Annotated in this window: 42 protein-coding genes (1 of these 42 cut by a window edge); 19 read left to right on the top strand and 23 right to left on the bottom strand. The window is 37.9% G+C overall.

Annotation, left to right across the window (positions count from 1 at the left end; genetic code table 11):
- Positions 1-208 precede the first annotated feature (208 nt).
- The 3 genes from AC07XU_RS09035 to AC07XU_RS09025 all read left to right on the top strand — a co-directional run bounded on the left by AC07XU_RS09035 (position 209) and on the right by AC07XU_RS09025 (position 3,888).
- Complete coding sequence (locus AC07XU_RS09035) at positions 209-1,480, top strand: MFS transporter (RefSeq protein ID WP_494943315.1); 1,272 nt, start codon at positions 209-211, stop codon at positions 1,478-1,480.
- Between the two features lie 77 nt (positions 1,481-1,557).
- Complete coding sequence (locus AC07XU_RS09030; RefSeq protein ID WP_494943314.1) at positions 1,558-2,943, top strand: FAD-dependent oxidoreductase; 1,386 nt, start codon at positions 1,558-1,560, stop codon at positions 2,941-2,943.
- Positions 2,944-2,952: 9 nt separating this feature from the next.
- Complete coding sequence (locus tag AC07XU_RS09025; RefSeq protein ID WP_494943313.1) at positions 2,953-3,888, top strand: endonuclease/exonuclease/phosphatase family protein; 936 nt, start codon at positions 2,953-2,955, stop codon at positions 3,886-3,888.
- Between the two features lie 67 nt (positions 3,889-3,955).
- Here AC07XU_RS09025 and AC07XU_RS09020 read toward each other — a convergent pair whose 3' ends face one another.
- The 3 genes from AC07XU_RS09020 to AC07XU_RS09010 all read right to left on the bottom strand — a co-directional run bounded on the left by AC07XU_RS09020 (position 3,956) and on the right by AC07XU_RS09010 (position 10,167).
- Positions 3,956-5,650, bottom strand: coding sequence for a RagB/SusD family nutrient uptake outer membrane protein (locus AC07XU_RS09020; protein WP_494943312.1), 1,695 nt, complete (start codon positions 5,648-5,650; stop codon positions 3,956-3,958).
- A 5-nt stretch (positions 5,651-5,655) separates the two neighbouring features.
- Positions 5,656-8,706 carry a SusC/RagA family TonB-linked outer membrane protein gene (locus tag AC07XU_RS09015; protein WP_494943311.1) on the bottom strand — a complete coding sequence of 1,017 codons (3,051 nt, stop codon included), beginning with the start codon at positions 8,704-8,706 and terminating at the stop codon, positions 5,656-5,658.
- A 696-nt stretch (positions 8,707-9,402) separates the two neighbouring features.
- Positions 9,403-10,167 carry a DeoR/GlpR family DNA-binding transcription regulator gene (locus AC07XU_RS09010; RefSeq protein WP_494943310.1) on the bottom strand — a complete coding sequence of 255 codons (765 nt, stop codon included), beginning with the start codon at positions 10,165-10,167 and terminating at the stop codon, positions 9,403-9,405.
- Positions 10,168-10,457: 290 nt separating this feature from the next.
- Here AC07XU_RS09010 and AC07XU_RS09005 point away from each other — a divergent pair, with 290 nt between their 5' ends.
- Genes AC07XU_RS09005 through AC07XU_RS08980 form a run of 6 tightly spaced genes read left to right on the top strand, consistent with a single transcriptional unit; the run spans position 10,458 to position 17,089 of the window.
- On the top strand, positions 10,458-11,468 hold the full coding sequence (locus tag AC07XU_RS09005) for an NAD(P)-dependent oxidoreductase (RefSeq protein WP_494943309.1): 1,011 nt from the start codon (positions 10,458-10,460) through the stop codon (positions 11,466-11,468).
- Between the two features lie 5 nt (positions 11,469-11,473).
- Positions 11,474-12,922 (top strand): FGGY-family carbohydrate kinase, encoded by a 1,449-nt coding sequence (locus AC07XU_RS09000; RefSeq protein WP_494943308.1) that lies wholly within the window; start codon positions 11,474-11,476, stop codon positions 12,920-12,922.
- Entirely contained in the window at positions 12,922-14,376 is a 1,455-nt protein-coding gene (locus AC07XU_RS08995; RefSeq protein WP_494943307.1) for an FGGY-family carbohydrate kinase, read from the top strand. The genes AC07XU_RS09000 and AC07XU_RS08995 overlap by 1 nt, the downstream gene beginning before the upstream one ends.
- On the top strand, positions 14,369-14,968 hold the full coding sequence (locus tag AC07XU_RS08990; RefSeq protein WP_494943306.1) for a histidine phosphatase family protein: 600 nt from the start codon (positions 14,369-14,371) through the stop codon (positions 14,966-14,968). The genes AC07XU_RS08995 and AC07XU_RS08990 overlap by 8 nt, the downstream gene beginning before the upstream one ends.
- A gap of 48 nt (positions 14,969-15,016) precedes the next feature.
- Positions 15,017-15,958: an endonuclease/exonuclease/phosphatase family protein gene (locus AC07XU_RS08985; protein ID WP_494943305.1), complete on the top strand. Its 942-nt coding sequence runs from the start codon at positions 15,017-15,019 to the stop codon at positions 15,956-15,958.
- A gap of 12 nt (positions 15,959-15,970) precedes the next feature.
- Positions 15,971-17,089, top strand: a complete 1,119-nt coding sequence (locus AC07XU_RS08980; protein WP_494943304.1) for a metallophosphoesterase — start codon at positions 15,971-15,973, stop codon at positions 17,087-17,089.
- 808 nt (positions 17,090-17,897) lie between these two features.
- Here AC07XU_RS08980 and AC07XU_RS08975 read toward each other — a convergent pair.
- The 14 genes from AC07XU_RS08975 to AC07XU_RS08910 all read right to left on the bottom strand — a co-directional run bounded on the left by AC07XU_RS08975 (position 17,898) and on the right by AC07XU_RS08910 (position 38,155).
- Positions 17,898-19,340 (bottom strand): sialate O-acetylesterase, encoded by a 1,443-nt coding sequence (locus AC07XU_RS08975; protein WP_494943303.1) that lies wholly within the window; start codon positions 19,338-19,340, stop codon positions 17,898-17,900.
- Between the two features lie 46 nt (positions 19,341-19,386).
- Positions 19,387-20,568 (bottom strand): glucuronyl esterase domain-containing protein, encoded by a 1,182-nt coding sequence (locus AC07XU_RS08970; RefSeq protein ID WP_494943803.1) that lies wholly within the window; start codon positions 20,566-20,568, stop codon positions 19,387-19,389.
- Between the two features lie 12 nt (positions 20,569-20,580).
- Positions 20,581-21,453: an alpha/beta hydrolase gene (locus AC07XU_RS08965; RefSeq protein WP_494943302.1), complete on the bottom strand. Its 873-nt coding sequence runs from the start codon at positions 21,451-21,453 to the stop codon at positions 20,581-20,583.
- An 11-nt stretch (positions 21,454-21,464) separates the two neighbouring features.
- Positions 21,465-23,609: a hypothetical protein gene (locus AC07XU_RS08960; protein ID WP_494943301.1), complete on the bottom strand. Its 2,145-nt coding sequence runs from the start codon at positions 23,607-23,609 to the stop codon at positions 21,465-21,467.
- Between the two features lie 163 nt (positions 23,610-23,772).
- Positions 23,773-25,191, bottom strand: a complete 1,419-nt coding sequence (locus AC07XU_RS08955; RefSeq protein WP_494943300.1) for a putative oxidoreductase C-terminal domain-containing protein — start codon at positions 25,189-25,191, stop codon at positions 23,773-23,775.
- A gap of 57 nt (positions 25,192-25,248) precedes the next feature.
- Positions 25,249-26,316 carry a LacI family DNA-binding transcriptional regulator gene (locus tag AC07XU_RS08950; protein ID WP_494943299.1) on the bottom strand — a complete coding sequence of 356 codons (1,068 nt, stop codon included), beginning with the start codon at positions 26,314-26,316 and terminating at the stop codon, positions 25,249-25,251.
- 69 nt (positions 26,317-26,385) lie between these two features.
- Positions 26,386-27,141, bottom strand: coding sequence for a glucosamine-6-phosphate deaminase (locus AC07XU_RS08945; RefSeq protein ID WP_494943298.1), 756 nt, complete (start codon positions 27,139-27,141; stop codon positions 26,386-26,388).
- Between the two features lie 15 nt (positions 27,142-27,156).
- Positions 27,157-28,353 (bottom strand): N-acetylglucosamine-6-phosphate deacetylase, encoded by a 1,197-nt coding sequence (nagA, locus tag AC07XU_RS08940; protein ID WP_494943297.1) that lies wholly within the window; start codon positions 28,351-28,353, stop codon positions 27,157-27,159.
- A 50-nt stretch (positions 28,354-28,403) separates the two neighbouring features.
- Positions 28,404-29,321, bottom strand: coding sequence for a DUF5017 domain-containing protein (locus AC07XU_RS08935; RefSeq protein ID WP_494943296.1), 918 nt, complete (start codon positions 29,319-29,321; stop codon positions 28,404-28,406).
- A gap of 26 nt (positions 29,322-29,347) precedes the next feature.
- On the bottom strand, positions 29,348-31,183 hold the full coding sequence (locus tag AC07XU_RS08930; protein WP_494943295.1) for a RagB/SusD family nutrient uptake outer membrane protein: 1,836 nt from the start codon (positions 31,181-31,183) through the stop codon (positions 29,348-29,350).
- A 4-nt stretch (positions 31,184-31,187) separates the two neighbouring features.
- Positions 31,188-34,394, bottom strand: coding sequence for a SusC/RagA family TonB-linked outer membrane protein (locus AC07XU_RS08925; protein ID WP_494943294.1), 3,207 nt, complete (start codon positions 34,392-34,394; stop codon positions 31,188-31,190).
- Between the two features lie 41 nt (positions 34,395-34,435).
- Positions 34,436-35,761, bottom strand: a complete 1,326-nt coding sequence (locus AC07XU_RS08920) for a sugar MFS transporter (RefSeq protein ID WP_494943293.1) — start codon at positions 35,759-35,761, stop codon at positions 34,436-34,438.
- Positions 35,762-35,770: 9 nt separating this feature from the next.
- Entirely contained in the window at positions 35,771-37,123 is a 1,353-nt protein-coding gene (locus AC07XU_RS08915; RefSeq protein WP_494943292.1) for a Gfo/Idh/MocA family protein, read from the bottom strand.
- A gap of 24 nt (positions 37,124-37,147) precedes the next feature.
- Positions 37,148-38,155: a Gfo/Idh/MocA family protein gene (locus AC07XU_RS08910; protein ID WP_494943291.1), complete on the bottom strand. Its 1,008-nt coding sequence runs from the start codon at positions 38,153-38,155 to the stop codon at positions 37,148-37,150.
- Between the two features lie 428 nt (positions 38,156-38,583).
- On the opposite strand from AC07XU_RS08910, the gene AC07XU_RS08905 reads away from it, so the two are divergent.
- Both AC07XU_RS08905 and AC07XU_RS08900 read left to right on the top strand, forming a co-directional pair.
- Positions 38,584-39,771: an acetyltransferase domain-containing protein gene (locus AC07XU_RS08905; RefSeq protein WP_494943290.1), complete on the top strand. Its 1,188-nt coding sequence runs from the start codon at positions 38,584-38,586 to the stop codon at positions 39,769-39,771.
- Between the two features lie 710 nt (positions 39,772-40,481).
- A complete protein-coding gene (locus AC07XU_RS08900; RefSeq protein WP_494943289.1) occupies positions 40,482-40,766 on the top strand; it encodes a hypothetical protein in 285 nt (94 codons plus the stop codon).
- Positions 40,767-40,777: 11 nt separating this feature from the next.
- Here the strand turns inward: AC07XU_RS08900 and AC07XU_RS08895 are convergent, their stop codons facing one another.
- Complete coding sequence (locus tag AC07XU_RS08895; protein ID WP_494943288.1) at positions 40,778-41,812, bottom strand: IS110 family RNA-guided transposase; 1,035 nt, start codon at positions 41,810-41,812, stop codon at positions 40,778-40,780.
- 1,344 nt (positions 41,813-43,156) lie between these two features.
- Between AC07XU_RS08895 and AC07XU_RS08890 the strand changes: the two genes are divergently transcribed.
- Positions 43,157-43,507 (top strand): helix-turn-helix domain-containing protein, encoded by a 351-nt coding sequence (locus tag AC07XU_RS08890; protein WP_494943287.1) that lies wholly within the window; start codon positions 43,157-43,159, stop codon positions 43,505-43,507.
- On the opposite strand, the gene AC07XU_RS08885 is transcribed toward AC07XU_RS08890, so the two are convergent.
- From AC07XU_RS08885 to mnmE, 3 genes are all read right to left on the bottom strand, one after another.
- On the bottom strand, positions 43,504-44,616 hold the full coding sequence (locus AC07XU_RS08885; protein ID WP_494943286.1) for a tyrosine-type recombinase/integrase: 1,113 nt from the start codon (positions 44,614-44,616) through the stop codon (positions 43,504-43,506). The two genes, AC07XU_RS08890 and AC07XU_RS08885, sit on opposite strands and share 4 nt — an antisense overlap.
- Positions 44,617-44,621: 5 nt before the next feature.
- Positions 44,622-45,059: a helix-turn-helix domain-containing protein gene (locus tag AC07XU_RS08880; protein ID WP_494943285.1), complete on the bottom strand. Its 438-nt coding sequence runs from the start codon at positions 45,057-45,059 to the stop codon at positions 44,622-44,624.
- Between the two features lie 532 nt (positions 45,060-45,591).
- Complete coding sequence (gene mnmE / locus AC07XU_RS08875; RefSeq protein WP_494943284.1) at positions 45,592-46,950, bottom strand: tRNA uridine-5-carboxymethylaminomethyl(34) synthesis GTPase MnmE; 1,359 nt, start codon at positions 46,948-46,950, stop codon at positions 45,592-45,594.
- Between the two features lie 507 nt (positions 46,951-47,457).
- Between mnmE and AC07XU_RS08870 the strand changes: the two genes are divergently transcribed.
- Positions 47,458-48,576 (top strand): AI-2E family transporter, encoded by a 1,119-nt coding sequence (locus AC07XU_RS08870; protein WP_494943283.1) that lies wholly within the window; start codon positions 47,458-47,460, stop codon positions 48,574-48,576.
- A 91-nt stretch (positions 48,577-48,667) separates the two neighbouring features.
- On the opposite strand, the gene AC07XU_RS08865 is transcribed toward AC07XU_RS08870, so the two are convergent.
- On the bottom strand, positions 48,668-49,450 hold the full coding sequence (locus AC07XU_RS08865) for a sulfite exporter TauE/SafE family protein (RefSeq protein WP_494943282.1): 783 nt from the start codon (positions 49,448-49,450) through the stop codon (positions 48,668-48,670).
- Between the two features lie 412 nt (positions 49,451-49,862).
- Between AC07XU_RS08865 and AC07XU_RS08860 the strand changes: the two genes are divergently transcribed.
- Genes AC07XU_RS08860 through AC07XU_RS08850 form a run of 3 tightly spaced genes read left to right on the top strand, consistent with a single transcriptional unit; the run spans position 49,863 to position 52,292 of the window.
- A complete protein-coding gene (locus AC07XU_RS08860; protein WP_494943281.1) occupies positions 49,863-50,702 on the top strand; it encodes a phage tail-like protein in 840 nt (279 codons plus the stop codon).
- A gap of 7 nt (positions 50,703-50,709) precedes the next feature.
- On the top strand, positions 50,710-51,507 hold the full coding sequence (locus tag AC07XU_RS08855; protein WP_494943280.1) for a phage tail-like protein: 798 nt from the start codon (positions 50,710-50,712) through the stop codon (positions 51,505-51,507).
- Entirely contained in the window at positions 51,507-52,292 is a 786-nt protein-coding gene (locus AC07XU_RS08850) for a phage tail-like protein (RefSeq protein WP_494943279.1), read from the top strand. Before AC07XU_RS08855 ends, AC07XU_RS08850 begins: the two co-directional genes overlap by 1 nt.
- 65 nt (positions 52,293-52,357) lie before the next feature.
- Here the strand turns inward: AC07XU_RS08850 and argS are convergent, their stop codons facing one another.
- Positions 52,358-54,130, bottom strand: coding sequence for an arginine--tRNA ligase (gene argS / locus AC07XU_RS08845; protein WP_494943278.1), 1,773 nt, complete (start codon positions 54,128-54,130; stop codon positions 52,358-52,360).
- A 276-nt stretch (positions 54,131-54,406) separates the two neighbouring features.
- On the opposite strand from argS, the gene AC07XU_RS08840 reads away from it, so the two are divergent.
- The 3 genes from AC07XU_RS08840 to AC07XU_RS08830 all read left to right on the top strand — a co-directional run.
- On the top strand, positions 54,407-55,855 hold the full coding sequence (locus tag AC07XU_RS08840; protein ID WP_494943277.1) for an arginine deiminase family protein: 1,449 nt from the start codon (positions 54,407-54,409) through the stop codon (positions 55,853-55,855).
- A 76-nt stretch (positions 55,856-55,931) separates the two neighbouring features.
- Positions 55,932-56,861, top strand: coding sequence for a citrulline utilization hydrolase CtlX (gene ctlX / locus AC07XU_RS08835; protein WP_494943276.1), 930 nt, complete (start codon positions 55,932-55,934; stop codon positions 56,859-56,861).
- Positions 56,862-57,351: 490 nt separating this feature from the next.
- Positions 57,352-57,671, top strand: partial view of a PhnA domain-containing protein gene (locus tag AC07XU_RS08830; RefSeq protein ID WP_494943275.1) — the 5' portion only. Its footprint extends 259 nt past the window's final position; the window shows 320 of its 579 coding nt (coding positions 1-320); its start codon is at positions 57,352-57,354; the stop codon falls past the right edge of the window.

Here is a 57,671-nt window from a genome sequence, read left to right as displayed (position 1 = left end):
CATCATTTAGGAATAATAACAATTACTTAAGAGTGGGTTTTAAAGCAATCAGATATCAAATTGAATCAACTATAATACATTTAAAAATATTTTATTTAAATTTTATTTAATTTAATTTTGTTTTAAAACATTTATTTTGTTGATTTGATAATACATATAACACATTAAGTTAATATGACATCCCTAGTTTAACCAAATATAAAATTCAATGACAAAAACACTAGCTCCAGAAAAACGAAGATGGCTCATTATTGCAGTTATTTTTCTGGCAATCGTTTTTAATTATTTCGACAGGCAAATTGTTTCCATTCTAAAACCAATTATTAAAAAAGAATACAACCTTGGTGATGACGGCTATGCCTTCATTTTAAACATATTTACCATTTGTTATGCCCTTATGTATCCGGTAACGGGGTGGCTAGTTGATAGATTTGGAGCAAGATTGACAATGTTTTTCGGTATTATCGGCTGGTCATTAGCCTCTATTGGTGGAGGAATTTCGAAAACAGTGGGTCAGTTTTCATTTTTTAGGGGCATGTTGGGAGCCGCGGAACCTACTAACTTTCCAGCTCAATTAAGAGTTGTTACCATCTGGTTTCCTGGAAAATTAAGAGCAACAGCAAACAGCCTTTGTGTAGCAGGGAGTTCAATTGGCGCTATTATCGCACCGCCATTGGTGGCTTGGCTTGCCATTAAATATGATTGGCATACCGTATTTATTGTTGCTGGAGTTGTAGGTTTAATTATAGCCTTAATGTGGATTTTAATCTATATCGATCCTCCAGCGAAAATACTAGAAGAAGCTACTGGTAGATCGGCAGCTGTAGAGAGAGAAGGTTTTAGCTGGGGCCAATTATGGAAAACCAAAAGCTTATGGGGCATTCTATTGATCCGATTTGTAACAGATCCTGTTTGGTACTTCTGCCTATTTTGGCTCCCAGGATATTTACAGGAACAATCTGGTCTATCTTTAAAAGAAATGGGACTGTATGGATGGATACCTTTTTTAGTGGCAGATTTAGGAGCCATTGGAACCTCGGCATGGTCTGATTATATGGTAAGAAAAGGAAGACAACCTTTGAATGCCAGAAAAATAATGCTAAGTACAGTCGCAGTACTTTCGCCACTATGCATTTTAACCCCTTATCTGCCTTCGGCATTTTCAACTTTATTGATTTTTAGCATAGTTGCCATCGCATGTTTAAGCTGGCTATTTACGGTTAGCGTAGTAGTTGCAGAGGCATTTCCGAGCAGTAACGTGGCCAGTGTATTAGGCATAGCTGGTGGTTTTGGAGCTGTTGGAGCCGTATGTTTCAATTATTTTGTTGGTCAGTTTATGGGGAAGGTTGGCGCAGAACAGATTTTTATTGCTATGGCATTTTTACACCCGATCGGAGTTGTCATTTTATGGACCATGATTAAACCAGAAAAACCAAAAAAAGTAATTAAAAATAAAACACATTATAACACTATAGGCTGAAGCTTTCATGATTTTGTTAAATAGATCATGATAGCTTCATCACAATTAAAAACAACCCAATACAGATGAAAATTGAAATGCAAAAAATAACAGAAGCCGCAAAAGAACTACCAGTACGGGCCAATGTAGATGTACTCGTAGTAGGCGGAGGCCCTGCAGGCTTAATTGCAGCACAAGCAGCAGTAGAAGACGGACTGAAAGTGATGTTAATTGACAGCCGCAGTTTTGTGGGCGGCAACATGACTATTGGCTTACCTATCTTAGGTTTTTTAGGACAAAAAGGAAATCAAATTATTAAAGGTATTCCCCAGAAATTTATAGATAGACTTAAAGCAAAAAATGCAGCAAGTGAGCATCGCCCCTGCCCTTTACACATGAGCTTAACTTTGGTAGAACCTGAGGCTGTAAAAAATGTAGGACTAGAAATGCTGATTGAAAGTGGTGTTGAAGTAATGCTGTATGTATTTTTTGCTGGTGTAATTAAAGAAGGTAATGCCGTTAAAGGTGTAATTATAGAAAGTAAATCTGGCAGAGAAGTTATATTGGCCAAAACAGTTATAGATTGTACTGGTGACGCAGATGTTGCTTATCGTGCAGGAGTAACTTGCGAACAAGGCAATGATATTGGCGGCGTACAACCCCCAACTTTAATGTTTGCTTTAGGTGGCGTTGATACTGAAAAATTACGCTTAAGCATAGCTGAAGAGCCCCGTACTTATTTGACAGATTTTATTCCTAACGATTATTTCGGACAGAACAATCAGTTTATTGTAGTTGGCCTACGTTCATTAATTAAAAAAGCTACTGAAGATGGATTAAAACTTCCCACAGAGCGAACCATTGTAATTACAGGATTGAGAGAAGGAGAAGTTTGGGTAAATATGACCAGAGTAAATGGACTTGACGGAACAGACCCTGCAAGTTTAACTTGGGGCGAAGCCGAAGGCAGAAGGCAGATACATGATATACAAAAATATTTAATTGATTACGTGCCTGGCTTTGAAAATGCTCATTTTACGAAGATGGCACCATTTATTGGCATTAGAGAAACTCGTAGAATTGTAGGCAAATATGTAATGACGGCTGCGGATGTTTTAGGTTGCCAAAGATTTGACGATGCAATTGCAGTTGCCAGCTACCCCTTAGATCTTCACCACCCACAAGGTGGCGGATGTACTTTAGAATGGTGTGGGGATTGTTACGACATTCCGTATCGCTCATTAATCCCTGAAAACATAGAAAATTTAATCGTTGCTGGAAGATGTATTTCTACCACACATGAGGCGATGTCGGCCATTCGTGTTATGGCACCTTGTATGGCCATGGGGGAAGCCGCTGGTAGAGCAGCAAAATTAGCTATTCGTGCTGGCGTAGCTCCTTCTCAGTTAGATGTAGCTAAACTTCGCGAAGAGCTGACAGCAAAAGGAGCTTTTTTAAATCCGACAACATTGGTAGAATCTTAATTCAACAAAATGTCTTTATCCAGAAGAAATTTTATTAAGGGATCTAGTTTAGCAATAACGGCTTCTTGTGTCCCTATTTCGGGATTTACCACTGTGGTTCAGGAAACCTCAACCCCTGTTGATCAAAACATCCATAAAGTACTTAGCTGCAACATTAGGGTAGCATTACCAGAAGACGATGCCATTGGAAGAGGATGGGCAGCAAGAAAAAAAGCTTGTATTAATCTCATTAAAGCTCAAAAAGCAGATTTAATAGGCTTTCAAGAGGTACTGAAAGTGCAGGCAGATGACCTTAAAAGTGAAATGCAAGATTATTGTTGTTTTGGTTTTGAGGGCCCAGAAATGGATCTTAATCCAGGAACCTATAATGGCATTGCAAAAAACTTAGTGATGTATGCTAAAAAAAGGTATCAAATGATTGCTGCTGGCTGCTATTGGCTATCTGAAACGCCAGAAATTGGAGGAAGCAAATCATGGAATACAGCCAGAGCAAGACATGTGAATTGGTTGAGATTAGAAGATAAAAACACCGGGAAGCAGTTTAGAATAATGGCTGTTCATTTAGACCATAAAGATCAGGAAGCCAGAAATAAACAGGGACAACTGATAGTGAAAGAAAGCAACCAATATGCAGCAGATTTTCCGCAATTGTTAATTGGCGATTTTAATGTTGATGCTACAAACCCAGTGTATAGCATTATTACCAACGGAGGCTGGAAAGATACTTACCGTACTATACATGGCGATTCGGAACCGGGAGCAACCTTCCATAATTTTCTAGGCAAAGCGTATTCAAAAGCTAATCAAAAAAATATCGGAAAAATCGATTTTATCTTTTCCAAAGGAAACATTAATACTAGCCAAGCTAAAATTATTGATGAAATGGTTGATGGAATTTATCCTAGCGATCATTATTTTGTAAGTGCTGAGATTGCATTTACTTAGCTATAACTTAATCACAAAAAACCATCTGCACAATACAGATGGTTTTTTTTTTCATGATTTTACTAATCTAATAACCTGGATTTTGAACCAAGTTTTTATTGATTAGGATTTCTTTAGAAGGAATAGGAAATAAATATTGTTTAGATTTATCAAAAGCTCGGTTCACCAACAGCTTAACTGTTCCTTCAGCTTGCAAAGCGCTAAAGTCGGCAATTCCATCTTCGTCTATTTGTGGGGTTTGAGAAAAGAAATATAACCCTTTATCTACCACTCTAGTTTTAAAAACCGCAGGATCAAGCACACCAAATATTGGCTTTTTCAAGGCTTTTTCTGCTAAGCGCCATCTCAATAAATCATCAAACCTTCTGTTTTCCCAAACAAACTCTACACGTCGCTCATTTCTTAATATTTTTCTCAACTGCGTTTGGTCGGTTGTGGTAACTGCCGGATATAAAGTAGCCGAGGTAACCGGAACCCCATAAGCCCTTGCCCTTACCGTATTGATTGCAGTTAACGTACTAGCATCAATTTCATTCAATTCTATTTTGGCCTCAGCATACATCAAAAGCACATCTGCATACCTCATTATCCTAATATCAAAATCTGTTTGTTTATCATCCGACCAATCTGCATCAACCCCTTTTTTTAGGGCTAAACCATTATAAGCAGCAAAAGTATCTATTGCCCTATTGTCTTTATTGGCCACTCTATTACCTGTAGCCACATTTAGTACCGTTAATGCAGTTGGATTTGGATCGTAAATAAAACCTAAATGCTCTTTACCAAACTCGGCAATGGTTGCTTTTAATCTTGGGTCACGGTTGTCAAAAGGCAACCTTGGGTTAAACAATGGCGATTCATCAATAGGCAATCCATCGGTACAGGTATAGGCACAAAAAACTTCCCATGATGGTTGAGCAACGGCACTGCCGCCAGCTGTGCGGGTATAAAAATTTGTAGCTGTCCACGAAACACCCAAAGTAAAAGAACGTGGGATTGCAAAAATGGTTTCTGCCGAATTTCTGGTTTTAGACAAAAAATAGTCGCCATAGTTTGCATGAAGCGTGTAGGTTTTTAAATCCATGCAGGCCTTTGCTGCATCTCTGGCAAGAGCAAAATCGCCCATGTACAAAGCAGTTCTTGCCTTAAAAGCCAAAGCTGCTCCTTTGGTAGCACGTTTAAGTTCAGCAGAGGAGTAAGTAATGGGTAAGCTTGCTATTGCTTTATCATAATCTTCGTAAATGCTAGCTAAAATAGTAGCCTTATTGGTACGCCCCAGCTTAAATGCATCTTCAATACTAATGGTTTCTTTATAAAAAGGAACATCGCCATAGTAAAAAATTAAGCGTGAATAATAAGCAGCACGCATAAAATAGGCCTCACCTGCCAATTGCTTAATTTTTGCCTCGGGTACTTTACCCACAGCCTTATCTAAACTACTTAAAATGGTATTTGCTCTGGTAATTCCCTTGTAGGTATTTAACCATAAATCCGTACCCCTGCCCCATGTACTGGTAACCGATCCTGCCGGAAAAGCATCGATAGCCTGTCGCTGTGTCCAGTTATCACTCATCCGCTCTGCATTGAAATCACTCTCCAATTCCCATAAATAGGTTCTATATAAGTCGTTTAGAGATAATCCGATTTCTGTTTCATCTGAATACCAATTTTCAGAAGATCCTTCAGACAATGGATTGAGATCTAATTTTGCGCATCCCGCAAATAAATTGATACATGCTAATAATACTAATATTTTTTTCATCCTGCTTAAAATTTAACTGATAGTCCGAAATTGAATGTTTTGCTGATATAGGTATTGTAGGCAACTTCTGGATCCCATCCCTTTGGGTAATTATCTATTGAAAATAAATCGGTAGCCGAAGCAAAAAGCCTAACACGATCAATTTTTATTTTCGACGTCCATGCTGTTGGAAAAGTATATCCCAACACTACGTTTTTAAGACGTAAATATGCACCATTGATCATCCAATAATCAGACATCACATAATTGTTATTTTCTCCCGAGGTGTAAGATAATCGCGGATATTGAGCATTTAAGTTTTGCTCTGGCGTATTGTAAACACTCCAATATTTACCATCTATTATCGCTGGCGGATTAGTCCATGAAGAATTAAATGGCTTAACCACTTGCTCTGGTAACCTTGCATTTTGTTTACCCACACCTTGAAATGCCAGTGACAGATCAAAACCACTATAATCCATATTAATCACACCACCAAAAACATAACGTGGCAAAGAGCCACCCAACTGTACGCGGTCGTAATCTGGACTAATAATCCCATCAGGCACTCCATTAGGACCACTTATATCTACATACCTAATATCGCCAGGCTTTACACTATTGTATAATTTTGGAGACCCTGTAATTTCTGCTGCCGTTTGGTAGATACCGTTTGACAGGTAGCCGTACCATTCGTTAAACTCACTTCCTTCTCTGGTAATCTGAGCTCCTGTAAATACAGTACCTCCTAAATTTCCCATTTTTGATTTAGAATCTGATAGGTTTACAGTTGCAGAATAGCCGAATTTTCCGATTTTATCTTTCCATGACAACTGAGCGTCCCAGCCTTTGGTAGTCATTACACCAGTATTTTGATTAGGATTTTCGAAACCCATGTAATCAGGAATTTCTAATTCTAACAGCATATCTTTTGTTTTCTTTTGAAAATAATCTGCCGTAAGCGATAAACGGTTATTTAAAAAAGTAGCATCGAAACCAATGTTCGCAGTTTCGGTAGTTTCCCAAGAAATATCACGTATGGCATAAGCAAACTGAGCCGCTGTGGTTGCTGAAACTACCGTATTTCCTTGGTAAAATAATGCATTAGAATACCCGATAGATGACTGGTATGGATAATTACCAATTCTTTCATTACCCAATTGGCCCCAAGATCCCCTAAACTTTAAATAAGATAAAGCTTTAATTTTAGGCATAAAAGCTTCTTCAGTTACTACCCAACCAACAGATGCTGAGCTAAATGCTCCCCAACGGTAATCTGGATGAAAACGAGACGAACCATCATACCTGATATTAGCCTGTAGCAAATAACGCTTTTTGTAATCGTAATTTACCCTACCGAAATAAGAACGGTAAGCAGTTTCTACAGCATTACCAGTATTAGAAGTATAATCTAACGGACCTAAATCCAAATATGGGAAATTAGTTAAAGTATAGTTATCAGCACGGGCGCCTAGTGATTCGGCAAAAAAGGTATAATCTTCGTAACCCGCTAATGCACTAAAGCTATGATCGCCAATTTGCTTGTCGTAGTTTGCCAATAACTGCTTTGTAAATGTTTTACTATCATCACGCGTTTCTACTAAGAAAGTTGTAGCATAACCAGCAATAAAGCCCAAACGCAAGGTAGGGTCTTCATCAGAGAAATAAGGAATTTGTTTGGTAAACTGTTTCCCTTTGGTATTTGATAAATAGGGAGAAACTACAGCCGTAAAACTAAGGTCTTTAATTGGCTTATATTGTAGTGAAATTCTGCCATTTAACCTACTTACAGTGCTGTTGTTAAAACCACCATATTCTAGTGCGGCATAACCATTGCTCCCATTTTGTCCACTTGCAATTCTTCCATCGGCCCATGTAGCCGGAAAAACCGCAGGATAGCGTTGTGCATCCCAGATCGGGTTAACAGAAGGATTTTTTCTTACTACGTAATTGTAAGAGAAATCTACGTTAGCGGTAAACTTATCCGAAATAGCAATGCTATTGTTAACCCTGGCCATTGTTCTTTCGTAGTTTCTATGCGCATACAATGCGTCTACATTTTCATAGTTTAGGGAAGCAAAAGTTTTTACCTTGCCAGAACTTCCCGAAAATGAGATGTTCTGACTAAAACGTGGTGCACGATCTCTAACAATTAGATCTAACCAATTGGTATTTGGATAACGGTTTGGGTTAGCTTGGTTTAATGTTAGCCAATTTTCGATATCGTTTTTAGGGTACAAGCTGTATTCTCCTCCTGGCACGTTACCTGCATCATTCCATGAAAACTCATTGATCATTTGCATGTACCTTTGCACGCCCACAGTTTCCGGAAAGGCCGTTGGAGCATCGAAACCAAAATTAGAGGTAAAATCGATATTCACCTGATTAGATTTGGCTCTTTTAGTGGTAATGATCACCACTCCAGCTGCCGCCCTTGCTCCGTAAATTGAGGCAGAAGCAGCGTCTTTTAAAACTGAAATATCTTCAATATCATCTGGATTAACATCATCCATACTACTAACCGGCACACCATCAACAATTACCAAAGGACTACTATCTCCAATGGTTGTTACACCCCTAACCCTAACAGTGGCAGTAGCACCAGGCTCACTGTTTGATCGGGTTACAGTTACACCTGGCATCGTTCCTTGCAAAGCTTGAGATACTTGCGTGGTTGCTCTTTTAGCTAAGGTTTCACCACTAACTGTAGCCACAGAACCTGTAAGATCTTTCTTTTTAGACACCCCATAACCGATAGCTACAACCTCGTTTAAGCTAAAAGCTTCGCCACTTAAAGAGATATCAATTGTGTTTCGGTTACCAACCGCAACTTCTTGTGGTTTCATGCCCAACATAGAAAATGCCAAGATTGCACTACCTGAAACTTTTGGCAATACATATATGCCTTTTTCGTTTGTAACAACAGCATTAGTTGTGCCTTTTATCGTTACGGTAACTCCTGGAAGAACTCCACCAATATCATCTGTAACTTTTCCAGTTACCTGCATTTGTTGTGCTAATGCTTTTAAAGATAAAATGAGCAAAAACAGCAATACATAATAGTTTTTTTTTGTCATAAGGTTTATAATGTGTTCGATAAAAAATTGATAAAATCAACTAGTTCAGCAATTGATGAAAACAAAATAACATTCAAATTACTACGCACTAAGTTTAATTTCATTTCAATAAATTGAATAAATTTTATGTAAATAAATAAAATAAAAACAAATAAAACAAAATATAAGTTAATAGTAAAGATATGTTAACAATTAGTTAACTTATAACGTATCGAATAAAAATGTTCAAAAGACAGGCACCAGGGACTATTCATGAGTTTTACTCATGGATAAAATTAAAAATGATTGTTAAAATTTACAGCTTAAAACCTGAGTTCGATTATTGATTTCTTATAATTCTCCTTAATTAGCTACAAATATAGCCTAATCGTCATGCTGAATTTATTTCAACATCTTTGCGACAAGAAATATCCCGAAATAAATTGAGGGTGAAGACCATGCTAGAAGAAGCATTTAAAAATTGAACTCCAGTTTAAAATTAAAATGTAATGCCCAATATTTTTAACTTTCAGGTCATTCGTTAATATTAAACGGAAAAAAATATAATTAAATTAAAAGAAGATCAGATAAAAACATCCTATTGATACCCTTATTTTTTAAAGGCAAAAAATTCGACTATTTCATTTCAAGAATGGCGATTTAGCTATCAGATTTTATCAGCTCAAAACACAAAGATGAAACCCGACTTAAAAAACCTTAAACCACAATTACCTTTACACTTCTATCTTCCAACTGCTTAACGGTCTTTTCAGAAACTTTATCATCAGTAATCACATACTGAACCTGATCAAAACCACAGATCTTACCTAACCCTCTTTTGTTAAATTTTGTGCTATCGGCCATAATCACAATCGTTTGGGCAGTTTCAATCATTTTCTGGTTTAGCGTAGCCTCGGCAATGTTGGTGATGGAAAAACCAAAATCAAAATCAATACCATCTACACCCAGGAATATAATTTCGCAGGATAATTCTTGAAGTGTTCTTTCTGCATACGTACCCGCTACAGATGATGAGTTTGACCTTATGAGGCCACCAAGCTGCAAAACTTCAACATTAGGACGGTTACTTAATTCTAACCCCACCTTTAAAGCAGGGGTAATTACAGTTAAATGGTTGGCCGGAAACAGACACCTTGCCAGCTCGAAAACCGTAGTTCCTGAACCAATGCTGATTGAATCACTATTACCTATCAATGCCATGGCCGCCTTTGCGATCCTCTTTTTCTGATCAGAATTAATAAATTCCTTTTCGTTAATAGTACGCTCCGAAGCATAGGGATTACTTACAGAAGCACCGCCCTTGGTACGAAACAAAAGATTTTTATCCTCCAAGATTTTTAAATCTTTTCTGATTGTTACCCCAGTTACATCCATTAGTTCTGCCAATTCTGCTATACTAACTTTTCCATTCTCCTTAAGCCTTTGAAGAATAAGTTCATGTCTATCGGTAATGTTTTTCATAAGCTGCGCTTGACTAAGAGAGTTTAATTTTTTGAATTCTGTAATGCAAACTTAATTAAAATTGATTAATTAAAGCATAATTTACTTTTAAACGAAAAATAGCAACAAATAACTAAAATTTTGTTTAAATAAATTTTATTTTTGTTTTTTTAAGTTTAATTATGTTAATTTGTTTGTCACATCACAATTTTATTATTTGAATCCATGTGATGTAACTGGAGATTGTAAAGATTAAATCTATAACATACACGCCGCTAATTATTGACAAGGTTATACACAGTCAAGTAAATGTGATTACATTATTAAATAAATTAACCAATACAACAACAAAAATGAGGATATTAGTTACAGCACCTTATCATGCCGAAGGACAAGAAGAACTTACAGCTGTGCTGGGAGAGGTTATCTATAAACCGTGGAAAAATAACGGAAGAGCATTTAATGAGAACGAACTTATTGAGCTATTGAATTCTTCTAAAGCAGATGCATTAATCACCGAACATGATCATGTAACCGCTAAAGTGATTAATACATTTCCACTTTTAGAGTTTATTGGTGTTTGTAGAGGCACTCCTTCTAATGTTTGCTTAAAAACTGCTGAAGAGAGAAATATCCCCGTTTTCCATACACCTGCAAGAAATGCTCAAGCGGTTGCTGAACTATTTTTAGCAAACGTGATAGATTTATTACGTAACACCGCTGCAAGTACCAAATGGTTAAAAGAAAGAAATTGGGATAATGGTGCCCATACATCCTATCTTCAGTTTAAGGGAAATGAATTGGCAAATAAAACAATAGGCATGGTTGGCTTTGGAGCAGTTCCGCAACGCATTGCCAATATGGTAGAAAATTTTCCATGCCCTATTCAATTTTATGATCCCTTTGTTGAACAGGCCAGTGCTAAATATAAGAAAACAAGTTTAGCAGAAGTATTTAAAACATCAGATATTGTATCTATTCATTTACCAGTTAATGATACCACAATTGAAATGATTAACCATGACCTAATAGCTACAATGCAGACCGACGCCATATTTGTGAACACCGCAAGGGCAGCCGTTGTAAAAAGAGATGATCTTTTATATGCCATAGAAAACAATTTAATTAGAGGTGCGGTATTGGATGTATTTGACCACGAACCACCAGATGAAAAAGATTACAGATTAATCCAACACCCAAATGTATTGGCCACACCACATATTGCAGGTGCTACATATGAGGTTGAAGATCATCACGTGGCCATTATGAATGATAGAATTATCAAATGGTTTGCAACGCAAAGGCAAATGAGCAAAATATAGTTAATATGAATAACCAGCAAGGACATTTAATTATAGACGTAGGTACAGGCAATGTTCGTGTGGCCGTAGTTACAATTGATGGCAAAATTTTAGGAATAGCAAGAGCAGATTTAAAAAATGCAAAGGATAATGATTACCCTGATAGTTTGTCTTTTGACCCTAACGATCTTTGGCTTCAGATACAACAATTAGCCAGATTAAGTCTAGCGCAAGCTCCCGAAATCCATATCGAAGGAATAACAGCCACTAGCCAAAGAGAAGGCATAGTATTGGTTGATAAAGAAGGAAAATCACTTATAGGCCTACCTAATATCGACCACCGCGGAAGACAATGGGAAAGCTTACTAGCGGATAAAAAAGAGGTCTACCAATTGACCGGACGTTTTCCCAATTCGCTATTCTCTGTCTATAAATTAATCGGCATAAAGAAAAAAAAGCCAGAAATTTGGCATGAGGTTGATACTTTTTTAAGCATTAGCGATTGGGTTGAATATAAAATGAGTGGTGTATTACATTACGAACATTCACAAGCATCAGAAACTTTGCTTTATGATGTAGCAAAAAAAAGCTGGTCAGATCGGCTTTGCAAATTATTTAACATTAGCCCCAACCTTCTCCCAAAACTAACAGCATCTGGAACTATCCTTGGTAAGGTTCTGAAAAGCGAGGCTGAAGCAATTCAAATATCGGCTGATGCTAACGTTATTGTAGGTGGGGCAGATACGCAGTTAGCAGTAATTAGCACACAACCCTCTGCAAATGATATCATTATAGTTTCTGGCACTACTACGCCTATCATAAAATTAACCGAAAGTTACATTACAGACCATTTGAACCGTACCTGGACTAACAGACATACAGATGAGAACAGTTTTATTTTAGAAACAAATGCTGGTGTAACTGGATTAAACTATCAGCGGTTAAAAGAAATTTTTTATCCAACTGAAGATTATGATTTAATTGAGAAGGAACTGGCCGAACTTAAAGATTTTCAGTGTGTAGCTTCTTTAGGTTCGCTACTAGCAGGCGAAGAAACGCCACTAACTAAAGGTGGCTTTATATTTAATGCACCTGTATCTCATCAATTAACTAGAGCAAGTTTTGTTTGGGCCACATTGTGGGATATTGCCTGTAGCATTAATGAAAACTACAAAACTTTATGTGAAGTAACCACGCATGAAGCAGATTATATTTGGGCCTGCGGAGGTGGAGTACAAAGCCCACTTTTGCGACAGTTTTTAGCCAATCTGATCGGTAAAAAAATCAAAGTAAATACAGATTATCGCCAAGCTTCGGTAATTGGTGGAGTTTATATTTGCAACAATGCCTTAGGTTTTGCAGCGTTAAATTCATCAATTTTAGCAGAAACCATTCCGCAAAATATCGAACAATACCAGCAACTCTATAACCAATGGAAGCAGACTAGAGCTGTATTTAAACAAACTTTTAGTTAATGGGAGCATATTTTCTAGGAATTGATATTGGAACACAAGGCGCTCGCGTGGTCATTTTAGATTCTAATGGAGCAGTCGCGGCAAGTACTGAAAAAAACTTTGGCCTAGACGATCAATCAAGAGAAGAACAATCGCCATTACATTGGTGGAAAGCCTGTGAAGAGTGCTTACTGGAATTAAGCACTGCAGAGTCAAATCAAAAAATAATCTCCAAAATTATCGCCATTGCAGTTACTTCTACCTCAGGAACAGTTATCCCCTTAGATCAATTCCATCAGCCACTTCATCATGCAATCATGTACAGCGACAAGCGTTCTACAGCACAAGGCGAAAAATGCATCGCTATAGCTGCTAAAAACAACGTACAAGGATTTACCGGTTTCAACTCTTCAAGCGGTTTGGCAAAAATGGTTTGGTTTCAAGAAACCCATCCCGAAAAGGTAAATGAAATAGTAAAATGGGTACATGCGGCAGATTACATTACCGGATTGTTAAGCGGAGTTTGGGGAGTGACAGATTATACCAATGCCTTTAAATCTGGCTACGATGTGAATAACCTAGAGTGGCCAGCTTATCTCACAACTGATTTATCGATTAAAAAAAATTGGCTACCAACGGTATTGCCCTCTGGAAGTGTAATTGGAACAATTGAGCCACAGCTAGCCGAAAAAATCGGCCTCCCAAAACATATTAAAATCATTAATGGCATAACTGATGGTTGCGCTTCGCAAATTGCATCAGGCGCCATTAGGCCTGGAGATTGGAATACCACCATAGGCACGACAATGGTAATTAAAGGCGTAACAACCCAGCAAATACTTGATGATGAAGGAAGAATTTACAGTCACAGACACCCATTAGGATATTGGATGCCAGGTGGGGCTAGCAATACCGGAGCAGATTGGGTAACAAATGAATTTGGAAATGACATTGAAAACCTTAGCAAAGCAGCGGCAAAACTAATCCCTAGTAACAATTTTTCTTATCCATTAAGACAAAAAGGAGAAAGATTTCCAATGCTGGCACCCCAGGCAATAGGTTTTGAACCAGCGGGATTAACTATGGAAGAGAAATTTACAGCCAATATGGAAGGAGTTGCGTATTTAGAACGTTATGCTTTTGAGTTGATCAAACAGTTTACACAAGAAGACATTAATGCGGTATACACTGCTGGGGGTGGAAGTAATAATGAAGTATGGCTAAAAATTAGGAGCAATGTATTAAATCTCCCTATCTTTAAAATGAAATATGTGAGTGGCGCTGTTGGTGCTGCAATTTTAGCCGCCTCAAACACCTATTTTAAAACGCTCATTGAAGCTGTTGCACAAATGACATGCATTGAAAAGCAAGTTTACCCAGAGCCAATACTTTCAGATCAATACAACAAAAACTATCATAAATTTATCGCCCTGTTAACTAGCAAAGGCTATATTAAAGAAACTATAGATGCTTAAAGTTTATTTATTACGACACGGAGAAACAGCCTACAATGCAGATGGAAACAGGTATTGTGGCAAAACAGATATAGAGTTAACAGCCAAAGGGATAGCTCAAGCAAATCTTGTTCAGCAGCTGTTGCAAGAGCTTAAATTTGATGCAGTTTACTCCTCTCCCCTACAGCGTGCAAAAATTACCGCAGCCATAGCCTCTGGAACTAACGTTGTTACCGACGAAAGATTGATTGAAGTTGATTTTGGTACATGGGAAGGGAAAACCAGGGGAGAATTTATTGCAGAGAATGAAACACTTTGGAAAAATTGGAGTAACGATCCCTTAATGACCAAAGCTGGAGGCAATGGAGAGAGCGGCGAGCAGATTGTGAAACGTGTGGATGATTTTTTTAGCGAAATGCTACACAAACACCACAACGGTACAATTTTAGTCGTAGCCCATAATGGCATCAACCGACTGTATTTGGCTCATAAATTGGGCATGCCACTCAAAAACTATCGACAATTGGCTCAAGAAAATTCATCCATCACTACATTTGAGCTTGATGAAGACAACATTCTTACGCTCACAAAGCTAAATGCAATCATTTCTTAACCTTAAGTTTAATTGACATCGGTATTTTAAGCCATTAATTTCCCAAGCATGATTTTTAAAAGATCCAATGATAAACCCTTTCTTTTAGCACTCAATTTAATGGCTAGAAAAACCCTGTTGGGACTTTTATTGATACTAGCGTCTGCTGATCTATACGCCCAAAGTAACACAAACGAAATGAAATTCATCAGTTACAACGTGCTGCATGGATTTAACAATGACGCTTTGTTACAAAAACGCTATATCAATTGGATAACTAAAGAAAATCCTGATGTGATTGCTTATCAGGAACTCAATGGATTTACACAGGATAGCCTTGAAAACCTGGGAAAAAAGTATGGTCATCCCTATGTGCTATTAAATACCGGTGTTACCCATCCAATTGGCATTACCTCTCGTTACCCAATTGTGATGGCACAACAGATTACAACAAACATGTGGCACTCCTATCTCTACGGCAACATCAATGGCATCCATTTCTTTGTTACACACCTTTCTCCTTTTGAAGTTCAGATTAGGCGGAATGACATTGACCGCATTTTAGCCCATGCTAAATTGATCCCTTCAAATGAAAAAATAATCATCGCTGGTGATTTTAATGCACTCGCAGCAGCAGATTCAACTCAATATGGAAAACCATTACTTGATGCCTTTCTTAAAACAGAAGGCAAGTTACAGCCCAAAAGCGGTACCGCAATTGTTAAATTTAAAACCATTTACTACAACAACCTTAACCAAGGGCGTTTAGATTATACAGTTACCAACCGAATGCTCCAAGCTGGTTTTAAGGATACCTATTATTTAACCAATACTCAGTTTAAATATAGTGCACCTACTAAGGGGCATGCGGCTGAACACGGCAAAAAAATCCGTATAGATTACATTTGGGCAAATAAAGCGATGGCTGCTAAGGTTAAAGCTGCTGATGTAATCCAAGATGAACAAACCCATAAATTGTCTGACCACTACCCAGTTTATATCACCTGGTAATAAATTTATATTATGAAAAAGAACTTACTTTATGTATTGCTTTTTGCTGGATGTGTTTTATTAGGTACTACCGTAGCGCATGCACAAGCTGCCTACCAGAAGCCGGCGCTTGAAAACAAAAAATCTTTTACGGTAATTATGCTTCCTGATATACAAAACTATGTAAAATGGGGCGCTAACCAGCCTATTCTCGACCTCATGTCGGCATGGATTGATACCAATATCGATTCGCTGAACATCAAAATGGTGCTTTGCATGGGCGATTTGGTGAACAACAACGAAAAGATTACCAACGATTATGATGGCGATCAGACTACCCAGCAGCAATGGACAGCGGCTTCCAAAGCATTCGACCGTTTCAATGGAAAGATACCTTACATGGCCGCCACAGGAAATCACGATTACAGCATAGACAGAGAGGGCAACAGAACTTCCAATTACAATCAGTTTTTTAATACCGAAAAAAATTACCTGAACCAAAAATACCTGGTACAAAACTCAAGGGATGAGCAAGGGCAGCAAACGCTTGCAAATTCGGCCTATGAACTTAAAAACCTGAACGGCAAAGATTATCTGTTCATGACAGTTGAATATGCACCAAGAGATACCGTTTTAAACTGGGCAAAAAAAGTTGCCGCCATGCAAGAGTACAAAAACCATCGGATCGTGATGTCTACACACAGTTACGTTACTACAAAAGATAGCCTTGGTGGAGGAGATATAAGCTGGTTATTTTGGGAGCCCTACCGTGTAAACAACATGATCCAGAAATCAAAGCGAATAACCCTCCCATCGGCCAATAACGGCAAACAGATTTGGGAAAAACTGGTAAAACCTGCCTCCAATATTGAATTGGTACTCAGTGGACATTATTCTGGAGAAGGATATTTAAAGAGCCAAAACGACCAAGGTAAAGCTGTTCACCAGATCTTGTTCGATGCTCAGTCGATGGGCGGTGGAGGCAGAATTGGAAATGGTGGAGACGGCTGGCTGCGAATTCTGGAATTTTTCCCCGACAACAGAACAGTTAAAGTCCGTACATTTTCGCCGTTATTTGGGATATCGCCAACCTCTCAGCCAAATGCATGGAAGAAAGACGCAAGAAATGAGTACCTCATCAGGTTTGAATAAAAAATACTTTAATTTTAAAGAGCATGCGACCTAAAGAAATGTTAGTTTTTTGAGACAATGCTTAATTTTTAAAGGGTTTGCAGATTAAGTTTGCATGTTTTAATTGCAAAATTATACACAGTATCATTTTAATAAATAACTTTCAATTCTTTTGTTCGCACTTGGCCTGGGGCTTAACGTAAACCTGTTATTAGCAAATGTTGTAATATTAATAAACAATATTTCCATGCCTATCTAAATCAGTACATTTTGGCCAAGTTGTTTCAACTTTTGTTTTAGGTTTTTTGGGGAAAGTTACTGATATATTATTGTCACTCTTCTCTTGTTCAAATAGTTCAGTTGTGAAGAATAAAAGAATAAATTTTAGAGAGTGTCTGAAGTCGATATTTTATTTTTTTTGCTTTGGTAATTTCTGCTAGCATTTGCTGCTTGGCCAACGGTGGCAGTTAAAAGAAATTGGAAAGGTTGTAGAGGAATTTTCCACGGCTGGTTCGCCGATGGACTATGCCGGTTTTCATAAAACCCGCACAATGGTTCGAATCAATTGACAGACCGCGACTTCACAAATTTCTTGTCTCGCGTCACTTTTATCACAGATGGTAAACTGGAAATTGAAATTTTCGGAAACAATCGATAGGTAAATTTTATACCGATCCCAAACTCTAGCTTGACTTTATTAAGGAGCACAATACCTCACAAATACTTAACCAACAAAACATTGGCATTAACCACCTTTAGCATCCCATATTGGTAGTTAAGTTAAACTGAATTGCTAGAGTAAGTCTTTAAATAATAATTCTGACGGTAGCTACCATGCATCAGTTCTAAATGGGCAAACTGGAAGACCGCTTAAATTGTATAGATTCGCTTGAAAATACTCGCTAAATGCATACCGTACAGCTACAGGTGATTTAACCTTTTCGCTAAAAACTTTTATACCATTCGTCTTGGCGTCAATTGTTGCTACAGCAGGATAAAACTTCTTGTCCTGGCCAGCAATCCTAAAGTTGGAAATCTGTTTGTCATAGCTAGTCAACCCCCGTGGAACATCATTGAACTGTACAAGGATGGTATCATTCTTAATACTAAATGACTGGTAAGTTGGGCTTTTATAGTCAATACCTGATTTGCTGTAAGTATTTCCAAGCGCCCAATACAATAATCGCTGGCTAATCGCAAATTTATCAGGAGGATGTATAGTAAACGCACTACCAACATCAGCTGATACAATCATCCCTGAATTAGGAATTAGGTTTACAGCTTTTGCCTGTGTTTCTCTAAGTAATGGTATCGTTTCTGGACTTTTCAATTGATAATACCAAGGTGCAATTTGAACATAGTAAAAAGACCAGTCACCTATGTTCCAAATCTTACGCCAATGTGTTACCATTTTCGACAGCAGTTGGTCATAGATAGCATGATCAGACCTATTACCCTCGCCCTGATACCACAACACCCCCTTAAGGTTGTAGCCAGCTATCGGGTGTATCATTCCGTTATATAAAACCGTAGGATCGTTTTGCTTTATAATAGCCGAGCCGTGTTTTATGATTTTCTTGCCTTTAAAACCTTGTATTGCTTCGGGGCTCATCCATGCCTCAATTTTGCTTGCACTAACGGCACTCATAATTACAGCTACTGGGACTTTTAACCGTTCTTGCAAGGATTTTGCAAATAGGTATCCGATAGCACTAAATTCCCTTACACTTGATGCATTGGCCAAAGCCCACTTGCCATTTACTTCAATAAGTGGGCTATCGGCTCGTTTTGTTTGAACTTTGAAAAGTCTAATGTTTGGATTTTCCGATTCAGCTAATATTTGTCCCGCATTTAGAATTGGCTGATTGGAAAACCCAGACATTGGCATTGCCATGTTAGATTGCCCAGAGCAAAGCCATACTTCACCAATCATTACATCGTGTATAATTATTTTTGTGCCATCCTGAAAAAAAGTAAGCTGAAAAGGTCCGCCAGCTGGTGGTGTTTGGACATATAATCTAAACTGCCCTTTTTTTCCTGCTTTTATGCGATATCGCTTTTTATCCCATGAGGTGGTACAATAAATAAACTTATTTTGCTTTGCGTAACCCCATAACGCAACCTTGTCCTGCTGCTGTAAAACCATATGATCGCTGAATATGTCCGGCAAAGTTATGGAGGCCTCAGAAATGAGTGGCAATAAAAAGAAGATGGACAAACAGAAAGTCCGATCAATGTTTTTTCTAAAATCGATTGTGTTAAATATTTTCATCAGATACTTGAATTTTCAATAATTAGCAATAACATTTACTTCATGCTCATTTTTTTGTCAAGCAATATCTTTTGGCAAAGCTGATAAAGTTTCTCCAATCATATAGCGTGAGGTCATGCTTACCTGTTCTATTGTGAAAAGCAAGCAAATCTCCCGTAATAATCTGCTGATCTGGCTGGGGAAAAATATCTGGAAGTAGAGCCATCCTTTTATATTTCAGATAAATTGATTGCGCATAAGATAAAGCCAAATACATTCCCTTTGGATCTGCCCAACGATCTTCAGTGGCTGAAATAATATAAACTGGTCTGGGCGCAGTTAATGCAATGAGCATATGTTGGTCTACCGGCAAACTATTTTCGTTATCATTATAGGCTTTATACTTTGGAGCAAACCAATGAGGAAATGAACGGTTGATCATGGACACAGTTTGCCCATATCTCCGCCTAGATAATGCCGCTCCAGTATTCCCTGAGCAATTTGCAATACACATGGCAAAACGTTTGTCATTTGCTGATGCCCACAAAGCCGTCTTCGCGCCCCTCGAATGGCCGACCAATACCACTTTTGAAGCATCAATTGCTAATTCTGTTTCAAGATAATCCATCACTTTACTTGCCCCAAAAGCCCATATGCTTATGGTTCGGGTACCACGATTTAGATATTCATCTTGAAATAATCGCAAAAACCTATTTTGGTAAGATAAACTATCATCTGGTGCCAGCTCGTTTACTTGAAAAGCAGCAATAGCAAAACCATTATCAATGAGCATTTCGGCAGGCCAGAAATCACTTTTGATTTGTCTTGAGGGATCTGTATTGTCTTTTTCACGGTTATTGATCAATAAAAAAACAGGGGGAGGTTTTCGGCTGTTTGACGGAATTAAAAGGATAAGCTCAAAACTATCTTTAAGCTTATTATTGACTATTATTATATTAATTTGCTTTAAGATAGCCTTACCATCCATCGTAGATTGCAACTTCTTCTGACTAAATTCAATTGCATGAATTTTTTTAGGCACCATTCCGTAAATCTCACTTTCAAAAAGCGAGAAGATTTCGTCACGCCTGCCATTCCGCCACTGAGTTTTACTGCTTACCTTCTTACCATTAATTGTGCGCAACAATTCTGGCAGTTGATAATGAGGCACTAATTTTTCATCATAATTCTGAGCATTTGAAAACATAGCTATCAATACCAAGACAAAAAACAATTGTAACCGCATCATCAATTTCACTGATTATCTAATGGTTAGGTTCTTTTTTAGAAACGAATCAATCGCAGGTATCTTTTCTTTTAAAATAAAATCATACCTGGCATGTCCTTTACCTGGCATTACTTCCAAAAAACTTGCATTATCGCCTAAATCTTCTTTCCTTTTCTGTATAGCCGTAGCGTAACTTACATTGATCAATTTATCCTGATCACCGTGAAAAGTAATTACTGGTGGAGAATTTCTTGAAATGGTTTCCACCTTTTCAAGTCCACCCCACAGATTTACAACTGCACCTATGGGCAATACTTTTTGTCCAGATGCGTAGGCAGTATACAAAGAAGTCATGGCACCTGCCGAACCACCGCCAATTGCAACCTTGCTTAAATCGAAATGATATGCACGAGCATTATCTTTAATCCATTGCAAAGCTAATTGCGCATCTTGCGAAGCTATAATTATGGCATGACTCAGTGCCGGATGAAATCCGTTTGCCGGCAGTCCTTGGGCCATATTACCGCTGGCACTGGCACCGATTATCTTTTTTCTTTTAAGCGCAAGGCGATAGTTGATATTTACTACTGCATAGCCATATTTGGTTAGTGCCACAGCAATTGCTCCAGTGCTTTTTTTATCGCCTCCGCTAAATCCGCCACCATGGATTAACAACAAAACCGGAACTTTTTTACCTGCTTTAAAAGCGGGTAAATGTAAATCTAAAGTTCTGTCTGCTGAGGTATCTGCACCAATGGAGTCCGGTTTTTGCGCATAGCGGATATTATAGAAAACCTTGGCTGTATCCGTATTTTGAGATTTAATCTGCTTAGCCGTACAAGCATGGGCACTGAAGCCTAAAATAAATAGAACTACAAGTTGTTTATGTAATTTGTTGATCATCATGTTACGTAAAATTATTTGCCATTATCAAATCCAATTGCAGTTGGCCTATTGTTGTTTAGTTCATTACCGAAAAAATCTTTGCCGCCATTACCAGCAATTGGTTTACCAGCTTTTAGTGCTGGCGAATTGTTTTTCAATTGAAAACCCCAAGGCTTTTTAAGATGCTCTTTTATGTCTACATCGGTAAAGAGTGGATCCTCTGTTAGTTTTCCCTCGCCCACTGGTTCACCCGCTGCGTGCACACCAAAAAATAAGTTGTTGGCGTAACTCCGTTCTTGTGGCTCAATAGGATTACTTGCTAACATATAACTTGCTTTTTCAGATAGGTTGTAAATGATATTGTTATAAAAATTATAACTATGGGGATTAGTTCCTTTTTCGCGAATAATTACTGGGGCAAGATGTCTGGGGATATAAAATACGTTGTTATAAACCGAAGCTTGTTTAAATGCATAGTTGAAATACACCAAATTTCCTTTGTCATTTCGGCTCAGGTTATACCGTACAATGATGTTATCATCACGTTTTTCGGTACAGAACCAGACCAAACCATGGGCATTATCATGACTGTAACTATACTGCCAAATGGTTCCTGGACTATTGATATCGGGATCATACAAACTGCCATCTGCATCTGGAGATCGGTTTAAAAAACCTTCGTTAAATTGAAACACTGTCCCTATTAAAGTTCTAGAGAAGATAGTATTGCCCGTAATAACCAATGCAGTTTCGTAACATAAATTGTGTTCCACTATTCCGCCTTCGGTCATTCGAATGATCATGGCATTTTTTGAAATATAGGTAATGACATTATTGCGTATGATTAAGCCAGTTAACTTTCTATTTTCCCATTCGCCCGTACCTGGGTACTCAAATACAGCTGTTTCATGGCTAGTAGCTATGCCCTGGTTTTCGATGTGGTGTATATTGCAATCTTCAATCAAAATATCATGATAACGCGTAGGTTTCGCTTTATCTTTTTCAGTAGTGATATAAATTCCCGATGTACGTTTTTCTTTATGTCCATTGCCTACCAGACCTTTGATATGGTGGATTTCCAGATTTTTGAAATAAATATGTTTCAGAATGCCTGCGTTTGAGGCTTTAACTTCAACCCCTCTACGATCGCCTGGCGTGGCAGCATCATTTACAAGTTCTAAATCACTGACTTCCCAATATTGTTGGTTATGCAAACTAAATACACCTTTCCCCTCCATTCCATTACCGTCTATCAGGGGCCTAGGCCCCTGACCGTAACTGGCTAGCACAATCGGCTTTCCATTAACCCCAGAACCTTTTGGGTGTAATGCACCTATCCAAATGCTCCCTGCTTTAAGCAAAATACGATCTCCTGGCTTGAAAGTTGTATTGTTTAGTTTCTCTATCGATTTCCATGGTGTTTTTGCCGTTTTGCCATCATTCTTATCATTGCCTAATAAAGCGTCCACAAACACGGTACCTTTTGAGTTTGATTTATTTACTTGCCATTGTAAGGTAGTAATTGCAGCCAGTCTTTTTTCATCTACTTTAACCTTTGCAAGTTTTACCAGACCGACTATATATTGATGATAGGCTATTTCTATAAAAGCATCCCTTACTTGCCTTGTATAATCCTTTAGCAAGTATTTAGATTCTTTGTACATGGTTCTTTGCATTACCCTAAACTGGGCTTCTAGATCCTCATCAGTAACTTTAATTTTTGCCTCATCTACTAATAATCGCTTCAACTCTATCAGCGAATTGCTTAACTGGTAACTATAAAATCCTTCTTGGGTAAACTGTGCCGGACCAACAAAAAACTGACCTTTTGCTGCCATTTGTTTTCTAGCTTGGTTGGTTGTTGCTAAATCATTTAAAACGGCCTTGTAATTATCGTATTGCCATAACGAACGCTCTTTTAAAAGATTTTCTTGTACTTTGATGATGGTTAGTGAATCAAGAGCTGCTTTTTTGAGGGCCGCAAAGAGTTTCGATTCGCTTAAGTTTGAAGCTCTTAACGAACGGTAAACAGCTGCCCTATGTTTCAACATCTCCCGCTGCAATTCGTCATCAGTAAAATTAGAGCCATTTACATTACCAACCACTGTATTTGTTTGCGCAAATACAGATACAGTAAGCAGTATTTGACCCAGGAAGCAATAAAAAAAGTTTCGCATAGTCTGATCGTATGAATGTGTTTTATTAAGTATCGATTTCTATTTCAATAACTTCGGTAACGTACCCGAAATTAATTTAAAGCATTAAATTTTACAATCTTGCTTAAGCAAGATTATTTTTAGCTACAAAGTGTATTTACAAAGCAACCAGCAGAAGATTTCATTATCGGTTTGCTGCTTTCGATTTTTCTAGTGCCTGGGTAGTGGTATAATATTTTGCCAAAATATTCGGCACCTCCCAATTAGGTAAAGCACCTTGTTTTAAATAACTGAGATAAGCTTTGGTTACTTGAGCAAAGTGCTCTTCATGCCCGACGTTAAATTGATTTGGCACCAAAATATGCCAACCAGAGCTTATTTTTTCATAGCTCAACCCAGGGTATTTACTCTGCAATTTTTTAATTGTCTGTGCAAGTATCTGTTCAAAATTTTCTTGACCAGCAACGGACTCAATGTAAAGCATCGGTCTATATTGCTGTTCTTTTCCCTGCCTAATAATTACGTTTGCCTTTGTGCCCCTAATTGTTGAAAAATGCGTATCTCCAGTGCCTTCTGGAGCTTGAAAGTCCCACTTTACAGCTACTTTAGCATGCACACCTTTTAAGGTGTAGTTCATTTCACCATTAGCAAAAACTTGTAGAATTTCATTTTTTAAGGAACCTTGTAAATAAGGCGGAAAGGAATTTTGCCCGGTAGAAAGTTGATATTGGGCCAACGTAACCGGAGTTGCCCAACGGCTTGCACTTAACATTTTGATGTCTGTTTTATAATTTATAACCTGCTCTGGGAAACATTCCCATTGTACCAAATCTACCAAATGGGTGGTTACATCTACCAAACCTTCTGCCTGTTGTTTCACATCGTAATACCAGGCCGGCCTAACCAAAGGCGCTCCAGAAACATATTTGAAAAAGTGATGTACACTTTCTTTAGTAATGGCTGGATTATCAATTGTCCCTTTCACTAACTCACCGAAAAGCTCAGTCTGCTTTGAAAACTCTTTTTGTAAAATGCTATTGATTTCATAACGCTCAGTCATCACATCATATAACAAGACGCCATTCTTTTGCGCTAAATAATACGCTAATTCTAATTTTCTAAATCCCTCCTGATCTATCGCCATAGGCTTGTCTGCAAGCACATTATAACCTGCATCAACACACATTTTAATATAATCAGTCTTTCTACTGTTGTTTCCAGCAAGTACAACCACATTACCTTTTTTTTGCGAAAGCATTTTTTCAAGGTAATCTTTTTCCGTGTAAACTTCTTCTTTCCAATGTGTCGCTTGGTTAGCCATGCTATTGTATTTTGTGATTAAGGCCAGGTGTGCTTCAAGCTCAGAACCTTTCGGAGCATATACATTTACAAGAGAATCTACACCAGGATACATCTGCTTTTGTACTAGGGCAGCATGAAAATGGCCTGGATCTAAGGTTATCAGTTTTACATTTCCTTGCATAGGCTTAACGACAGATTTGTTCACTTTGCATCCCTGATTAATCATTATCAAACAGCTCGACATTAAGACCATTGCTGTAAATACGATTATACGTCCAATTCTATATTTTTCTTTTTTCATTTTATGTGATCCTTTGAGGTAGCGATGAATTATTTGGAGCGTATTAATTGGTATATTTTAATTATTATAGTAATTATAGTTCTCTCTTGTAATGATGTCAATTGGCATAAATGTTACCTTTTCAACATCTACTCCAAGCACCAATTTATTATAGAGCGCAAAAATCCCTCTGTAGGCCTGTTCTTGGGGCTTTTGGCAAATTAAAAAATCTATAATATTTTTCTGTAGGTACTTCACATTTTCATCTAAAAAATCGAAACCCATCAACATTAAATCTGCCTTACCAACTTCTTCGAGATAACGGGCAACAGATAAAACACGAGAATTAGTTACAAATATGGCCGAGATATCCTTATGTTCATCTAAAGCTTCATTTAGCTTTGTTCTGATAGACTGATAATCAGTTTGGTTAATGTCTATTTTTATGATGGGCGAAGTAATTTGATTTTCTTTATAATAGGCTCTAAACCCTTCCTCTTTGCGAAGCAAATGGTGATGAAAATCTATTTCTCTAGAAATGTTTACAATTAAAGCTTTACCTCCAGCTTTGGTAACATATTTCATCAGATGAGCGCCCAGGTAACCACTATGGTAAAGATCTGGACCTATATAACACAGACTTTCTTGGTTAGGCACGTCAGAGTTGATGAAAACGTATGGGATTTTAAGCTCTTGCAAGCCGTTGGTAAAACTCACAGATTCTTCAATAAACATTGGAGCTAAAAGCACCCCATCTGGCCTATTGACTAAAATTTGATGAGCTTGTTTTACAAAAGAAGATTTATCATTTTGATCAAAAAAATACTTATCGATTTTAATCCCATACCTACGAACTTCTGTTTCTGCTTGATGTATTCCGCTTAACGGAGCTCCCCAAAAAGCAGTTTCTTTTGAGACAGATGGTATGAGCACTGCGAAATTGAGCGTTTTGCGTGATGCCAGACTTCTTGCAAGTACATTCGGTTGATAATCTAATTCTTTGATAATTTGCTGAATGAGATTTCTTGTTTTTTCCGAAACACCTGTTCGGTTATGGATTACCCGATCTACAGTGGCAATCGAAACATTGGCACGTTTTGCAATTTCTTTAACTCCTGAAACTTCTTTCTTTAATAATTCGTTCATTGTGTATCACTGCTAAGGCTATCTTCCTATTTTTAAGATGTTTTATCTAATAAGCAAATTTATGTTTTTTTAGTCAACCGATACACCACTATGCTCATCAACATAAAGTGTAGCGGATGGATGTTTACGTAAAATCGTGGAAGGAAAAGTAGCTGTGATTGGTGAATTTAATGTGTACTGCACTGCTTTTGCTTTCTGAGCACCAGGAACAACGCAAAAAACATGACCAGCCGACATTAGCGTAGGTATGGTTAAAGTTAATGCATGGGCAGGTACATCACTAATTTTTGCAAAACATCCATCATTTACCTGTTGTTGACGGCATAGCTCATCAAGATTGACCATTTTAACTTTTTCAGGATCTTCAAAATTTGCTACATGCGGGTCGTTAAAGGCAATGTGTGTATTCTCTCCTATTCCCATGCATACAATGTTTGGCGGATTATTATCTATCAATCGGGCATAACGCTCGCATTCTTTTTCGGCAGTAACAGGATTACCATTTAAAAGATTAACAGATCGAAAACTAACTTTATTGAAAAGGGCATTACTTAAAAAATTCCCAAAGCCTTGGGGTGCTTCTGCTGGCAAGCCAAGATATTCATCCATGTGAAAAGCGTTGATCCTATTCCATTTAATTGGTTTTTGGATCAAGTTTTCTAGAAATTCGCTTTGTGATGGGGCTGCGGCAAAGATGATATTCAAGTTCTCCTGGTTTTGCATGAGCTCTTCAATTTTTTCGTATACTGCATCTGCTGCCAACTGACCAACTTCAGCTCTGGTGTCGGCTTTTATAACCTTTAATTTATCTATCCTTTTAATCATCTTTTTTAATGTTGTTTAGGCTAAAACTTCTTTTAGGGAAGCACTATAGACAATCCTGCCATTTACAATTGTGGTATCAATATTGATATCTTGATCAAATATGACTATGTCTGCATCTTTACCAGCCACTAAGGAGCCTTTTCTTTCAGATACACCCATTATTCTTGCGGGAGTGGCCGTAATCATTTCTACAGCATCGTTGAGGCTCACGCCAGCCAAATTAATCATATTTCGAACCAATTGATCTGCGGTCGCTACACTGCCAGCAAAAGCCGAACGATCTAATAGCTTTGCCACTCCGTCTTCTATGATAACTTTCAGTCCGCTGTGGCAATTGCCTAATATGCTTTCGCCTTCTGGCATACCAGCAGCCCGCATTGCATCGGTAATAAGTGCCGTTTTGCCGGCTCCTTTAACTTTGTGAACCAATTTGAGTAGAGGTGCGGGCAGGTGGATTCCATCTGCAATAATCTCCACATCCATGTTGTCGATAATGAAAGCACTTTCTACTGCACCAGCATATCTAAAAGCATTTTTCCTTGTTACCCCAGACATACCCGAATAAAGATGTGTAGCCAAAGAATATCCATTTTCAAAACCTTCTAATACTTCTTCATAAACGGCATCGGTATGAGCCAATGCTACCAGAATGCCTTTCTGACGCAAAAATCTGGCAAATTTGATGGCGCCTTTTAGTTCAGGGGCCGCACTCCATCTCACAATTGAATTGGAGCGTCTAAGGATTTCTTTATACTCTAGCGGATCTGGGTCTCTGATGAAACGTTCGTCTTGAGCACCACGCTGGTTAACTGAAAAATAGGGTCCTTCCAGATGCATACCCAAAAACTGGGCCCCATCTATGTTAATTTCATTGGCTGCATCGTAACAAGCCAGAGTTTGATAAAGTTCCTCCAACTCGCAGGTTAGGGTAGTTGGCACCATCGAAGTGGTGCCAAATTTGGCATGGGTCTTGGCGATCTGCAAAAATGCCTCTACGGTATTATCCATAAAATCGAACCCTCCGCCACCGTGCACATGGATATCAATAAATCCTGGAGCAACAAAATTTCCTTGAGCATCTATCTCAATTGCATCGCGATCATCAATTTCGTCTTGTGTAATTGCTACGATCTTCCCATCATTTATTAAAACAGAAGCATTTTCTAACACCCGGAATGGAGTTAATACATTTCCATTAATAATTTTTATCATTTTATTCAATTGCTGCAAAGTTATTTTCGAGGATTTAGATAAACTATTATTTAAGGATTTACGGTTATGGTAATCTCCTTTTTAATTGGTTCATTACCATAAATACTCACATTTGACCCTATGAATACCACTTTATAAGTGCCAGCGGTAGCGAACCTATATTTATACTGCTCCAGGCGATTGTCTAATACATTTTTGATTGGAACTGAAAAATCTGGGCCAAGATCTACACTACTTAAATCAATTGGTTTAGAAACTGCCCAAATCTCTGCTTCTGTTTCAGGATTAGGCAAATTATTACCTCTTAAGGTGAGGGTACCTGCAGAGGAAACTGTTGATCTACTAGGATCGGTAATATTTGAAGATTGAACCAATGTCCATGCCGCTGTACGTTGATCTACCGCCAAAGCTGACCCTTGTGCTGTTTGGGTATTAAGCGTTAATGCAGATACGGTCCATGTACGATTGGTACCGTTCGCAGTTTGTGGCAAGGAAACATATTTAAAAGCAATGTAAAGTGGTTTTCCATCTACTATTTGATCGGTAATATCCTGTTCTGTAGAAGACACATTGGTTGTAGTTGTTGCGTAGGTAAATCTATTGGTAATGTCGTTCCATGTTGCTGCTTTTAAGGCGGTGAGATTAAGTTCTCCATTAAAATTGCTTGAGGCTAGCACTCTTAATTGATTTGGTTGGGTTCCAAATTGCACCCTTGATGTAAAAAGTAGCTTTGCGGCGTCCAGAGTTAGCACACGGCCGTCTTTAAAGGCATAGTCGTTCCTGAATTCGCCAGAATAAAAACTAATTACTTTTGCGTCGCCACTAATAGCAAATGTAACCTCCTCACCGGCTTTAATTGTAGTATTTTGCGCCTTAACATCAAAATTGGGCACCACTTCCTCTTGTTTGGTACATGATGTTATTAAAGCTACCATCAGCATTAAATAACCATATTTTAATTTCATCATAACTGAATGTTTTATTGTTGTGTAAATTACCATCCTGGGTTTTGTGTAAGTGCTTTATTGAGTACAATATCTGCACTTGGTATTGGCAATAATAGGTGCTTTTGACTTGCTCTTGCATAAGCACTTACACCCTGATTACCTCTGATAGCCAGTGGTGCATTGGCCTCCAAATAATCTCCAGCATCTACTAATGCTGGTAAGTATCTTTCCCAGCGGATGAGGTCATTACGACGATGTCCTTCATAACATAACTCCCTGGCACGCTCTTCTTGGATAAGAGTTCTGAATGAAGTTGAACTGGCAAACTGAGCTGGCAATAAATCTGCCTGACTTGCTGGGGTAAGGGATGCAGTTGCAGTTGCGCCAGAACCCCGGGTATTTCTTATTCTTACTTCTGGTGCTGTACTGTAACCATAACCACTACTTGTTACTGTAATTGCTGAAACTACAGTACCAGTTAGGGTTGCGGTAGCCTTTGCTCCGGTTCCACCGCCACCTACAATTTCAACTATTAAAGGATCGGCAGTTGTATTTTGATAAAGTGTGCCTCCTGTTCTTAGGGTAATTGATTTAACGCCTTCAGAAATTACACCCGTGCCGTTAAGTGTTTTACCGTAACCCCGTCTGCGAACTAGGTTAACATAGTCTATTGATCTTTGAGATGGTCTGCCCTCAATTTCATTATCAGCTTCTGCAAACATTAGAAGTACATCTGCGTAACGCAATACAGGTAAATTAGTAGGACTCCAATTTACATCTAAAGGTCTAACAGTTTCATATTGTCGGCGCCATTTGCCAGCATCACGAGAATGGATGTCTGTTTTGGCAACCGTATCAGTGCTGTTATTACTTAAAAAACCAAAAGTTGCAATATTCCAATCGCGGCGGGTGTCTCCTTGTTTATACAAATTAAAAAGTGTTGGTGTTGCCCCTAAGATGGCATATCCGTAACCTGCATCGGCATTGGTATTTCTAATAGCCAATTGATTAGAGAAACGTGCCCCTAGTAAAACGCTTCCTGTGTTATTTCCAAAAAATTCGATTTCCCAGATACACTCTTTTAAATCATATTTATCGGCAGAATGATTAATGAAAATTTGTTTGTAATCTGGATTAAGTGAGTGAAGACCTGATGTGATTACACTGTCTGCCCAAGCTCTCGCCTCAACATATTTACTTGTGTTCTTTAATGGATATCCTGCCATTTTTAAACAAACCCTTGCCAGCATCGCTTGTACTGCAGTTTTGCTGACTTTTCCATTATTGGTATAAGCGGTGATTGGGTTTACCAAATCTTTAGCCTCGGTAAGATCTTTTAAAATTTGAGCATAAACTTGGGCTGATGGTGCTCGAGGAACGTTCACTTGGTTACCATCTACGGTTGGCGTTAGCATTAAAGGCACATCACCCCAATAACTTACCAATTGGAAATAGAGAAAGCCACGTAAAAATAAGGCTTCTCCCTTAATTATCCTGCGAGCTTTTTCATCCATCACAGGTTTATCTACGTTAGCCAATAGGTAGTTTGCACGATTAATTCCATCGTATAGTGCTCGCCAAGACGCTGCCACAACGGTATTGCTGGCATCATAATTAAAGAGCATAGGATTAATGGAGAGCGTTGTTCGTTTGTAGAAGAGCTCATCTGTTTCATTGGCTAATTCAATTACCAAATTTCTGCCAAAAGTACCGTCTACGGTTAGCGAATGGTAAACGCCATTTAATGCATTCTCTAGTTCTGAAGCTGTACTATAAAACTGCTCTGGTGACGAAAAATCTTCTGGGGTTGTTTCCAAATATTTTTTGCATGAGCAAAATGCTATACAAATGAAGGCAAGCATGATTAATATTTTCTGTTTCATGTGCTTATAAATTTAAGTTTAGACCAAATGTTATCGTTCGAGCACGAGGGTAAACCGAATAGTCGAATGAAGGTGTAAGTGCCGAATACATTGAAGATACTTCAGGATCAAATCCAGAATATTTTGTCCAGGTGTAAAGGTTTTGTGCAGCAGCGTAAACGCGTAGGGCTCTAATTTTATATCTGCTCAACATTTTCGCAGGCAAACTATAGCCCAATTGCACTGTTTTTAACCTCAAGAATGATCCATCTTCTATTACTCTAGACGAGTATGCATAAGGGCCCCAGCCATTGGTGCGATAATATTCATTGTTCTGGTTTTCTGGCGTCCATCTATTTACATAAGTGGCAAACATATTCTGTTGTGGCCTACCCATTCCCTCAAATACCAATCTGTTGGCATTAAAAATTTCTGATCCGACCGAGAATTGAAAAAATACATTAAGGTCAAATCCGCCGTAGGCAAAATTATTAGACATACCACCAATAAAATCTGGATTTGGGTTGCCTATCACCACACGGTCATTCGCATCTACAACACCATCTCCGTTTACATCTCGGTATTTTATATCTCCAGGACGAATAGTAGACCTGTCATTTCCATTGGTTGCTACATTATTTTTGAGCGTAAAAGCGGTGCCAGACTGATTGAAATCTGAATATTGGTAATTGCCTTCCCAAATGTAGCCGTAGTACATCGCCATTGGCTCATTGATTTGAGCAATGTAAAGTGGGAGGTTACGGTAATTTCCATCCCAATTCATGAAAGTTGCAAACGAAGACTGGTTTTCAGATAATTCCAGAACCTTATTTCTATTAAAAGCAATGTTAAAATTGGTTGTCCATGATAGTTTACTCGACCTACCTAAGTTTACTGAGTTTACCGTAAACTCTAAACCTTCGTTTTGTACTTTGCCAATGTTTTTGATTGAGCTGTTAAAACCCAATGAATTTGGAAGCCGTGCTTGAAGCAACAAATCGTACGTGTTTTTACGATAAATATCCATCTCAAGTGACAAACGCTGTTTGAAAAAACCCAAATCTAAACCTATATCTGTTTGTCTGGTTGTTTCCCACTTAAGATTGCGGTTACCCAATGAAGATGGAATTGCAGCATTAACCTGTCCATTCCCAAAACTATAGCCAATATCTGCAGGCAAAGATATCACGGAAAGGTAAGCAAAATCAGATACCCTGTTATTGCCCGTAATACCATGGCTTAGCCTAAATTTAGCATTTGATAACCAATTCACCTTTTTAAGAAATTTCTCCTCACTGATTGTCCAGGCTATTCCAGCTGAAGGGAAATAACCCCATTTATTACCCGAGGCAAACTTTGAGGAGCCATCGGTACGGAATGAAGCGGTTAGCAGGTATTTTGATTTGTAGTTATAGTTTACCCTACCTAAAAAAGAAGCCAATGTATATTCTGATTCGGAAGCTCTAATGCTTACTGGAATACCCTCATCAAGCCCCGCCAAACCCAAATTTTCATTTGGCAATTTTTCCGCAGCAGCACCATTGATGCTAATTCTACTCCCCTGAAAAGTAGCTCCCGCCAATGCGGTGAACCTATGGTTTTTGTTAAATGTCCTATTGTAGGTAAGTACATTTTCGTTCACGTAGGTGCTGCGTTCTGACATCGTAATTGATCCGTTAACGCCATTGGATTTTCCGCTTTGCGTGAATGGGCTACCAGATCTTGTCAAGCTGTTGTTAAAGACTTCACTTTTTGTCGAGTTACGGTCAAAACCTCCAGTAACTCTAAGTTTTAGGTTTTTTAGAATATTATACTCGGCATAACCATCTGCTCTTAGCGAATTAGTAATATTTTTCCTCAATTCATTTTCTGCCGAAAAAAGCGGATTAAAGCGGCTATCATTTACTAAATCCAAATCATTATCAACAGGATCATCCTCCAAATCGACAATAGATTTACCAGTAACTGGTCGATAACCCCAAACACTAAACATTAATCCTGTTTCACTATTTGTGCCATCAGATGGAACCGTTCCGTTACGTAGCAGGTTACTGTAATTCACATTTACACCAACCTTGAAATTTTTATTAAGGTATTGATCTAGGTTAAATCGCCCTTGGTAACGGCTATAACCAGAATTGGTAATGATCCCTTTTTGATCAACAAACGATCCGGATACAAAATACCTGGTTTGATCCGTGCCACCAGAAATAGAAAGATTATGGTTATGCATTGGGCGAGTATTGAAAAGCTGATCTTGCCAGTTTACGCCTTCCACATTTCGATAATCCTCTAGCGTACGTCCATCACTCAAATACGATTGCAGAGAGTTGGTCGCATCCCTTTCTAATTGATAGCGTACAAATTCATAAGGAGAAAACAACTCCATTTCGCGAATGACCTGTTGAACGCCGTAAGAACCATTATAATTAATTTTTGGAGCACCCACTTTCCCTCTCTTGGTAGTGATGATGATTACACCATTAGCACCTCGAGCACCATAAATCGCTGTTGAAGAAGCATCCTTTAATACTTCGATAGATTCGATTTCTTCAGGGTTAATGATGTTATTATTCGGATTTTCTAACGGAAAACCATCGATAATATATAAAGGTGAATTATCTTGCGTAAGAGAGTTATTACCACGAATAATGATATTGATAGCCGAGCCCGGCTGACCTGTATCTGAAGATACCTGTACACCGGCGACGCGTCCTGCCAATGCCTCGTCAAATGAACGAACGGGGGCCTTTTGTAAGTCTTCCATCGAAACCGAACCTATAGACCCAGTCAAATCTCTCCTTGCAACTGTACCATAACCTACCGCCACTACTTCATTTAACTGTGAAACGTTCTCTAATAAAGTTACCTCGATGTTACGATCGGAGCCAACAGTGCGGTCTTTGGTCAGGTAACCAATGTAAGAAAACACCAATATCACACGTTCATCTGGTACATCAATTGTAAACCTTCCATCTTGATTAGTCACGGTTGAAATAGGGCTGCCCTTTACTTTTACACCTACCCCCGGCATCGGTGCACCCTTTTCATCCACAACTCTGCCGGTTACCCTAATTTCGGCTTGGTTAGCTTGGAGAATGACAGGCAACTTACCTCCTTCTCCATAACCAACTACCGGCCACACAGCCATTTGGGCAGATAGGCAGGCAAGCATGGCAAACTTAGCTGACTGTCCTCCAAAAAGTTTTTTTGATAAGAATAATAATCTCATATATAGTTTTTGTTTGGTTTTGAGTTATGTGAGGTTAAACATTAACCAGTTTTCCATTTTCTAAGCTTAAATCCATAATTAGCATAAAAAATCAGGTATAGATAGCAAGGAAAAAGGACCCAATACGCAATCCTAAGACTATGTGCATCAGCAAAATAGCCATAGATCAGCGGCATAATGGCATTGCCACAAAGTCCCATAATCATTAATGAAGCACCTACTTTTGTAAATCTGCCTAAGTCCTTTAATGCCAGAGGCCAAATGCCGGCCCAAACCATCGAATTGGCGAAGCCAAGCAATACCACAAACCAAATCGAGAGATCGGCGCTATGACCTAAAAAAGTAACTGATCCGCTTGCAAAAATGATAAGCAGTGTAAAAATCGCGCCTAATGCAGTACAAATGCGTAAGGTATTGAGTTGACTGATGAACTTTGGAATGAGGATGATACCTAAAATATAACCGAAAATTGTTGCGGCCAATGTATAAGAAGGGAAAACTTTAGCTTCCATTAATTGGATATCCATAGATCCTGCGTAACCGATAATGGTATCAATCGCAATTACCTGGGTACCTACATGTAAGAATATCGCAATCGCTCCAAATACCAAATGAGGAAATTGTAGAATACTTTTCTTTGATGAGTTTGCTTGTGCCAGTTCTATAGTCTCCTCTTCGGTATCAATTTCTGGAAGTGGGGAAAATCTTACAAAAAGACCAAGTCCAAAAAGTACTGTTCCTACGCAAGCATAAGGCACCATTACCCTCCTTATCAGTTCATCCAGCACAATTTGTCGATCTGCTGGTGATAAAAGTGGAATTTGTTTAAAAAGCGCACTATCGGTAGACCTGAGGATAACTGCCGCAAACAATAAGGGCGCCAATATGCCGGCAGCCTTATTACAAATCCCCATAATGCTTATCCGTTGTGCCGCCCTTTCCGGTGGCCCAAGTATGGTGATATAAGGATTTGCAGCAGTTTGTAGGATCGCCAATCCAGTACCTAAAGTAAATAAGCCGATTAGGAAAATTTCATATGTTCTTAGATAGGCTGCTGGTACAAAAAGAAATGCGCCAACAGACATGATGAAAAAGCCGAACATCATCCCCTTTTTAAATCCTACCCTTTTTAATAAAACGGAAGATGGCAATGACATCACCAGATAAGAAATGTAGAATGCAAAAGCAACCAAATAGGATTGAAAATTGGTTAGTTCACATGCAATTTTAAAGTATGGAATAAGGATGGCGTTTATCCAGCTTACAAAACCGAATATAAAGAACAATACCCCAATGATAAGTATGGAGATGAGCGTATCCTTCTTACTAATTTTGCTAACTGCAATTGATGTTTGGCGCTGTTTCATTTCGATAATTTAAACCTTTGGCTCCCAACCTTTTTGATATTCCCTACTCCAGTATTTAAGCGCTTCTTTATTTTGGAGAATATGACCGTTTTTAGGATCAATATCTAGCGTAGCTCCAGTTCTTTGCGCAATGTTTCCGAGTTGTACCAATAGAGTGCTGATGTGACCGTTCAAAATATCAGCATTAACTTTTGTACCTTTTTTAATGCCATCAAAAAAGTTTTGGATATGGATAGCATCTAAACTTTGAGAAGGATTGGTTAAATTTGTAGCATCAACAGCAACATCATTTTTTACCTCTTTAACAACCTTATTTTTAAGATCATGGATGACATAGGCATTGTTTCCATCAATTTGCAAGGTTCCATTTTCACCATAAAAAATTACGCCTACACTAGAACCTTCAATGGTACGTCCGTTACAACTTCTTCCCTCCCAGGTGATCGCCCCCTTGCCTCCAAACTCTAAATTTATAACCTGAGTGTCAGGGGTTTGCCAATCATCTTGATAACGATATCTTCCACCTGCAGAGCTTACTTTGGTCGGATAGTCAACCTGCATTCCCCAACGAGCTAAATCCACCATGTGTGTTCCATTATTTAACGCCTCACCAGTTCCCCAATGCCAGAACCAATGCCAATTGTAATGGATCAGGTTGTCTTTAAATTCCCGGCGTGGTGCCGGTCCTTGCCAAAGTTCAAAATCTAACCAAGTGGGAACAGCACTAGTTTTACCAATGCCAATTGTGGCTCTGTTATTTGTGTACCATGTTTTTGCAAAATAAGGTCTACCAATCACGCCACCATGCAATTCTTTAATAGCAGCAACCACATTTGGCCAAGATCTGCGTTGGTTACCCATTTGGATTACATTTCTATATTTGCTTGCCGCAGCCAGTAAAATTTCACCCTCGTTTGGATTATGACTTGCTGGTTTTTCGAGGTACACATGTTTACCTGCTTGTGAAGCTAAAATAGCTGCGGGCGCATGCCAGTGGTCGGGAGCTGCAATTACCAAAGCATCCAAATCTTGTATTTCAAGTGCTTTCCTAAAATCAGGTTGCGCTAGTGGGCGCTTTTTCTGAACGCCCTCCACCTTTTGAATGCACTTATCTGCAGCACGACTGTCTACATCACAAACGTAAGCCACCTCACAGTTTGCTTGATCGGCGAAATTGGTGGCAAGTGCTAATCCACGAGAATTTACACCCATCATCGCCACCCTAATTTTTTCATTTGAACCTAAAATATTGGCATAACTTTTTGCACTAAAACCAGGTAAAATTCCGCCAAATGATAAGGCTGCTGTACCAATTGCTGCAGATTTTATAAAATTTCTACGTGTTTCGTCTTGTTCTTTCATCTTATTTATGAAGTAGTGTGAATGCTATTTTGTGATTTCTGTAATATCTACTGGTCTACCTCCAAGCTTTTTACTCAAGTCTGCCGCCTCCATGAAAGCACAGATAGCCAATGTTTCAGCTTTGCTCACTGGAGGAATTCCTGTTTCAAAAAATTTTACTATTTCTAATAATAGCGGATTGTATCCTTTAAATTCTCCTAATATAAAAGTGGCTTTCTCTGCAAAAACTGTAGCACCATAATCTTTTTTGCCACTTCTGGTACCTCTAAAGCTTCCTACTCGGCCATCATCCCAAACGCCGACCGCCAGATCTGTATCTGAAGTATGGATACGACTAACGCTTTTACAGCCTGCCCCCATTAGCGTGAAAAGGATCTCTACGCCGTGGATGCCATACCAGAAAAAATCTGGATGCGTAGCTTCGATCGTTGAAGGGCTGTAAGTTTGTGCGCCGATAATCTTTCCATTTTTTTCCGCTACCGCATCTGCAATTCCATCTATGTATCTCAAAGAGGATGAAGAAAATATGGGCGTACCGTATTTCTCGGCAGCGTCGAAAATGGCTTTTGCATCCGCATATGAAGCAGCGATTGGCTTATCGATAAATACTTTCTTTTTAGCTTTAAGGATTGGAAGAACTTGTTCCAAGTGTACCCTTCCATCGTTAGATTCTAATAATACTACATCAACTTTGTCTAGCAGAGCTGGGATTGAATCAACTATTTCTGCCCCAAGAGCTTTTACATCCTTAATAAATCCGGGAGCCCTATCCAGTGCACTTTTAATATCTTTGGTACCCTGGGCATAGGCAGCCACCACTTTATAACCTCTATAATCAGCAGTAACATTTGGATCGTTTAATGTTTTAGTAAATGCCACAGCATGTGAAGTATCTAAACCAATTATGCCAACTCTTTTACCGCCAATTACTGCAGTAGCACCGATTGCACTTAATTTACCACTATAAGCAAATCCTGCTGTAGCAATTGCAGCCATTTTCACAAAATCTCTACGAACGTAATTTTTAATCATAACACCATTTTATATTTACGGGTACGTACCCGTAAATTGAGTTAAAAAAATCCATCATCTTTTTCTATAAAATTACATTCGATGATGGGTGGTCAAATATTTGGTCATTGAGTAACTTAAAAAGCCATTAGAATAGCTCCGTTAACGTACCCGAAGTAAATCTAAAAAAATTATTTTAAAAAAAAAATAAATGTTTAATTTTTTTTAAATGGCTTTCTAGAAACAAATGGTTCATGTAAGCTTACCATACCAAATCTTATGGCGACAAAAATGATTGGTCTTTCAGATTTGATCGAAATATGAATCTCTGGGCAATCACGCCTACGACAATGCTATTTTTGATCGTTTGGAAAAAAGATAGAGATTCATTGGCAAAGTTTTAATTTTTAATTAGTTATCGTAATTTAGAGCCAATTAACCCACTACAGATGAGTACCGGCAAAAAAAGGATCAATTCCATAGATATCTTAAGGGGAATTGTGATGGTAATTATGGCATTGGACCACACACGGGATTTTTTCCATCACAACGGCAGCATGATGTCTGACCCAATGGATCCTAATACCACAAATCTGTTTTTATATTTTACCAGGTGGATAACCCATTTCTGCGCCCCGGTTTTTGTTTTTCTCTCAGGGATATCCGCCTACCTTTCTTCAAAAAACAAACAGCCAAACCAAGCGGGCAACTTTTTGATCAAACGGGGCATCTGGCTGATAATTGTAGAGATCACCATTATTACCTTCGGGCTGACCTTTAACCCATTCTTCAACTTTATTATCTTGCAGGTGATCTGGTCAATCGGGTGGAGCATGATCCTGCTGGGCATATTGGCCAGGATATCCCACCGTCTGGTAACAGCCGTAGGTATACTGCTGTTTTTTGGTCACAACATCATTGACTACCTAAACCTCCCGGCCCCTGGTTCGCTCAGTGCCGAGCTGATCTCGATATTGTTTACCACCAGCACAAAGGTGATCCCTATTGCTAGTGAACATTATATAGGCACATTCTATTCAATCTTACCATGGACTGGAGCTATGCTGATCGGATTTTCGATAGGTAGATGGTTCGACGCAAACTTCGATGCTTTAAAGAGGAAGCAATATCTGTTTTATAGCGGCTTGGGTCTCTTCCTGTCTTTTTTGCTGTTGCGTTATTTCAGCCTTTATGGCAACCCAACTCCAAGGGAAGTGCATGCAGACACCCTTAAGAACATCTTCGATTTTTTTAACGTGAGCAAATATCCACCCTCATTACAATATTACGGAATGACCCTGGGACCTGCACTGATGATCTTGGCATCGATGGAAAACCTTAAGAATTGGTTCAGTAGGATAATGATGGTATATGGAAAGGTTCCTTTCTTTTATTATGTCCTGCACTTTTATCTCATCCATATCATCCTGGCTGTATTTTTCTTTGCTTCCGGTTATAGTGCAGATCAGATTGCCACGCCCCAATCCCCATTTTTGTTTAGGCCTAACGACTTTGGCTACCCACTGCCCATTGTGTATCTGATATGGCTTGGAGTTGTGGCTATCCTTTATCGTCCCTGCACCTGGTTTCAGAATTATAAATCCACTCATACGCAATGGTGGCTGAAATACCTCTAACAAATCTGATATACCTAAGCTACCAAACTGGGCTTACCTTCAAAAAATAGCATATCCATTCAGTAAGTTGATTTCCACGTCTTCGACCTTGTCACAGTTCAGTAGCTGAAATCTATTACAGCCAAGTTGCTATAAATCTACAAAATTCTTTATCTGGAGGAGCTCTAGTCCTTACTGACTGCCCCATTTTCAATATATATTCCAGATCTAGTATTTAAAGTCAGCTCTCCGCAAATGTCGTACTTAGTTCGTTTCATCAGCTATTTCGATCTGAGCTTTAGAGGTGTTTCTGAATAACTATTTAATCTAAACTAATTACCCTTCATGTGTTCGTTGGTAGCACCATGACCTGATCTTATAAAGAGCCAATAGCCTAAACGTGTGCTTGATGAGCGATAATAAAAAGACATTAGCACCCTGAAGTTAAATGTTCATATGAACAATATTCCATAAATGGATATTGGATTTATAACTATGTTAAAATAGCACATTTGGAATTAAATCGAAACCGAGCAATGTTTTTATTACCTTTTAATTATGCATAAGTTTCCACAATGGCGTAGTAATTTCCCCAAATGTAACCAAGTCATTCAACAGTTTGTTTCTGTACAACATTCATTGCGTATCATTACGTGCATGGATCGCACTTTTTGTTGATTGCAAACCTAGTGGCACTTCTATTGCTTATCAATAAGAAATGCAGTCATAATATGAACCTAGAAACAGCCTCGGCTTTAATTCCGGCACTTAAGTCTTTAGAGGGGAAGAAATCAGTTGATGGTTTCATCGTTAGAAAATTCATTATAACCCCAAAAAATGAAGAAAAACTAAGAGAATTCCTGAACTTATATGAACTGAACAAATGGAATGAAAATGGGATAATAGGTGATAGCTATCCCAGTGAAGATTTGAAGATCATAGTTGAATTTGACGTGTCCATTCCCACGTTTAGGTGGCAGGAACTTCGTGACTTTTTGTTAAAAAAACAACTATGATCGATAAACATTCAAATGATGGCCACATGCGAATGATTATCTTTAATGTATGGCCTATCCTGTTTTACACAGGCAAAGACCCTCAATATAAGCTTATTGCGTATAGCGTTGAGAACAAGCATCCTATGCTTGTGCTCAAATTCGGTCTTCCTGGCATAGTACTCCCTGATCTCAGGCACAAAACGGATTGCAAGTACCGCACAGGTGTGTAATAAGGTTTTGACTTTTTTGTTTGCCATGTGCGATACCCTCATTCTTCCAATAATCGAAGTGCCCGATTGGTAGGGAAAGGGAGCAACCCCTGCATAGCTTGCAAACTGCTTTGGGGAAGTAATCGTTTCAAATTCATTGGTGGTAATGATAATCTGAAGTGCTGTCATTTCCCCGATGCAGGGAACGGAGGTTATCAGTTCCATCAGGTGTCTAAGTTTTTCATCCGAACTCCATACCTCTCTAATCCTCAAATCTAGGGCATCTATATCAGAACCTAAAGCCCTTTGCGAGTTGCTGCAAAGTTGATTGTTCTGATTGGAATGTCCATCATCTATAAATAATTTATCTTCCTTCAATGTCACCTTAAGGGATCTGAGGGCTACTGACAACCTGTTCCTAAGAGTGCTAAGGCTTGCAAGTTCATTAATTATTTTTCTTTTGCCCTGCCACAACATCAAAAAATCCCTTGACTTTACCAGATATGTCGCAACCCTTATGGCATCTATCTTATCATTCTTGCCCCTTAAAGTGCCAAGGGAGTTTTTTATGTAATTGGAGTTTTCATGAACAATATTTGCCTTAAATCTTTCCAATACAGCTATCAGCCGATTAGAATAGATACCTGTCTGCTCCATACCGAATACGACATTTGAGATCTTAAATCCCTTGAGTTCCTTCAGCTCCTTGATAAATGCTGTTATATCTTCCTTGCTATTGTTTATCTTTCTGTGGAACAGAACGACCTCTTGCTGCATCACGGCAAAGTCTAATGTTAGTTTACTTACGTCTATGCCGATAAAGAATTTATATTTTTTCATAATAGATTGTTCCATGCAGTTGAACATTATATCATAATATAGGCCGCTAACCTGACTTCGACAATAATTCAATTCAACTGCAGATGTTAATTTTAACATTATTTATCACACATCATCCTTAATCCCAATCTAGGTCCTAAACCTTTATGGCACTTTAGGTCATCTTGTTAATACTTCATCTTAAAATATAATATCCAAAGGAACAATCATTGCTTTAGATGTCAATAGTCATCTTGGAAATTTATCTACCACAATCATAGATCAAAAGAGCAATCGTTTGAGGGACAATCAATAGAATGGTAAGGATGGTATTTCTAACCCTATTATTCTAAGATTTTATCGGGCATCGCCAAGCTTCTTGATGATATTTGTTATCTCTCATACTTATATACGTTTAGGTTAAAGATAATAAGGTAATTCCAATTTTGCCACATTGCTGTGGCTAAATATTTAAATGAACTTAATTTATCTCCATTTCATTAAATAGAGGCGTAGAGATTGATACATGATCAGTCTCATCTTATTATACCCCTGTAAAAGAGATTGTGAATATCTGCGATATTTAATTCAACTCTAAGAACAAATTCAATTCCAGAAGACTTGTCTTCAGATTGGATAAGTCGGTAGGCATCTCTTAAAAATATATTAGTTAAACTGTTGCCCTTCTTAATCTTTACACTAGGGTCAAATTAGAATAGACATTTATTATAAGCGGATTATATATATTTAGCGTCCTTTTCACGATTAAACTTGGTACATAGAATTTTTATAGCCTCTAATAACTGGCTAAGAATTTAAAAAAAATCCAAGTTTGCGGCTTGTGATCATAAAAAAGGGCTACCATGGGAACTTTACTAATTTGACCAGGGATTACCAAATGTTGATTTTTTGCCCTAGCAAAGCTTGTAACTGCTTGCCCAATCTCAAGTTCATGTCCTATATCCACATTTAAAGCTCATTGCTCCGAACAACAATGAAAAATCTGCATTTTTCCAATATCGCCGGAACAAAGCCTTAAAAAATGGCAAGTTAGCAATGGATAAAAAACAACGTGTTGGAGTCCACGTTTTTCCGTAAATTGGAGATAAATAATAGTGCCATAAGGCATGTTTAAACGCACTTTTCCAGGCTAGCACATTCCCTCTCCTTTAACCACTCACAGGAGTGAACATTACCTTCAAGAAGTTCGCCGCGCATGATGGTTGTTCAACTTGAGATACATCTATGGGAACTTCCGAAAGGCTTCAGGAATATAGAATGAATTTGACCACAGGACTGTTCTCTAACCGTCCTGCTCCCTATCGGGACTGTCAAACATCGAACCTAAAATGCATTAGCTTCATCAAAAATTTGATGGAGATGGAAAAACTTACGTTTGAAAACCTGCCCGAGGCGGTGCAGCTGATACTCGAAAAACTGGAAAGATTAGAAAAAGTTCTCCTTGCCCCGCAATCACAAAAAGCAGAGACCGAAGAAAATATAGATATCTCAGTTGCATCTGTAATTCTTGGCCTTGCAAGAGCTACCATCTATTCAAAGGTATGCCGTGGCCAGATCCCAGCCTTCAAGCTCGGGAAAAAACTACTGTTCAACCGCAAAGAACTTGCAGAATATATTGAGAGCAATAAGGACCAGACAAACTTCCACCTGAAAAAAGCGGCCGACGAAAAGCTCGCCGGCCGTTTCAAAAAAAGAATCTACACCTACTAGAGTACCAGATGGATCCTGGTCGCCGCTTCCTTCTTCTTGGAATCGATGATCTTGGTGTAGATCTGCGTTGTCTTGATATCCTTATGGCCAAGGAGCTTGGATACCGTAAAGATGTCAGTTCCCATCGATAGCTGGAGCGTTGCAAATGTGTGCCTGAAACTGTGGAAGGTAATGTGCTTGGTGATGCCAGCCCTTTGCAGCCAGCCCGGCAGAAACTGTCTGGTCTGGTTATAGTCGAGTTTGGGAAAAACCTTATCGCTAAGTTCCCTCCTTTTGCCGAGCAGCGAAAAGGTCTGGTCAGAGATGGGAAGCACCTCTGCACCCTTTGTCTTTTTCTGTTTGAACTGGATGTAATAATCTCCCTCGCTCCCACGGACCTCAGACCAAACTAGTCCCTTGATGTCCGAAAACCGCAAGCCAGTAAGCCCTGAAACTATTGATGCTCGCTTCATGATATCCGACGAGGCCATAGTCGAAGCCAATTTCTGGAATTCCTCTATCGTCAAAAACTCCCTGTGGGTATCGTGTTCGCGGATCGAGCTGGTGCGGTCATAGATGTTCTCGGTCATCATTTGGTGCTTGTAGGCGGAGCGCAGCACATAACGGAACATATTATAATATTTAAGCGCAGTATTGTTCGAAATTTTCTTCTTGCGGGAATTGATCGCTGGAGCACCGAGCAGGTACTCCTTGTAGTCCTCGCAGAAACCTACCGTTAGATGAAAGAACCTCAAATCTTCGCCCGAAAAACTGGCGAGGTACCTTTGGGACATGAACCATGTATCGCAGTTCATTCCTCCCTTCTTGCGGACAATTTCGCGGTAGAAATCCATGAAGCTTCCAGTAAGCCTTTCCTTGTCCAAAAATCCATAATCGTTGTTCTGGATGGCCATCTGCCTTTTGGCTCGGATATTTTCTGCAAGGACAAGCGTCTGCTTGTTGAACATCTTGTCCGCCTCGCTCTTGGGCTCACTTACCATATACAGCTTCAGGTATTCCTTTCGCAAAGGCTTTCCCGAAGAGGGATTTTTCAGCGGCGGATAAAAATCTAGGAAGAAAGTGATCCTTCCACTAGAGAGCGTTCTCTGTCTCAATGTTACCTTTGACATAAGCTTTACTTTTTGGTTGGGTTAAAAATCTTGTCTATTTCGTCTTTGGGCACATACACATGCCAGCCCTTGGCCAGCTTTGGGACATTGTTGCGCTTGATGATGTCGAAGAGCGCCTTTTCCGAGATATTGTACTTCAGCTGGATCTCTGCCATGTGGTAGGCTTCTGAGATCTTTACCTTTTTGGGCTTTGGTGGGCTGCGCAGGTCTACCTCTGGCAGAATGGGCTCAAAGAGCATATCTATCTGTGCGCGTAGGATAAGCGTCTTGCGCTCGGACAGGTTGACCGCATTGATCTTTCCAATTTCGATCAGGTTATAGACCGTCTTTGCCGAACTGTTCAATAGCTGTGCAGCCTGCCTCACGGTCAGAAATTCCTTATTGCGCAGATCCTGCAAGGGTTTTTCCTTTACCTGCTTCATTTCCACTTCGCTTGCGATCATCTTCTCCCTTCTTTTGATCGCCTTGTAGGCCGCCTTCGAACACCGGTCGCTACAATATTTGGTTACTGTAGTCCTGGCCTCGAAATCATTCTGGCAATACTGGCAGATCCTGTGTACTCGGATGTTGGAACTCATGGTCTAAATAATTAAAAAATTTAAGGCGTACCAGTCCCATCCGAAAATCAAAATAACATATCCTGAATTCCGGAAAGTGTGATCGAAATCACAAAATAAAACAGCGTAGTGGCAGATTTTGACCGAACCGGTCATCCGTGGTAATTCACCCGGTAATTCCCCTTTTGGATAATTTACCCTACCAGTTAAGGTATTTAAGTGCACCTAAGGGTAAATAAGTGAAGTAATCTCCCCCTGTCTTTTTCGCCTCGCGAAGTAGCCCAAAAAAAGGGACAAACCAGGGACAAAAGTGGGCAAAAAGGGACAAAAAACCGAAAAGTCCGAACAAAGAAAAAACCGCTTAAATCATTGATTATAAGCGGTTTAATGTTGTTTTTGTTTGTCTATTTTTGTGCGTTTACTTGCCGATGCAAAACTTAGTAAATATATTCTCCAGCAAATCATCCGTTGTAACCTCTCCGGTAATTTCGCCTAAATAATGCAGCGCTTGCTTAATATCCATGGCTAAAAAATCAGACGTTACCGGATTATCGATATTGCTTAACACCTTGGCTAAAGCGTTTTCAGTTTGTTTTAAGGCCTCCAAATGGCGAATATTTGTCACCAAAGTTTCGCTGGTATTTAAATGATGTAAGTTAATTTTAGCTAGCAAAGCATTTTTTAACTCCTCTACCCCAACATTCTCTTTGGCCGAAAGAAATAAAACCTCTTTTTTTGCAAATTCCAATTTTTGTTCATCAGTAAACAAATCAGCTTTGTTTACAATTGCTAAAAACGGAATATCTATTTTTTTGAGGTCGGTTAATTGTTCGTCCAACTCATCAGGAGTTTGCAAAGCATCAACCATGTACAAAATCAGTTTAGCCTGTTTCATTCGCTCCAAAGTACGCTCCACCCCTTTCGCCTCGATAATATCGGCCGTATCTCTAATACCTGCTGTATCAATAAAACGGAAAATAACACCGTTAATATTTAATTCATCTTCAATAGTATCTCTAGTTGTACCTGCAATATCGCTCACAATTGCCCTGTCTTCATTTAAAAGCGCATTTAACAAGGTAGATTTACCCACATTTGGTTTACCTGCAATTACAATAGGAACCCCATTTTTGAGTACATTACCCATCTCAAAAGACGATATGAGACGTGAGATATGAGATATGAGACGCAATACCAAGGCCTTTAGTTGGTCTCTATTTGCAAACTCTACATCCTCTTCCGCAAAATCGAGCTCCAATTCTATCATCGATGCAAAGTGGATCAATTGCTCGCGTAAACCTTTAAGTTCGTTACTAAAACCACCCCTCATTTGTTGCATGGCCACATCATGCGAGGCTTTACTATCTGAAGCAATTAAATCTGCCACGGCCTCTGCCTGACTTAAATCTAAACCGCCATTTAAAAAAGCTCGCAAAGTAAACTCACCAGGCTTAGCCGGTCTGGCGCCATTTTTAATAAGCAGATTTAAAATTTGCTGTATAATGTAGTTAGAACCATGACACGATATTTCTACCACATTTTCTTTAGTGTAAGATTTTGGGGCAACATAAAGGCCAGCAACCACCTCATCAATAATCACATCGCCATCTTTAACCAAACCAAAATGCAAAGTATGCGAAGCTTGTTGGCTTAAATCTTTACCAGCAAAAACTTGATTTGTTAAACTAATCGCCTCTGGTCCAGATAATCGAATTACACCAATAGCACCGCTACCTGGCGGCGTTGATAAAGCAATAATGGTATCTTGATTGTACATGCTGCAAAAATACAGTTTTCAGTCGGCAGTTTTAAACTCAGCCTATATTTATCACTTTCACATTATTTTTTTAATCAGAAAACGATTGGCAGTAGGTTATGGCAAATTTAGCCCCGCTAACCGTTACAACTCCAAATTCTTTCCCGATTTCATCGGAAAAGAATTTGGGGTTTTCACTTTTATCGGGTTTATTATTTAAAGCAAGTGCTCACACTAACCCACCGATAAAGGCTGGCGACAAATGAGCAAAGAATTACCTTTTATATGAAAACGCAGTTGGTTGGGTTTATGCTGGTTTTTTTTTGCACAAATGTAACGATAATAGCCCTGATAGAGTGAATGCCGATTTTTCATCGGCAGCAACGAAAGCAGGAAGATACTTTAAAAATAGCTTTGCAATTGCGCTTCTAATTTAATTGACGCAAGTAGTTAACTGAAAAAAAATATTTTAACTCATTAAACAAACAAATTAACTAACTTTCTGTTGTTGCATCTAAATATACTGAAATGAAAGAACTTCCACTTACCGTTAAAAGATCAATAGAATTATTGGGTATTGTGCTTGCTGTTGCCATAATGGTAATTGGCAGAGATATTATTATGCCAATTATTATGGCATTTTTTATCAGTATAATGTTATTGCCTACCTATCGCTTTTTGCGAAGATATAAAGTTCCTGAATCGCTTTCTATTGTAATCCCTATTTTATTAGTAGCTGTTTTTATTGCTGGTATTGTGTGGTTTTTTTCTGCTCAAATAGGAATGTTGGTAGATGATTTTCCGCAGATTAAACAAAATGTAGCCAAACATTTGCAATCGCTACAAGAATGGGTTGGTAGTTTAACCGGTATTGATACTAAAGCACAAACGAAATTTATCAACGAGAAAAGTGATGACCTGCTTTCTATGGGCGGACAAGCTGCAAGCGGTGCTGCAGTAACTTTAAGTGGGGTTTTTATTTTTGTGGGTTTATTGCCAATTTATATTTATTTAATTCTCTTTTATAAGGATATTTTATTGCGTTTTACTTTTATGTGGTTTAAAACAGATGATCACTCGAAGGTGAAGGATGTAGTTTACCAAACCGAAAGTATTATTAAGAGCTACCTAATCGGCTTGTTAATTCAGGTTACTTATATGACTATATTATTAGGCGGAATTTTATTACTTATTGGTATAAAACATGCCTTACTAATTGGAGTTATCTTTGCCATTTTAAACTTAATACCTTACGTAGGTGCATTAATTGGTAATTTAATTGGTGTTTTGTTAACGCTAACCTCATCTACAGAATTATGGCCAGTAGTAACAGTTTTAGCTGTTATTGCAGTTGTTCAGTTTTTAGATAATAACATTTTAATGCCGCGTATTGTAGGTTCTAAAGTTAAAATTAATGCATTGTTCTCTATCCTCGGTGTGTTAATTGGTGGCAGTATTGCAGGGGTTTCGGGTATGTTTTTATCATTACCAATAATCGCCGTTCTTAAAATCATTTTTGATCGTACCGAACAATTTAAACAATGGGGCGTTTTATTGGGCGACGAAAGACCAGAGAAAAGTCCGATGCAGTTTCCGATATTTAGAAAAAAGAAAGTGGTGGAAACTAAATCTGGGGTAGAGAAGTAGTAATTAGTTCATTAGTTCATTAGAGTTGATGTCTTAAAAATAACATATAATTCTTACGAAAGTGGCACTATTGGCCAATGAACAATTGATACTAATGAACTAATCTATTAAGAACATCCCAAGCAAATCTTAATATTGTTCCAAAAACCACAATTAAGAAGAAGATACGGATAAATTTATTGCCTTTTAGCAAGGCGAGCCGAGCGCCAAAAAATGAGCCCAAGATATTAAAAGCAGCCATTGGCAACGCATATTGATACAATACATGCCCTGTTGAGCTGAAGTAAATCAGCGCTGCTAAATTGGTAGCAATATTCACAATTTTAGCATGGGCACTTGCTCCAACAAAATCAAATCCAAGCACAGCTATAAAAGCTAAGATTAGAAAAGAACCCGTTCCCGGACCTATTAAACCATCATAAAAACCTATAATTAAACCGAAAAACCCAGCTAATAAAATTTGTTTTTTAATGGAATGCTCTTTATGCTGATGGATACCGAATTGTTTATTAAAATAGGTATAAATGGCTACTCCAATTAACACCACTAAAATAATCGGCTTTATTACTTCATTATTTATTAGGCTTACTGAATACGCTCCTAAAAGTGATGCACAAAAAGCTGTAAAAACACAAGCTCCTAAAACTTTTAAATTAAATTTTACTTGTTTGGAGTATTTATAAGCAGCTACAGTGGTACCCATTAACGATGGGATTTTAACTGTGCCAAAAATACTGGCAACAGGATAATGTGGCAAAATTAATAGCGTTGCTGGCGTTTGCAATAATCCGCCCCCACCTACAATTGCGTCAATAAAACCAGCCGAGAATGCTGCTAAACAGAGGAGAACGAGTTCTTGCAAATAATCAGTCATCTAAAATATCTTTTTTACAATAATTTTCATTTTAAATTACAATTGTTAAACACTGTAATTTTGGGTTTATCACCAATATTTTTACAATATGAGCTAATTCTTAAGTCATCATTAAATTTTTTAGGGGATTTTAGAGGAAATTCAACTCCATATTGTATACCTATTTCCATATATAAAATTGTGTAACCATAATTTATTTTTATTTCGCAAATTATATATTTCTGTAGATTAAAATTCATTTTATGTGGTAAATGATGTGTTCATTGATAATTTTCAATAAAATTAATTGTAGATTTTTTTCGTTAAGCAACTATAAAAACAAATTTTTATAAGGTTAATACAAATTTTGTTTGCTTATTGGACACTTAATTGCATAGATTTTTTTTGAATTTTTATTATAATGCTTCTATAAATGAAAAAAATAATTGTTGCAGTAGCATATGTTATTGTATTTTTAATTGATGCAAAAGCTCAAAGTGGAATTGGCACAAAAAATCCTACTATATCCTCAAATCTCGAAGTATCAACAACAAATAAGGGAGTATTATTCCCTCGAATGGGTATATTAAATATAAATGATAAAAGCCCCATTACTTCTACACCAAATGATGGATTATTAATATTTAACACTAACACCAATACAAAATATACTCTTTTTCATTGGGACGGAGCTGCAAATATGGGCCTAGGTGCTTGGAATGCTCATTTATTATTTAAAGAAACACCCAAAACAGCAGTTATCGGAATAGATGGTTCAAACATAGCAGTTCTTGATAATGCGGACCCTGGAAATACCAGCAATGTAATTGGTGCTACCAATAATCTTGTTATATATAATTCTGGCTATTTACCTAATTTAGTAGTTAGTAAAACTGCTACAGAATTAAGAACTACAATAGGTAGTGGAACCTATACATTAGAAGTTTCATTTTTAATTAGTGCTCCAGCTCCAGAGGTAGGACGAGGAGAACCATTGCAAGGCTCCTATTATAGCATGGGATATTTTATTGACTTTTTTTTAACAACTGGAGGTATTGATTTACCAAGGGTAAGAACTGAAAGATCTTCATTATCGTTTATAAACGAACCACATAGAGTAACATTTAACTTAACTTTTACTGCAGCTACCAATAGTAGTTTTCCAACGTCACGTTTTTTTGTAAATATCGGAAGGCGTTCAGGATCATCACATAATGATTTAGTAAACATCATCCCTGAAGGTTCTTATTATAAAATAACAAAAATTAAATAGAAGTGATATGAAAAATTTTACACTAAGCTTTGCACTTTCATTTGTTATTTGCTTTGCTAATGCCCAAAACAACACCGCTGTTAATTCTCGAATAGCAAATCCATCAGCTGCGCTCGATTTATCTATTAATACAAATAATAAAGCATTTTTGCCTCCAAGAGTTACGATTACAACGCTAGACAATATCATTTCGCCAATTAGCAACCCTGCAGAAGGCTTGGTTGTATACAATGTTGGCAATGATCAATTAACAGGTTTTTATATATTTCTGAATGGAGTTTGGAGTTTATTGGCAACAAGAGAAAATTCCATAATGAATGCAGTTTATCAAAATCCGTCAAACACTGTATTCCCTATGAGTTCTACATTTAATACGTTAGGTGGGTTTGTAATAGTTTCAAATAACTCTGGTGGAGATATAACAATTACTGGAGGCAGTGATTTCACCTTACAGCCTGGGAAATATGTTTTTACTATAGCATTAAATGTGCAAAATTTAATCACTGATGAAACAAATGTTGGTGCCGCCATTACTAATGGCACCATAAGTTCCCATGCTCACTTTTATACTGGCAGAATGTGGGATGGTAGTGAATCAGTAGGACAAAATATAAAAATGAATGCAACATCAAATACATCTGGGTCTTTAGCAGATGGAAGAAAGCATTCCGTTGTCTTCAATTTCTCTTTTGAAATAAGCACAGTTAAAACTGTAAAATTTCAATTAGCTAGACCAACTGGTGGTAGTTATAACGGAGATATTAACATTATCAATACCTCTATAATTATCGAAAAATCATACTAATGAAAAAATTTTATACGCTTTTTATCTTAATCTTATTAAGTAAAATTATTAATGCTCAAACTGGCATTAATACACTAAATCCTCATTCATCTGCGGCATTAGATATTGTTGCGACTGATAGAGGCGTATTGTTACCAAAATATACATTAGTTAATCTTACTGATAATGCTTCACCAATTAACAACCCAAGCATTGGTTCACTTATTTATAACCAATCGGGCACTCATGCAAAAGGTTATTATTATTGGGATGGAGCAAAATGGAATAGGTTAATTGTGAATAGTGAAATTGCCCGTGTTCTAAATTTAAAGGTTACTACAGGAAATTTGACCCCCGCAAACACAGATATTAATTATTTAAGCTTTACAAATTCGAATACTACATTTACCAATACTTTAGGTATTCCTAATCCAAATGGTACAGATATTACTTTACCAGCGGGCACATATAGAGTAGATATATCTATCGATTGTCAATCAAATACTTCATTAAATAGCGGTACAATTGCCTCTGTTAAACACTTATACGTTTTAGATGCTGCTATTGTAACCAGTTCTTCTACAACTTCTAGCTTTACACCTATTACTGATGTAAAAACAATAAGTGATATTTCAAATTTTGGTTCAGCAAGTATACAAGGATACACATTTACTTTTGTCTTTACATTAACTACTGAGCAGGCTGTTAAAATTTTGCTTAGAAATGGAAGTGGTGCCACAACTAATGTAATTAAAGCTAATAGCAATGCTGGCTTATCTGTTACTTTTTTAAATATGTTTCAATAAAACAATAATCAATGAATTAATTTATAATGCAAAAGAAAATAGCTATAAAATAGTTATATATTAATCTACATCCTTTCTGGTACATTTATACCCAATATCGCTGTACCTGCTTTTAAAACATCGGCTGTAACCTTGCAAATATTTAAACGATGTTGTTTTAATACCTCATTTTCTTCTTTAACAATTGGCGGAACTTCGTGGTAAAACTTATTAAACAACTTTGCCACTTCATATAAATAGTTCGCTAAAAATGCCGGACTGTATGCCTTTGCTGCATTAGTTAATTCAACAGGATATTTAGCCAGAAGCATAATCATTTCCAACTCTGTTGGTTCTAATACTCCAAAATCCAAACTCTTCACTCCCGATTTATAATTAGCTTTTGCTAAAAGCGATTTAATTCTTGCATGTGTATATTGAATAAACGGCCCAGTATTGCCTTGAAAATCTATGGACTCTGCAGGATCAAATAACAAACGTTTTTTAGGTTCTACTTTCAATAAGAAATATTTCAAAGCACCTAAACCAATATTGTAATAAAGTATGGCTTTTTCTTCTTCAGAAAAATCGTTGATTTTGCCTAATGCTTCTGTTTTTTCTTTTGCAGTATTAATCATTTCAGCAACCAAGTCGTCAGCATCAACAACTGTACCTTCCCTACTTTTCATTTTACCGCTAGGTAAATCTACCATACCGTAACTTAAATGATGCAAACCTTTAGCCCAGCTTTTACCTAGTTTTTCTAAAATCAAGAACAAAACCTTAAAGTGATAATCTTGCTCGTTACCAACCACATAAATTGATTGATCCATGCCAAAATCATCATATTTCATTTGTGCAGTTCCTAAGTCTTGGGTGATATAAACCGAAGTTCCATCAGCACGCAACACCAATTTTTGGTCTAGGCCATCGGCAGTTAAATCAATCCACACAGAGCCATCCTCTTTTTTAAAGAAAACACCTTTTTCTAATCCTTCATCAACGGTATCTTTACCTAATAAATAAGTGTTGCTTTCGTAATAATATTTATCAAAATCAACTCCTAAGTTTTTATAACTCACCTCAAAGCCATCGTACACCCAACCGTTCATCTTTTTCCAAAGACTAATCACCTGCTCATCACCTGCCTCCCAAGCTAAGAGCATTTTTTGCGCTTCTTTAATTAGTGGTGCATTCTTTTTAGCCTCATCCTCGGTTTGTCCTTCAGCTTTTAGCGCATCTATTTCTTTTTTGTATTCTTTATCAAAAATTACATAGTACTTCCCTACCAAATGATCGCCTTTTAATCCAGAACTTTCTGGAGTTTCATTATCACCCCATTTTTGCCAAGCTAACATCGATTTGCAGATATGAATACCTCTATCGTTTACCAAGTTAACTTTAAAAACTTCGTAACCATCGGCTTTTAGCAACTCAGCAACCGAATAACCCAATAAATTATTACGTACATGGCCTAAATGTAAAGGCTTGTTGGTATTAGGCGATGAATACTCAACCATTACTTTTTTGCCATTCGCTTTCACTTTACCAAAATCATCATTTAACAACTCATTATTGAATAAATTGATCCAGTAATCATCAGCTATGCTTAAATTTAAAAAGCCTTTTACCACATTAAAAGCAGTAACTTCTGCTACATTTGCTACTAAATATTCACCTATTGCAGTTGCCGTTTCTTCTGGCGATTTCTTAGAAATTTTAGTAATCGGAAAAACAACAATTGTTACCTGACCTTCAAATTCTTTACGTGTTTCTTGTATATTGATTACACTTTCGGCAATTTCCTCGTTGTAAATATGTTTAATTGCGTTAAGCGTGGCAGTGATAATAAAATTCATGATGCAAAAATAGCGATTAAAGACTAAAGCTGAAAGAAACATATTGATGCTTTAAAAATAATAATTTGGGCGTTCGGGCGGGCTATCCGCTATATCTTTTAGCTTTCCTTCGCTGCGCTTGGGCTAAAAGTATACCGCTCCTATCCCTAACGCAAACCTAACTAATGAACCAATGATGCCAATGAACCATTCTTCCTAATTTTTCCTTCTTTCCAACTTTCATACTTTCGGACTTTCAAAAAATCTAATAGCTTTGTAACGAGACATACCAAATATATGAGCGGAAAAGAAAATTTCGAAGTGAACGTTAATACAGAAATTGGAAGATTGAGAAAATTACTCATCCACAGTCCTGATAGCGGGTTGGGAAAAGTAGTACCTTCTAAAGCGCAAGACTGGCTTTTTGAGGATATTGTACACCTTGATACTATCCGCAAGGGCGAATACGATTATTACCTTAAACTGTTGATGTATTTTTTGGATCCAGCAAAAATCAAAGGTAAATTAGCAGATATTGATTCGGATGAAGCTAACCGAAATTTCTTTAAGCCAAATCATCCAGATTTTCATAATTCTAAATCAGTTATCGAAGTTCAGAATTTACTGAGCGAAATGTTAGAAAATGAATCTATCAGAAAAAAATTGGTGGCTGCCGTTGCCGCTATTGAAGGTTGCACTTATAAAGTACAGTTAGAATTAACCAATACCAATCCTAAAGATTTAGCAGAAATTTTCATCTCTGGAACTTTGCCAGATGACACGATGATTTTTGCTCCAATACCTAATTTAATCTTTACCAGAGATGTAGGTACAACCATCAATAATCATATTTTATTAAACAAGCCTGCTAAAAAAGCTCGTGTTCGCGAAACATTGTTGATGCGTTACATTTTCTTTAACCATCCAATTTTTGAAAATTACAGCAACAATATTTTAGAAATACCCGATGTTACCATGCACTTTTTAAGGCCTGGAGATGAGCCAGCATTTAGCACTACTTTAGAAGGTGGCGATGTAATGATGGTGAGCCCAAACCATGTACTAATTGGTTGCAGTGAACGTACTTCTGAGCATGGTGCTAATGAAGCCATTAAACTTTTGTTCGACCAAAACGTAGTAGAAAAAGTAACGGTTGTTAAAATTCCAGCAAAGCGAGATTACATGCATTTGGATACTGTTTTTACACAAGTAAAACGCAATACTTGGGTAATTTTAAATTCTATCGCTCATTCGCCTAAGTTTAATGCAGATGAACCAATTAACTTTTTAAAAGAACCAGAAAAATTAGAAGCCACAACTGCTATTCAATTTCATAAAGATAAACCAGGTCAACCTAAATATTTTGAGCATGTAGAAGCTTTGTTAAATGACATTAGTCAGAATGATTTAAAGAGTACCGAACCTACCAAAATTATTTATAGCGGCAATAATCAATTCCCTTACGATTCGAGAGAGCAATGGACCGACTCTTGTAACCTCTTGGCTATTAAAGAAGGAGTTGTTTTAGGTTACGATAGAAATGATAAAACAGTTGAAGCTTTTAAAGCGGAAGGTTTTAATGTAGTTGATGTGAAAGATTTAATTAATGATTTAGAAAGTGGCAAAGCAGATGCAGAAACCATTACAGACACTTTAATTTTGATGCCTTCGGCAGAATTATCTCGTGCTCGTGGCGGTTTTCACTGTATGAGTTTACCGATTTTGAGAGACAATTTAGATAATTAGTTCATTTGTAGTTAGTTCATTTGTAAATCACATCGAATGAACCAATGAACAAATGAGCCATTGAAACAATGCACTAATGAACCAGATCACAAACCATATCTTAATGATCCGCCCTGTTGATTTTAAATTCAACGAACAAACAGCAGGAAACAATAAATTTCAGCAAGCTAGTGAGCAAAGTGAAGTACAACAACAAGCTTTACTTGAATTTGATGGCTTTGTAAAAGTTCTTCGTGATAACGGAGTTGATGTAACAGTTATTGACGATACTTTAGAACCAGCTACTCCAGACTCTATTTTCCCGAATAACTGGGTTTCATTTCATGAAGATGGCGCTGTTTTTCTTTATCCTATGTTTTCTGAAAATCGTAGGTTAGAAAGAAGAAATGAAATATTAAAAACTTTAGAGCGCAATTTTGAGATAAGCCACATCAATGATTTAAGCTTTTACGAAAACAGAAATATTTTCTTAGAGGGTACAGGCAGCATGGTTTTAGATCGGGCAGAAAAAATTGCTTATGCTTGTTTAAGCGTACGTACTGAGGTAGAAGCATTTAATAATTTTTGTCAATTGGCAGGATATAAATCGGTAATATTTAAGGCGGTTGATTCATCAAACTACCCAATTTACCATACCAATGTGATGATGTGTATTGGAGATAAATTTGCTGTGATCTGTCTTGATTCGATACCTAATTTGTACGAACGTGATTTTGTACAAAAAGCATTAAGCCTTTCTAGCAAAGAAGTTATTAAAATTAGTCTGGACCAAATGAACCATTTTGCAGGTAACATGTTACAAGTTAAAAATAACAAGGGTGAAAGTTTGTTAGTAATGTCTGAGCAAGCTTATAAAGTACTTGATGAAATACAAATTAAAACCTTATCAAAATACGCCAAACTGATTTATGCGCCAATTTATACCATAGAGCAAAATGGAGGCGGTAGTGCAAGGTGTATGTTGGCGGAGGTTCATTTGCCTTTGAGGCAGTTTTTAACCACATAGAAACCTAGAGAACATAGTTTAAATATCACCACTGCAACCTTTCACAGTTGAGATTTAACAACAAAGATATAAAGTACGCAAAAGCTCCTCAACCCCCTAAGATACCTAAGCGAACCAAAGCTCAATTACAATTTATTTCGAAATGAGCTGTTCGCAATTGAGAAACAATTTTAGTTTTGTCATCCAGAACGCAGTGAAGGATCTCAAATAGTAATGTTTTTAACCGCGAAAATATAAAGAACGCTAAGATTTCTTAACCACCTAAGAAACCTGAGCGCACCCAAGCTCAATTATCCGTTATTTTCGAAATGAGCTTTTCGTGATTGAGAACCTCAAAGGGCTTATCGAAGCTAAATCTTCAATGTTGTCATCCAGAACGCAGTGAAGTATCTCTTCTATCAACTCTATTTCATAAATCCCAAAAGTCGGAATCCTTAACCCGCTGCCCCATCCAAATAAAATTAGTATTTTCGCGGAAAATCTAATAAACATGTCTCTAGAAAAACAACTCTCAACTCGTTCAGGTAATAAATGCGAATTATGTACAGCTACAGCTCATTTAACTGTTTATGAAGTACCTCCTACTAGCAATGCCAATACAGATAACAGTGTTTTAGTGTGTAAAACCTGCTTAGATCAGATTGAGAAAACAGAACAGATTAATCCTGAGCATTGGAAAATACTAACCGAAACCATGTGGAGCGAATTTGCCCCCGTACAAGTAGTAGCTTGGCGTATGTTAAGCAGGTTAAGAAATGAGGGTTGGGCTGCCGACAGCTTAGATATTTTATACCTTGATGATGAAACCTT

The sequence above is a fragment of the Pedobacter sp. GW456-11-11-14-TSB4 genome, from assembly GCF_059424425.1.
Note: the sequence above shows the minus strand (reverse complement) of the source record. Positions and strands in the feature narration are given on the sequence as shown.

Bases quoted from the DNA above. Each gene is read 5' to 3' on its own strand.
- AC07XU_RS09015 (WP_494943311.1), bottom strand. From the start codon at position 8,706: ATGACAAAAAAAAACTATTATGTATTGCTGTTTTTGCTCATTTTATCT.
- AC07XU_RS08890 (WP_494943287.1), top strand. From the start codon at position 43,157: ATGGAAAAACTTACGTTTGAAAACCTGCCCGAGGCGGTGCAGCTGATA.
- AC07XU_RS08930 (WP_494943295.1), bottom strand. From the start codon at position 31,183: ATGAAACAGAAAATATTAATCATGCTTGCCTTCATTTGTATAGCATTT.
- AC07XU_RS08990 (WP_494943306.1), top strand. From the start codon at position 14,369: ATGCTTAAAGTTTATTTATTACGACACGGAGAAACAGCCTACAATGCA.
- AC07XU_RS08995 (WP_494943307.1), top strand. From the start codon at position 12,922: ATGGGAGCATATTTTCTAGGAATTGATATTGGAACACAAGGCGCTCGC.
- AC07XU_RS08925 (WP_494943294.1), bottom strand. From the start codon at position 34,394: ATGAGATTATTATTCTTATCAAAAAAACTTTTTGGAGGACAGTCAGCT.
- mnmE (WP_494943284.1), bottom strand. From the start codon at position 46,950: ATGTACAATCAAGATACCATTATTGCTTTATCAACGCCGCCAGGTAGC.
- AC07XU_RS08920 (WP_494943293.1), bottom strand. From the start codon at position 35,761: ATGAAACAGCGCCAAACATCAATTGCAGTTAGCAAAATTAGTAAGAAG.
- AC07XU_RS08860 (WP_494943281.1), top strand. From the start codon at position 49,863: ATGAAAAAAATAATTGTTGCAGTAGCATATGTTATTGTATTTTTAATT.
- AC07XU_RS09030 (WP_494943314.1), top strand. From the start codon at position 1,558: ATGCAAAAAATAACAGAAGCCGCAAAAGAACTACCAGTACGGGCCAAT.
- AC07XU_RS08985 (WP_494943305.1), top strand. From the start codon at position 15,017: ATGATTTTTAAAAGATCCAATGATAAACCCTTTCTTTTAGCACTCAAT.
- AC07XU_RS08855 (WP_494943280.1), top strand. From the start codon at position 50,710: ATGAAAAATTTTACACTAAGCTTTGCACTTTCATTTGTTATTTGCTTT.
- AC07XU_RS08975 (WP_494943303.1), bottom strand. From the start codon at position 19,340: ATGAAAATATTTAACACAATCGATTTTAGAAAAAACATTGATCGGACT.
- AC07XU_RS09000 (WP_494943308.1), top strand. From the start codon at position 11,474: ATGAATAACCAGCAAGGACATTTAATTATAGACGTAGGTACAGGCAAT.
- AC07XU_RS08935 (WP_494943296.1), bottom strand. From the start codon at position 29,321: ATGATGAAATTAAAATATGGTTATTTAATGCTGATGGTAGCTTTAATA.
- AC07XU_RS09010 (WP_494943310.1), bottom strand. From the start codon at position 10,167: ATGAAAAACATTACCGATAGACATGAACTTATTCTTCAAAGGCTTAAG.
- AC07XU_RS08865 (WP_494943282.1), bottom strand. From the start codon at position 49,450: ATGACTGATTATTTGCAAGAACTCGTTCTCCTCTGTTTAGCAGCATTC.
- AC07XU_RS08945 (WP_494943298.1), bottom strand. From the start codon at position 27,141: ATGATTAAAAGGATAGATAAATTAAAGGTTATAAAAGCCGACACCAGA.
- AC07XU_RS08905 (WP_494943290.1), top strand. From the start codon at position 38,584: ATGAGTACCGGCAAAAAAAGGATCAATTCCATAGATATCTTAAGGGGA.
- AC07XU_RS08970 (WP_494943803.1), bottom strand. From the start codon at position 20,568: ATGATGCGGTTACAATTGTTTTTTGTCTTGGTATTGATAGCTATGTTT.
- AC07XU_RS09035 (WP_494943315.1), top strand. From the start codon at position 209: ATGACAAAAACACTAGCTCCAGAAAAACGAAGATGGCTCATTATTGCA.
- AC07XU_RS08950 (WP_494943299.1), bottom strand. From the start codon at position 26,316: ATGAACGAATTATTAAAGAAAGAAGTTTCAGGAGTTAAAGAAATTGCA.
- AC07XU_RS08850 (WP_494943279.1), top strand. From the start codon at position 51,507: ATGAAAAAATTTTATACGCTTTTTATCTTAATCTTATTAAGTAAAATT.
- AC07XU_RS08955 (WP_494943300.1), bottom strand. From the start codon at position 25,191: ATGAAAAAAGAAAAATATAGAATTGGACGTATAATCGTATTTACAGCA.
- argS (WP_494943278.1), bottom strand. From the start codon at position 54,130: ATGAATTTTATTATCACTGCCACGCTTAACGCAATTAAACATATTTAC.
- AC07XU_RS08870 (WP_494943283.1), top strand. From the start codon at position 47,458: ATGAAAGAACTTCCACTTACCGTTAAAAGATCAATAGAATTATTGGGT.
- AC07XU_RS08915 (WP_494943292.1), bottom strand. From the start codon at position 37,123: ATGAAAGAACAAGACGAAACACGTAGAAATTTTATAAAATCTGCAGCA.
- AC07XU_RS08965 (WP_494943302.1), bottom strand. From the start codon at position 21,453: ATGATGATCAACAAATTACATAAACAACTTGTAGTTCTATTTATTTTA.
- AC07XU_RS08900 (WP_494943289.1), top strand. From the start codon at position 40,482: ATGAACCTAGAAACAGCCTCGGCTTTAATTCCGGCACTTAAGTCTTTA.
- nagA (WP_494943297.1), bottom strand. From the start codon at position 28,353: ATGATAAAAATTATTAATGGAAATGTATTAACTCCATTCCGGGTGTTA.
- AC07XU_RS08840 (WP_494943277.1), top strand. From the start codon at position 54,407: ATGAGCGGAAAAGAAAATTTCGAAGTGAACGTTAATACAGAAATTGGA.
- AC07XU_RS09020 (WP_494943312.1), bottom strand. From the start codon at position 5,650: ATGAAAAAAATATTAGTATTATTAGCATGTATCAATTTATTTGCGGGA.
- AC07XU_RS08910 (WP_494943291.1), bottom strand. From the start codon at position 38,155: ATGATTAAAAATTACGTTCGTAGAGATTTTGTGAAAATGGCTGCAATT.
- ctlX (WP_494943276.1), top strand. From the start codon at position 55,932: ATGAACCAGATCACAAACCATATCTTAATGATCCGCCCTGTTGATTTT.
- AC07XU_RS08885 (WP_494943286.1), bottom strand. From the start codon at position 44,616: ATGTCAAAGGTAACATTGAGACAGAGAACGCTCTCTAGTGGAAGGATC.
- AC07XU_RS08895 (WP_494943288.1), bottom strand. From the start codon at position 41,812: ATGGAACAATCTATTATGAAAAAATATAAATTCTTTATCGGCATAGAC.
- AC07XU_RS08960 (WP_494943301.1), bottom strand. From the start codon at position 23,609: ATGCGAAACTTTTTTTATTGCTTCCTGGGTCAAATACTGCTTACTGTA.
- AC07XU_RS09025 (WP_494943313.1), top strand. From the start codon at position 2,953: ATGTCTTTATCCAGAAGAAATTTTATTAAGGGATCTAGTTTAGCAATA.
- AC07XU_RS08880 (WP_494943285.1), bottom strand. From the start codon at position 45,059: ATGATCGCAAGCGAAGTGGAAATGAAGCAGGTAAAGGAAAAACCCTTG.
- AC07XU_RS08980 (WP_494943304.1), top strand. From the start codon at position 15,971: ATGAAAAAGAACTTACTTTATGTATTGCTTTTTGCTGGATGTGTTTTA.